The sequence below is a fragment of the Streptococcus sp. ALY_208 genome (genome assembly GCF_058314295.1).
Genome location: NZ_JBZFUI010000001.1, coordinates 57,672 through 115,342, shown reverse-complemented (window position 1 = coordinate 115,342; position 57,671 = coordinate 57,672). Strand labels below are relative to the sequence as shown.

61 protein-coding genes (2 of these 61 cut by a window edge) are annotated in these 57,671 nt (G+C 40.3%); 11 read left to right on the top strand and 50 right to left on the bottom strand.

The genetic code is table 11. The annotated features are described in order from the left end of the window. The 3 genes in view from AC4HAI_RS00625 to AC4HAI_RS00615 are tightly spaced (at most 15 nt apart) and all read left to right on the top strand, a layout consistent with a single transcriptional unit that may run on beyond the window. A protein-coding gene (locus AC4HAI_RS00625) for a transporter substrate-binding domain-containing protein (RefSeq protein WP_491078156.1) crosses the window boundary here: on the top strand, positions 1–216 show its 3' end. It extends 606 nt beyond the left edge of the window; the window shows 216 of its 822 coding nt (coding positions 607–822); its start codon lies beyond the left edge, outside the window; the stop codon is at positions 214–216. Positions 217–228: 12 nt separating this feature from the next. Beyond that, complete coding sequence (locus AC4HAI_RS00620) at positions 229–936, top strand: amino acid ABC transporter permease (protein ID WP_491078155.1); 708 nt, start codon at positions 229–231, stop codon at positions 934–936. A 15-nt stretch (positions 937–951) separates the two neighbouring features. Continuing rightward, positions 952–1,602 (top strand): amino acid ABC transporter permease, encoded by a 651-nt coding sequence (locus AC4HAI_RS00615; protein WP_491078154.1) that lies wholly within the window; start codon positions 952–954, stop codon positions 1,600–1,602. A gap of 77 nt (positions 1,603–1,679) precedes the next feature. Here the strand turns inward: AC4HAI_RS00615 and AC4HAI_RS00610 are convergent, their stop codons facing one another. Then, complete coding sequence (locus AC4HAI_RS00610) at positions 1,680–2,585, bottom strand: HAD family hydrolase (RefSeq protein WP_491110031.1); 906 nt, start codon at positions 2,583–2,585, stop codon at positions 1,680–1,682. 71 nt (positions 2,586–2,656) lie between these two features. Then, the gene (locus AC4HAI_RS00605; protein ID WP_491110030.1) at positions 2,657–3,385 is read right to left on the bottom strand and encodes a DUF4767 domain-containing protein; all 729 of its coding nucleotides are present in this window, start codon (positions 3,383–3,385) and stop codon (positions 2,657–2,659) included. A 176-nt stretch (positions 3,386–3,561) separates the two neighbouring features. Here AC4HAI_RS00605 and lysS point away from each other — a divergent pair, with 176 nt between their 5' ends. Further along, on the top strand, positions 3,562–5,052 hold the full coding sequence (gene lysS / locus AC4HAI_RS00600; protein ID WP_491110029.1) for a lysine--tRNA ligase: 1,491 nt from the start codon (positions 3,562–3,564) through the stop codon (positions 5,050–5,052). Between the two features lie 425 nt (positions 5,053–5,477). Here lysS and galE read toward each other — a convergent pair whose 3' ends face one another. The 10 genes from galE to rplK form a co-directional block, all read right to left on the bottom strand. Further along, positions 5,478–6,482: a UDP-glucose 4-epimerase GalE gene (gene galE, locus AC4HAI_RS00595; RefSeq protein ID WP_491110028.1), complete on the bottom strand. Its 1,005-nt coding sequence runs from the start codon at positions 6,480–6,482 to the stop codon at positions 5,478–5,480. 45 nt (positions 6,483–6,527) lie between these two features. Beyond that, the gene (gene galT / locus AC4HAI_RS00590) at positions 6,528–8,003 is read right to left on the bottom strand and encodes a UDP-glucose--hexose-1-phosphate uridylyltransferase (protein ID WP_491110026.1); all 1,476 of its coding nucleotides are present in this window, start codon (positions 8,001–8,003) and stop codon (positions 6,528–6,530) included. A gap of 4 nt (positions 8,004–8,007) precedes the next feature. After that, a complete protein-coding gene (locus AC4HAI_RS00585) occupies positions 8,008–9,180 on the bottom strand; it encodes a galactokinase (RefSeq protein WP_491110270.1) in 1,173 nt (390 codons plus the stop codon). Between the two features lie 111 nt (positions 9,181–9,291). Further along, positions 9,292–10,281 carry a LacI family DNA-binding transcriptional regulator gene (locus AC4HAI_RS00580; RefSeq protein ID WP_491110024.1) on the bottom strand — a complete coding sequence of 330 codons (990 nt, stop codon included), beginning with the start codon at positions 10,279–10,281 and terminating at the stop codon, positions 9,292–9,294. An 88-nt stretch (positions 10,282–10,369) separates the two neighbouring features. Then, the gene (locus tag AC4HAI_RS00575) at positions 10,370–11,401 is read right to left on the bottom strand and encodes an aldose epimerase family protein (protein WP_491110023.1); all 1,032 of its coding nucleotides are present in this window, start codon (positions 11,399–11,401) and stop codon (positions 10,370–10,372) included. A 173-nt stretch (positions 11,402–11,574) separates the two neighbouring features. Next, positions 11,575–14,586: a beta-galactosidase, LacZ type gene (gene lacZ, locus AC4HAI_RS00570; RefSeq protein WP_491110021.1), complete on the bottom strand. Its 3,012-nt coding sequence runs from the start codon at positions 14,584–14,586 to the stop codon at positions 11,575–11,577. Continuing rightward, positions 14,583–16,487 carry a glycoside-pentoside-hexuronide (GPH):cation symporter gene (locus tag AC4HAI_RS00565; RefSeq protein WP_491110020.1) on the bottom strand — a complete coding sequence of 635 codons (1,905 nt, stop codon included), beginning with the start codon at positions 16,485–16,487 and terminating at the stop codon, positions 14,583–14,585. Before AC4HAI_RS00565 ends, lacZ begins: the two co-directional genes overlap by 4 nt. A gap of 151 nt (positions 16,488–16,638) precedes the next feature. After that, a complete protein-coding gene (pnuC, locus tag AC4HAI_RS00560; RefSeq protein ID WP_491078150.1) occupies positions 16,639–17,346 on the bottom strand; it encodes a nicotinamide riboside transporter PnuC in 708 nt (235 codons plus the stop codon). A gap of 189 nt (positions 17,347–17,535) precedes the next feature. Beyond that, complete coding sequence (gene rplA, locus AC4HAI_RS00555; RefSeq protein ID WP_491110019.1) at positions 17,536–18,225, bottom strand: 50S ribosomal protein L1; 690 nt, start codon at positions 18,223–18,225, stop codon at positions 17,536–17,538. A 92-nt stretch (positions 18,226–18,317) separates the two neighbouring features. Beyond that, positions 18,318–18,743 (bottom strand): 50S ribosomal protein L11, encoded by a 426-nt coding sequence (gene rplK / locus AC4HAI_RS00550; protein ID WP_491078148.1) that lies wholly within the window; start codon positions 18,741–18,743, stop codon positions 18,318–18,320. A 172-nt stretch (positions 18,744–18,915) separates the two neighbouring features. Between rplK and AC4HAI_RS00545 the strand changes: the two genes are divergently transcribed. After that, entirely contained in the window at positions 18,916–19,269 is a 354-nt protein-coding gene (locus AC4HAI_RS00545) for a DUF3397 domain-containing protein (RefSeq protein WP_491078147.1), read from the top strand. Positions 19,270–19,367: 98 nt separating this feature from the next. Here AC4HAI_RS00545 and AC4HAI_RS00540 read toward each other — a convergent pair whose 3' ends face one another. Then, positions 19,368–20,627, bottom strand: a complete 1,260-nt coding sequence (locus AC4HAI_RS00540; RefSeq protein WP_491110018.1) for an NRAMP family divalent metal transporter — start codon at positions 20,625–20,627, stop codon at positions 19,368–19,370. Positions 20,628–20,848: 221 nt separating this feature from the next. Between AC4HAI_RS00540 and AC4HAI_RS00535 the strand changes: the two genes are divergently transcribed. Beyond that, positions 20,849–21,682 (top strand): exodeoxyribonuclease III, encoded by an 834-nt coding sequence (locus AC4HAI_RS00535; RefSeq protein ID WP_491110017.1) that lies wholly within the window; start codon positions 20,849–20,851, stop codon positions 21,680–21,682. 53 nt (positions 21,683–21,735) lie between these two features. Here the strand turns inward: AC4HAI_RS00535 and AC4HAI_RS00530 are convergent, their stop codons facing one another. The 15 genes from AC4HAI_RS00530 to AC4HAI_RS00460 all read right to left on the bottom strand — a co-directional run bounded on the left by AC4HAI_RS00530 (position 21,736) and on the right by AC4HAI_RS00460 (position 31,288). Further along, positions 21,736–21,954 carry a bacteriocin gene (locus tag AC4HAI_RS00530; protein ID WP_491078144.1) on the bottom strand — a complete coding sequence of 73 codons (219 nt, stop codon included), beginning with the start codon at positions 21,952–21,954 and terminating at the stop codon, positions 21,736–21,738. Between the two features lie 771 nt (positions 21,955–22,725). Next, complete coding sequence (locus AC4HAI_RS00525; protein ID WP_491078143.1) at positions 22,726–23,103, bottom strand: hypothetical protein; 378 nt, start codon at positions 23,101–23,103, stop codon at positions 22,726–22,728. 141 nt (positions 23,104–23,244) lie between these two features. Continuing rightward, on the bottom strand, positions 23,245–23,415 hold the full coding sequence (locus AC4HAI_RS00520; protein ID WP_491078142.1) for a hypothetical protein: 171 nt from the start codon (positions 23,413–23,415) through the stop codon (positions 23,245–23,247). A gap of 23 nt (positions 23,416–23,438) precedes the next feature. After that, positions 23,439–23,618, bottom strand: coding sequence for a Blp family class II bacteriocin (locus AC4HAI_RS00515; protein ID WP_491078141.1), 180 nt, complete (start codon positions 23,616–23,618; stop codon positions 23,439–23,441). Between the two features lie 313 nt (positions 23,619–23,931). Further along, complete coding sequence (locus tag AC4HAI_RS00510; RefSeq protein ID WP_491110015.1) at positions 23,932–24,408, bottom strand: hypothetical protein; 477 nt, start codon at positions 24,406–24,408, stop codon at positions 23,932–23,934. 227 nt (positions 24,409–24,635) lie between these two features. Continuing rightward, a complete protein-coding gene (locus tag AC4HAI_RS00505) occupies positions 24,636–25,970 on the bottom strand; it encodes a YqiA/YcfP family alpha/beta fold hydrolase (RefSeq protein WP_491110013.1) in 1,335 nt (444 codons plus the stop codon). 34 nt (positions 25,971–26,004) lie between these two features. Further along, positions 26,005–27,009 carry a DUF6568 family protein gene (locus AC4HAI_RS00500; protein WP_491110012.1) on the bottom strand — a complete coding sequence of 335 codons (1,005 nt, stop codon included), beginning with the start codon at positions 27,007–27,009 and terminating at the stop codon, positions 26,005–26,007. 392 nt (positions 27,010–27,401) lie between these two features. Further along, the gene (locus AC4HAI_RS00495) at positions 27,402–27,707 is read right to left on the bottom strand and encodes a bacteriocin immunity family protein (protein WP_491110011.1); all 306 of its coding nucleotides are present in this window, start codon (positions 27,705–27,707) and stop codon (positions 27,402–27,404) included. Between the two features lie 130 nt (positions 27,708–27,837). Next, complete coding sequence (locus AC4HAI_RS00490) at positions 27,838–28,245, bottom strand: hypothetical protein (protein WP_491110010.1); 408 nt, start codon at positions 28,243–28,245, stop codon at positions 27,838–27,840. 139 nt (positions 28,246–28,384) lie between these two features. After that, positions 28,385–28,630 (bottom strand): hypothetical protein, encoded by a 246-nt coding sequence (locus AC4HAI_RS00485; protein WP_491110008.1) that lies wholly within the window; start codon positions 28,628–28,630, stop codon positions 28,385–28,387. A 702-nt stretch (positions 28,631–29,332) separates the two neighbouring features. Continuing rightward, the gene (locus tag AC4HAI_RS00480; RefSeq protein WP_491110007.1) at positions 29,333–29,764 is read right to left on the bottom strand and encodes a hypothetical protein; all 432 of its coding nucleotides are present in this window, start codon (positions 29,762–29,764) and stop codon (positions 29,333–29,335) included. A 32-nt stretch (positions 29,765–29,796) separates the two neighbouring features. Further along, positions 29,797–29,964, bottom strand: coding sequence for a hypothetical protein (locus AC4HAI_RS00475; RefSeq protein WP_491110005.1), 168 nt, complete (start codon positions 29,962–29,964; stop codon positions 29,797–29,799). A 691-nt stretch (positions 29,965–30,655) separates the two neighbouring features. Beyond that, complete coding sequence (locus tag AC4HAI_RS00470; protein WP_491110004.1) at positions 30,656–30,847, bottom strand: Blp family class II bacteriocin; 192 nt, start codon at positions 30,845–30,847, stop codon at positions 30,656–30,658. A 48-nt stretch (positions 30,848–30,895) separates the two neighbouring features. Next, complete coding sequence (locus AC4HAI_RS00465; protein ID WP_491110003.1) at positions 30,896–31,063, bottom strand: hypothetical protein; 168 nt, start codon at positions 31,061–31,063, stop codon at positions 30,896–30,898. A gap of 42 nt (positions 31,064–31,105) precedes the next feature. Then, on the bottom strand, positions 31,106–31,288 hold the full coding sequence (locus AC4HAI_RS00460) for a Blp family class II bacteriocin (protein ID WP_491110002.1): 183 nt from the start codon (positions 31,286–31,288) through the stop codon (positions 31,106–31,108). A gap of 241 nt (positions 31,289–31,529) precedes the next feature. Between AC4HAI_RS00460 and AC4HAI_RS00455 the strand changes: the two genes are divergently transcribed. The 3 genes from AC4HAI_RS00455 to AC4HAI_RS00445 are packed head-to-tail and all read left to right on the top strand — an operon-like array spanning position 31,530 to position 34,418. Further along, positions 31,530–33,674 (top strand): peptide cleavage/export ABC transporter, encoded by a 2,145-nt coding sequence (locus AC4HAI_RS00455; RefSeq protein WP_491110000.1) that lies wholly within the window; start codon positions 31,530–31,532, stop codon positions 33,672–33,674. Positions 33,675–33,686: 12 nt separating this feature from the next. After that, positions 33,687–34,205 carry a hypothetical protein gene (locus AC4HAI_RS00450; RefSeq protein ID WP_491109998.1) on the top strand — a complete coding sequence of 173 codons (519 nt, stop codon included), beginning with the start codon at positions 33,687–33,689 and terminating at the stop codon, positions 34,203–34,205. Between the two features lie 39 nt (positions 34,206–34,244). Next, positions 34,245–34,418, top strand: coding sequence for a hypothetical protein (locus AC4HAI_RS00445; protein WP_491109997.1), 174 nt, complete (start codon positions 34,245–34,247; stop codon positions 34,416–34,418). Positions 34,419–34,445: 27 nt separating this feature from the next. On the opposite strand, the gene AC4HAI_RS00440 is transcribed toward AC4HAI_RS00445, so the two are convergent. The 4 genes from AC4HAI_RS00440 to AC4HAI_RS00425 form a co-directional block, all read right to left on the bottom strand. Further along, positions 34,446–35,375, bottom strand: a complete 930-nt coding sequence (locus AC4HAI_RS00440) for a sensor histidine kinase (RefSeq protein ID WP_491109996.1) — start codon at positions 35,373–35,375, stop codon at positions 34,446–34,448. Positions 35,376–35,835: 460 nt separating this feature from the next. Further along, positions 35,836–36,582, bottom strand: a complete 747-nt coding sequence (locus AC4HAI_RS00435) for a response regulator transcription factor (RefSeq protein WP_491109995.1) — start codon at positions 36,580–36,582, stop codon at positions 35,836–35,838. A gap of 218 nt (positions 36,583–36,800) precedes the next feature. Further along, positions 36,801–37,736: an ATP-grasp domain-containing protein gene (locus AC4HAI_RS00430; RefSeq protein WP_491110268.1), complete on the bottom strand. Its 936-nt coding sequence runs from the start codon at positions 37,734–37,736 to the stop codon at positions 36,801–36,803. Continuing rightward, on the bottom strand, positions 37,726–38,988 hold the full coding sequence (locus AC4HAI_RS00425) for a dicarboxylate/amino acid:cation symporter (protein ID WP_491109994.1): 1,263 nt from the start codon (positions 38,986–38,988) through the stop codon (positions 37,726–37,728). The genes AC4HAI_RS00430 and AC4HAI_RS00425 overlap by 11 nt, the downstream gene beginning before the upstream one ends. A gap of 220 nt (positions 38,989–39,208) precedes the next feature. Between AC4HAI_RS00425 and AC4HAI_RS00420 the strand changes: the two genes are divergently transcribed. Then, complete coding sequence (locus AC4HAI_RS00420; protein WP_491109993.1) at positions 39,209–39,577, top strand: YccF domain-containing protein; 369 nt, start codon at positions 39,209–39,211, stop codon at positions 39,575–39,577. Between the two features lie 134 nt (positions 39,578–39,711). On the opposite strand, the gene AC4HAI_RS00415 is transcribed toward AC4HAI_RS00420, so the two are convergent. From AC4HAI_RS00415 to AC4HAI_RS00330, 18 genes are all read right to left on the bottom strand, one after another. Beyond that, positions 39,712–39,891 (bottom strand): hypothetical protein, encoded by a 180-nt coding sequence (locus AC4HAI_RS00415; protein WP_491109991.1) that lies wholly within the window; start codon positions 39,889–39,891, stop codon positions 39,712–39,714. Between the two features lie 133 nt (positions 39,892–40,024). Beyond that, the gene (locus AC4HAI_RS00410) at positions 40,025–40,774 is read right to left on the bottom strand and encodes a DUF2705 family protein (protein WP_491078124.1); all 750 of its coding nucleotides are present in this window, start codon (positions 40,772–40,774) and stop codon (positions 40,025–40,027) included. Next, on the bottom strand, positions 40,758–41,660 hold the full coding sequence (locus AC4HAI_RS00405) for an ABC transporter ATP-binding protein (protein ID WP_491078123.1): 903 nt from the start codon (positions 41,658–41,660) through the stop codon (positions 40,758–40,760). The genes AC4HAI_RS00410 and AC4HAI_RS00405 overlap by 17 nt, the downstream gene beginning before the upstream one ends. A gap of 447 nt (positions 41,661–42,107) precedes the next feature. Then, the gene (locus tag AC4HAI_RS00400) at positions 42,108–42,974 is read right to left on the bottom strand and encodes an Rgg/GadR/MutR family transcriptional regulator (RefSeq protein WP_491078122.1); all 867 of its coding nucleotides are present in this window, start codon (positions 42,972–42,974) and stop codon (positions 42,108–42,110) included. Positions 42,975–43,242: 268 nt separating this feature from the next. Next, positions 43,243–43,596, bottom strand: coding sequence for an arsenate reductase family protein (locus AC4HAI_RS00395; protein WP_491078121.1), 354 nt, complete (start codon positions 43,594–43,596; stop codon positions 43,243–43,245). A 16-nt stretch (positions 43,597–43,612) separates the two neighbouring features. Further along, positions 43,613–44,101 carry a methylated-DNA--[protein]-cysteine S-methyltransferase gene (locus AC4HAI_RS00390; RefSeq protein WP_491109989.1) on the bottom strand — a complete coding sequence of 163 codons (489 nt, stop codon included), beginning with the start codon at positions 44,099–44,101 and terminating at the stop codon, positions 43,613–43,615. After that, entirely contained in the window at positions 44,098–44,322 is a 225-nt protein-coding gene (locus AC4HAI_RS00385; RefSeq protein WP_491109987.1) for a DUF6440 family protein, read from the bottom strand. The genes AC4HAI_RS00390 and AC4HAI_RS00385 overlap by 4 nt, the downstream gene beginning before the upstream one ends. Positions 44,323–44,395: 73 nt before the next feature. Beyond that, positions 44,396–45,577 carry a 3-phosphoglycerate dehydrogenase family protein gene (locus AC4HAI_RS00380; protein ID WP_491109985.1) on the bottom strand — a complete coding sequence of 394 codons (1,182 nt, stop codon included), beginning with the start codon at positions 45,575–45,577 and terminating at the stop codon, positions 44,396–44,398. A gap of 23 nt (positions 45,578–45,600) precedes the next feature. After that, the gene (locus tag AC4HAI_RS00375; protein WP_491109983.1) at positions 45,601–46,143 is read right to left on the bottom strand and encodes a GNAT family N-acetyltransferase; all 543 of its coding nucleotides are present in this window, start codon (positions 46,141–46,143) and stop codon (positions 45,601–45,603) included. 18 nt (positions 46,144–46,161) lie between these two features. After that, a complete protein-coding gene (gene serC, locus AC4HAI_RS00370; RefSeq protein WP_491109982.1) occupies positions 46,162–47,256 on the bottom strand; it encodes a 3-phosphoserine/phosphohydroxythreonine transaminase in 1,095 nt (364 codons plus the stop codon). A gap of 228 nt (positions 47,257–47,484) precedes the next feature. Next, positions 47,485–48,351: a 16S rRNA (cytidine(1402)-2'-O)-methyltransferase gene (rsmI, locus tag AC4HAI_RS00365; protein WP_491109980.1), complete on the bottom strand. Its 867-nt coding sequence runs from the start codon at positions 48,349–48,351 to the stop codon at positions 47,485–47,487. Between the two features lie 2 nt (positions 48,352–48,353). After that, positions 48,354–48,674, bottom strand: coding sequence for a DNA replication initiation control protein YabA (yabA, locus tag AC4HAI_RS00360; RefSeq protein WP_491078114.1), 321 nt, complete (start codon positions 48,672–48,674; stop codon positions 48,354–48,356). After that, on the bottom strand, positions 48,667–49,467 hold the full coding sequence (locus AC4HAI_RS00355; protein WP_491109979.1) for a PSP1 domain-containing protein: 801 nt from the start codon (positions 49,465–49,467) through the stop codon (positions 48,667–48,669). The genes yabA and AC4HAI_RS00355 overlap by 8 nt, the downstream gene beginning before the upstream one ends. Next, positions 49,464–50,327, bottom strand: a complete 864-nt coding sequence (locus tag AC4HAI_RS00350) for a DNA polymerase III subunit delta' (protein ID WP_491109978.1) — start codon at positions 50,325–50,327, stop codon at positions 49,464–49,466. Before AC4HAI_RS00350 ends, AC4HAI_RS00355 begins: the two co-directional genes overlap by 4 nt. Continuing rightward, positions 50,327–50,977, bottom strand: a complete 651-nt coding sequence (gene tmk, locus AC4HAI_RS00345; protein ID WP_491078111.1) for a dTMP kinase — start codon at positions 50,975–50,977, stop codon at positions 50,327–50,329. Before tmk ends, AC4HAI_RS00350 begins: the two co-directional genes overlap by 1 nt. Positions 50,978–51,136: 159 nt before the next feature. Beyond that, on the bottom strand, positions 51,137–51,793 hold the full coding sequence (locus AC4HAI_RS00340) for a CBS domain-containing protein (protein ID WP_491109977.1): 657 nt from the start codon (positions 51,791–51,793) through the stop codon (positions 51,137–51,139). Positions 51,794–51,955: 162 nt separating this feature from the next. Beyond that, the gene (locus AC4HAI_RS00335; protein WP_491078109.1) at positions 51,956–52,672 is read right to left on the bottom strand and encodes a YebC/PmpR family DNA-binding transcriptional regulator; all 717 of its coding nucleotides are present in this window, start codon (positions 52,670–52,672) and stop codon (positions 51,956–51,958) included. A gap of 294 nt (positions 52,673–52,966) precedes the next feature. Beyond that, complete coding sequence (locus tag AC4HAI_RS00330) at positions 52,967–55,063, bottom strand: ATP-dependent Clp protease ATP-binding subunit (protein WP_491109976.1); 2,097 nt, start codon at positions 55,061–55,063, stop codon at positions 52,967–52,969. A 450-nt stretch (positions 55,064–55,513) separates the two neighbouring features. On the opposite strand from AC4HAI_RS00330, the gene AC4HAI_RS00325 reads away from it, so the two are divergent. Beyond that, positions 55,514–57,671 carry the 5' portion of a KxYKxGKxW signal peptide domain-containing protein gene (locus tag AC4HAI_RS00325; RefSeq protein WP_491109975.1) on the top strand. Its footprint extends 731 nt past the window's final position, so only the first 2,158 of its 2,889 coding nucleotides appear in the window; the start codon lies at positions 55,514–55,516; the stop codon falls past the right edge of the window.

Below are 57,671 nucleotides of genomic sequence, written 5' to 3'. Positions count from 1 at the left end.
GTCGATAAATCTATCCTATCCGGTTATGTCAGCAAGCAAAACCAAATCCTAGACCAAGGCTTTGACACTATGGAATACGGGATTGCTTCTAAAAAAACAAACACAGAAGTAACCGACTATGTCAATGGCTTACTGAACCAATGGCGTCAAGACGGAAGCCTGGAGAAAATCTACCAACGCTACGATCTTGAACCGTCTCAGCCTGCAGAAAACTAGAAAGGAGATCCTATGACCTATTTATTAGCTGCTGGTGACAGCCCCTATGATCTATCTCGCTGGGCTGCTTACTTTGACAACTTTGGTGAATTTGCCAAAGGATTCTTCTATACCCTAGGCATGGCTATTGGGGCACTCATTCTAGCTTTACTGCTCGGCCTAATTTTTGGAGCCATGTCCTCCTCTCGCAATAAATTTGCCAAGGCCCTAGCACGTGTCTATGTAGAAATTTTTCAAAATACACCACTTCTAGTGCATTTTGTCTTTGTTTTTTATGGGATTTCGATCCTGACAAACGGTGCCATCAAAGTACCTGCCTTTTTAACCTCAGTCCTTTGTGTTGGCATTTATACAGGGGCCTACATGGCTGAGGTTATCCGCTCAGGTATTGAATCCATCCCGCGTGGACAAACGGAAGCAGCCTTATCGCAAGGCTTTACCTATCGTGAAACGATGACTCTGATCATCTTACCTCAAGCGATTCGAATCATCATTCCACCAATGATCAACCAGGTCGTCAACCTAATCAAGAACACTTCTACGGTTGCTATCATTTCGGGGGCTGATATCATGTTTACAGCCAAAGCCTGGGCTTACGAAACAACTAATTATATTCCAGCATTTGTTGGCGCTGCCCTTCTCTACTTTGTGCTATGTTTTCCAATTGCTAAGTGGGGACGCCGCCAAGAAGAAGCTAACAAAAAAGCCTACAGTTTATAGAGAGGAGCGGATTAAATGTCAGATTTATTAGCACCTTATAATCTCAAATTCCTAGCAGAAGGACTGTGGACAACCTTGTATCTTGCCTTTATCATCATTATCCTATCAACGATTTTAGGGATGATCCTAGCAGTCATGCGTAACAGCAGCAATAAAATCCTCAGTATTATTGCTAGTATCTACATTGAGTTTGTCCGTAATGTGCCCAACTTACTTTGGATTTTCATCGTCTTCCTAGTATTCCAACTCAAGGCAACGCCGGCTGGTATTACTGCCTTTACTATTTTCACCTCAGCTGCCTTAGCTGAAATTATCCGTGGAGGATTAAACGCCATTGATAAGGGACAGACAGAAGCTGGACTCTCACAAGGGTTTACTCACTTTCAAATTCTCTACATCATCATTCTACCTCAAGCCATTCGCAAGATGTTGCCGTCAATTATTTCGCAGTTTGTAACCGTCGTTAAAGACACTAGCTTTCTTTATTCTGTTATTGCCCTGCAAGATCTTTTTGGTAAAAGTCAAATCCTTATGGGAAAGTACTTTGAAACCAGCCAAATCTTCACCTTATACCTTCTCATTACACTAGCCTACTTCCTTGTCAACTACGGGATTTCAAGCTACTCTCGCTACTTATCACGTAAATGGGAGCAAGCTTCTGAATAAGGTAGATCCGAAGCTACATAGCGCCTTAGAAGATATAAAAAAACTTACAGATGTCATGATCTGTAAGTTTTTTCTATTCATCGTGTTGCATATTTCATACGCAGAATACGCTCTTGCTGTGCAGTAAGCCGTAATAAGATAACAACTTTATCAATACTCATATTAGACTCCAACAAGCGCTCTGCAGCCATCATCAAACCGTTTTCCAATCCCATCTTAAGGATAGGATTTTCTTTATCGTTAGCATCAAAGAGAAACTTACTATTAGGAAGGTCAAAGAGAACCTTGACAGCCCCGTAGAGCTGCTCAAAATTATCAATAGCTAGATCATAGACGGGTTTAACACCAGACTTAAGACTGCGCCCACGGTGGTTAAACCACATTGCCTGCCAACCACTGCGCTTAGCCCCAATAATATCGTTATCATAAGAATCGCCAACGTAAAGGGTCGTTTCTGGATTCATCCCAAATTGTTCAGCTGCTAGATTAAAAATTTCCTTCTCAGGTTTTTGAAAACCTGTCGTCTGGCTGACGATCACATTTTTAGGCTCAATATAATCATAAAGCCCTAATTTATGAATTTTTTTCAGCTGATGCTCTGTAGGACCATTAGTAATGACTCCCATAGGAACACCTTTTTCTTTGAGAAAATCAAGAGTCATACGCATCTCATCAAGCATAGTAATATGATCCAGCTCATGCTCATAGACATCTTGGAAAGCTTGACCGGCTGCCTCATCTATCTCTGGGTACCCAAATTCTACTAGCGTTTCCTTACAGCGCCAAAATCGGAAATACTCAGTCGTCCATTCGCCAGCCATGACACGGGGAAAGCCAACATCCGAATAATGACGAAAACGGATATAAGCCTGATTAATAGCTGTCATATCAAAGTCTGGAAAACACTTCTCCATAGCTAGGCGATAGGGAGCCTGCTGGTCATAAATAGTATCGTCTACATCAAAAACAATCGAAGTAATCATGATATCCTCACAAATTTATCTCTCAAAATTAAGCAGCAGAACTAAGAGGCAACCTTACCAATTAGACGCTGCTAACCAGTAACAATCTCTTTGAAGCCATCTTTGAGTTCCTGATTTTCAGTTTCTTTAACCCAGTATGTATCTCCATTGGTATCCTGTGAATAAAGAACCTTGGACTGACCAGCACTATTGATAACAAAGATGTAACGATGAACTTTATTACCAGTTGAATACCAGTACTCATAACCATCAACAACCGCCCAGTCGCTTTCTAAACTACGACCATCCAACCAGCGAATCGTCAGCATACGCGTCAATTGCTTATAATCAGGCTGCCCCATTTCCTCTCCCCAGCTGTCCATAAAGCTAGACAGCTGAGAAGCCTTATCAGAATTCCAGTAGCGACTGCTTGTTGCACTACTGGATAAAGAGGATCGACTAGCTGATGAAGACTGAGAAGGCCTTTCGCTCTTAGAAACCTGAGAACTTGACTCACCACTGCTAGTGGTTCGATTGGAGGAAGTGACTAGAGAATGTGCTGCTGTTTGCTTTTGCTCTCTTAACTCAAAGACCAAAACCGTTACAATAACTAGAAGTCCAAAGATAATCAAACTAGCGACAAGTTTCTCCTTGCTTCCAAATCTTTTCCCTGAGCCTTTGAGCTTCTGGGCCTCTAAACCAGTCGAAGTTCCTCGGACCCTGTCCATCCCTTGGGCTAGCTCATCCATCGATGGCATACGACCATGGATAGCCTGAAAAGCTCTGGCCCATTCGATTTCTTCTTGAGATAATTGTCTCATGATTCCGTGCCCTTCTGAATATTTCCTTACTATTATACCATAGAGATAGCAACCTTTCTAAGAGAATTGCGAGAAGACTCTCTAAGCCTCTACAGACTTTAAAATAATCATCAAGTCGCTACTAATACCTACTATTTTATGATAAAATAATGTGAAGAATTTTCTGGAGGAAAACAATGTCACAGCAACACCATGAAGAATTAAATGACCAGCAGATCGTCCGCCGTGAAAAAATGGCGGCCCTCATTGAGCAAGGGATTGATCCATTTGGTAAACGCTTTGAAGCTTCTACCAACTCCGGCGAGCTCAAAGGCAAATACGCTGATAAGACCAAAGAGGAACTGCATGACTTAGATGAGACAGCTACTATTGCTGGCCGTCTCATGACCAAGCGTGGCAAGGGAAAAGTTGGCTTTGCCCACATTCAAGACCGACAAGGACAAATCCAAATCTACGTCCGTAAGGATACAGTCGGCGAAGAAAACTATGACATCTTCAAAAAAGCCGATCTTGGCGATTTCCTCGGTGTTGAAGGTGAAGTCATGCGTACGGATATGGGTGAGCTATCCATCAAAGCCACTCACATCACTCACTTGTCTAAAGCCCTTCGCCCACTGCCTGAAAAATTCCACGGTTTGACCGATGTTGAGACTAAATACCGCAAACGTTATCTAGATCTCATCACCAACCGTGACAGCTTTGATCGCTTTGTTACCCGCTCAAAAATTATCTCAGAAATCCGTCGCTATCTTGATGACCAAGGTTTCCTCGAAGTAGAAACTCCTGTCCTTCACAATGAAGCTGGAGGAGCAGCAGCCAAGCCATTTATTACCCACCACAATGCTCAAAATATGGATATGGTGCTTCGTATTGCAACCGAACTCCACCTCAAACGCCTGATTGTTGGTGGTATGGAGCGTGTTTATGAAATCGGCCGTATCTTCCGCAACGAGGGGATGGATGCTACCCACAACCCTGAATTTACCTCCATTGAGGTCTATCAGGCCTATGCAGATTTCAATGATATCATGGATTTGACAGAAGGCATTATCCAGCACGCTGCCAAAGCTGTTAAAGGAGATTTACCAGTTATCTATCAGGATACTGAAATTAAGATCAATGAGCCTTTCAAGCGTGTGCATATGGTTGATGCTATCCAGGAAGTAACAGGTATCAATTTCTGGCAAGAAATGACATTCGACCAAGCCCTTGCAATCGCTAAAGAAAAAAATGTACCAGTTGAAAAACACTATACTGAAGTTGGACATATTATCAACGCCTTCTTTGAAGAATTCGTCGAAGAAACCTTGATTCAACCGACCTTTGTCTATGGACACCCTGTGGCCGTATCGCCACTCGCTAAGAAGAATGCTGAAGATCCACGCTTTACCGACCGCTTTGAACTCTTCATCATGACCAAAGAATACGGTAATGCCTTTACTGAATTGAACGATCCAATCGATCAATTAGAGCGCTTCAAAGCTCAAGCAGCAGCCAAAGAGTTGGGTGATGATGAAGCCACAGGTATTGACTATGACTATATTGAAGCCCTCGAATATGGCATGCCACCAACCGGCGGACTTGGTATCGGAATCGACCGCCTAGTCATGCTCTTGACAGATACTACTACTATACGTGATGTATTGCTGTTCCCAACCATGAAATAATAAAACCTTCCTTACCACTAAGGAGATAGCTATATAAAACAAGAGAGCAGACTGTTTAAGGGGGTGCCTGAAAATAAGAATGCGCCCCAAGATAAGGACTGCCAATCAACAGTGGTTCATTGGTACTAAAGCACCTAAGGAATTGTGCAGAGGTAAGACTAAAGTTGGCATAGCCAACAAGTCTTACTCCCAACCACTGCGCCTAGCAAATAAAATTGACCATATAAATAAGGCCGAGACAAATTGTCTCGGCCTTGTTTTATGACTTAGAAAATTAATACTCAATCTTAAACACTCGTTTCAATTCAACAACCAGTGATGCCAAGTCATTTCTGACTAGTACCTGTTTAAGAACAACTTATTCAAAGAATCTAAGAATACTTATCTAAAGTTCTAATTTCCTACCCATTAAATAAATTGGACATTCATCCTCTTCTATCATCATAACCTTTTGGATGATTAGAATGCCAAGCCCAAGCTGTTTCAATAATTTTTTCAATATGATCAAATTGAGGATTCCATCCCAAAACATCACGAGCCTTCTGCGATTGGGCAATAAGAGTATCCGGATCACCAGCTCTCCTAGCAGCGAATTCTGCTGGAATATCTTTACCAGTCACCTTACGAGCTGCTTTCAAAATTTGTAAATTCGAAAAACCTGTGGACGATCCTAAGTTAAATGCATCTGATTGACCACCCTTACGTAAATAATCTGCTGCTAAAATATGAGCATCTGCCAAATCATAGGGATGAACATAGTCTCGCACATTACTTCCATCCAGCGTATCATAATCATTACCAAAAATCATTATCTTTTCACGGGTACCTTGAGCAACCTGTAAGATAATAGGCAGCAAATGTGTTTCTGGATCATGATCCTCACCAATAGATCCATCTGGTTTTGCACCAGCCACATTGAAGTAACGAAGGGCTACAAAACGAATACCATAAGCTTGATCAGCCCATTTCATAACCTTTTCCATCATCAATTTACTCTCACCATAAGGGTTAATCGGGTTTTGAGGAGCAGTTTCTAAGATAGGAATCTCCTCTGGAATGCCATAAGTCGCTGCCGTTGATGAAAATACTATATATTTAATACCATATTCTATCATGACGTCTAAAAGTTTGATCATACCGACCGTATTATTATCAAAATATTTAAGCGGCTTTTCCATTGATTCTGCGACTAATGAAAAGGCAGCAAAATGAACCACTGTATCCACATCAGGATTCTCCTTAAAGACCTTTCGCATAAAGGCTTGATCAGCTATATCTCCTTCATAAAAAATAGCATCTGGATGAACCGCCTTGCGATGCCCAGTAACAAGATTATCAACAACGACAACTCCTTTACCGCCCTGTGATAACAAACGATCAACCATATGTGACCCTATATAACCAGCTCCACCAACTACTAGTACACTCATTTTCATCTCCTCTGTATAATTCTATGAAATATTTAGCTGCCACTCCTAGTCCTGTAATCCTAGACTAGCTATAAAACGATTAAAGGCAGCACGACCTTCTGGTGTATATTTGTAAACACCAGCATCTTCTAAAACACGTGTAAAGACTAAGCCAACTTCATCTCGAACAATCTGTGTAACTGTTTCTGCTGTTACATCTAAATGAGAAGCCTTCAACTTTTGAGCCCAATCTAGGTGATAATCGGCAATTTGATTGTCCTGACCAAGTAAGAAATTTTCAACTTCTTCTAGCTCTTGTTTTAATCGAGGCGGTAAAATAGCCAATCCCATGACCTCAATTAAACCAATATTTTCCTTTTTGATATGTTGGACATCCTTATGTGGATGATAAACACCATCAGGATACTTATCACTAGTATGATTATCACGAAGAACAATATCTAACTCATACCTACCATTGCGCTTTCGAGCAATAGGAGTAACCGTATGATGAGAAGTTTCACCAGTATAAGCTATAATATCAGCGGAAATGTCTGAGTAATCCTTCCAAGCTAAGTGAATTTTCTCTGCTAATGCGACCAAAGATTCTCTGGATGCAGAATTCAAGCGAATAACAGACATGGGCCATTTCACAATCCCAGTATCAACATCTTCAAATCCTTTCACAATAAATGATTGAACCACTTCTGCCTTTTCCATAGGAAAAGTATGTCGACCGGCTTGATAGTGATTATGACTTAAAATAGAGCCACCGACAATAGGAAGATCTGAGTTTGAACCAACAAAATAGCCTGGAAAAGTATCTACAATAGTTAGCAACTGCTCGAACGTTTTTCGACAAATAACCATAGGGATATGCTGCATATTGAGCACAATACTATGTTCGTTAAAATAAGCATAAGGAGAATATTGGAATCCCCAATCTTCACCACAAAGTTGCAACCGAATAATTCTATGGTTAGCCCTAGCTGGGTAATTAATACGTCCCTGATACCCCTCATTTTCTATACACAGTTGACATTTAGGATACTTAGAAGACTTAGCAAGCTTAGCAGCCGCAATTTCTTTCGGATCTTTTTCTGGCTTTGACAGATTAATCGTGATCTCTATATCTCCATATTGAGACGACGTTTTAAATGCAATATTTTTAGAAATAGCTTGCATTTTAATATAATCATTTCGCTGACTTAAGGCATAGAAATTAGCAATAGCTTTCTCAGGGCTACTTTGATAAGTTTTCCAAAATTCCCGATTAACAACACTGGGGATCGGGGTAATAAAATTCATCAACTCTGCCCCCAAGGCATCCCTTTCCCCATCCGAAGGACCAATCTTACCATTAGACACTCCAATATCAACTAACTTATCTTTCAAGTCTATCATGGGCAGATTGGGCACTTTTTCACCAACACCTTCTTCACCAATCAGGACCATCACACGATTTTTAAGATAAGTTGCATCTTCTTCAGTATAGCAGCCGACTGCTATGATATCTTTTACAAATTGATCTAATATACCCATTCTATCACTTCCTTGTAAGCACACGGCTACCACTAGCAATCTCAGCAAGGTAAAACTCTGGAGCATAACCGACAATTTTTTGATAGGTATTGCCGACATTATCTTGAAAACTCTTTACCTTATCTTTATGAACAATAGCAATACTACAACCTCCAAAGCCTGCTCCTGTCATACGAGCACCGAGGACACCTTCTTGCTGCCAAGCAGTATGGACTAGGGTATCTAACTCAAGACCCGTCACCTCATAATCATGCTCGAGTGAGACATGTGATGCATTCATCAGGCGACCGAAACGTTTCAAATCACCTGATATCAGAGCATCTTTTGCCTTCAAAGTGCGTTGATTTTCAAACACTGCATGACGAGCACGCTTTAAGCGATTACCATCCCTAATAGCATAGGCATATTCATCAAAGCTTGCTTCATCCAACTCTCCTAAAGTTTGGACGGCAATCAGTTGATTCAATTCTTCAACAGCTGTTTCACACTCAGAGCGCCGTTCATTGTACTTAGAATCAGCTAACTCTCGACGTTTATTCGTATTCATAATGACAATAACATAATCTCCAAGATCAAGTGGCACTAATTCATAGTCTAACGTATTTGTATCCAAATAAATAGCCGTATTTTCAGCACCCATGCCTATGGCAAATTGATCCATAATCCCTGAGTTTACTCCAATAAAGTCATTTTCGGTCTTTTGACCAATTTTAACTAAATCAAGCCTGCTTAGCTCTAAATCAAACAATTCTTCAGCAATAATTCCAATTAATAATTCTAATGAGGAAGAAGAGGATAAACCAGAGGCATTTGGAATATTGCCGTAAATATAAATATCCATACCAGAATCAATGATATGGCCTGCTTCTTTCAAGAATTTTAAAACACCTTTAGGATAATTCGTCCAGCCATCTTCCTTGCGAAAGACCAAATCATCAAGATCAAGATCAACAATACCGACATCTTCAAAGTTAGCAGAATAAAGACGGATAAGCCGATCCTTACGCTTACAAGCTGCACCATAAGTCCCCAAAGAAATAGATGCCGGGAAGACATGACCACCATTATAGTCGGTATGTTCACCAATCAAATTAATCCGTCCCGGTGAAAAGAAGGTAGCATCAGCTTCTTGATTAAAAATTGTTTTAAAATTTTTTTCTAATAGTTGTATATCCATCATAAAACTCTCCTTTGATAGCGTTTTCATATTTATTATATATTTTTAAGTAAAAAAATCAAGTATTTTTAGTAAAACTAAAAACCTCATACATTTGTATGAGGTAAATTATCATTTAGATCTTTTTGATGATTCTCGCTCAATCAAAGCCGTAGGTAAGGTGAGCATCATAGGAACTTGACCAGGATTATTAGTGATATTAGACAATAAATCAACTGCCTTTTTTCCCATTTCTTGCATAGGGACATCAATACTAGTTAAGCTAGGCGTAGAATATTTAGCAACAGCTGTATTATTAATGGAAATAACACTCATATCCTCTGGAACTTTGATCCCAAATTCCTGTAAGGCTTTTAAGGCACCAAGAGCCATCGGATCGCTAACAATCAATAATGCTTCAGGCAACTCACCTGAACCTTCTATAATTTCTTTCATCCTTTCATAAGAAGATTCACTCGTATAATCACAGGTATAAATATAATCTGAATTTAATAGATTCTTTTGTGACAAATAATAATTAAAGTAGTCCAATCGAAAATCAATCTCTGGAGAATTGTCTTCACCTGCAAGAATACCAATACTTTTATGGCCTGCATCTATAAAATAATCAAGGGCTTGCTTAAGTCCCATTTGAAAATCAGCAGTAACACAAGAATAACCTTCAGGCAAAGTGTTCTTATCAATGAAAACAGTCGGCTTATTGAAATTTTTAATCTTTTTGAGCTGTTTATCGCTGTATTGATTGTGTCCGATAACAATGATACCACTTGAATGCTTAGCTTCAGACCAATCATCTTCCCCATACAAAACCTGTGTCTTTATTTGCCTCTGGACTGTCTTCTCTTCTATCCCTAAACGAATAGTATAGTAATAAAGATCATTAAGCTCTTCAAAGGCATTATCCCATTTAATAATGGTAAATAGCTTAGGGTCTTTAAGACGCTTCTTTTGATACTTTGTATAGTTTAATTTTTCCGCAATAGCAAAAATCTTTCTTTGGGTATTCTGATTGACAGACATCGTCTTATCCCCATTCAAGACTCTAGAAACTGTCGCCGCAGAGACGCCAACTTCTTTGGCAATGTCTTTTATCGTAGCCATAATATGCCTCCAGTACTAGTCCTATGCCATTATTATACCATAGAAGAATTGCTAATTCTTGAATCTTTGAATGCCTTCACCGCTCCAACTATCTTCTCCGATAATGCAGCTCTATATGATAAGTCTTCTTTTGATGCTCATCAACTGTAAGATCTCCCAAAAAACTATGATGAATAGCATCCGGTGGATACTGAGCTTCTAAGGCTACTGCTTCAAAAGGAACAGCTGATTTTCCATTATCCCTTGACAGATAAGTCCCTTCTGGAACACCGCCTAGGGTATAAACGACAAGGGCATTTCTATCTGAGAAAAGTTCTATAGACTCTCCAGTTTCAAGATTGCTGAGTTCCACTTGACTTTTATTAAGTCCAGGAGTCACAATAAAACAGTCATCAAATCCACCATTTTTAATGATTCTATCACCTAAGTTCGCTCCTTCTCGAAAATCATAAATTGTCCCTTCTACATTGAGCAGTCTGCCTGTAGGAATCAAATCTGGCCTGGTTTCAAGGTAGGTTGAACTTTTAATCTTCAACTGCTGGCCATTTAGATCTTGGTCATCTGACAGATTGAAATAAGCATGACAGGTTGGATTAAATACCGTTTGTCGATTAGCATGGCTAGCAGAATAAGTAATCTTAACAGAATCATCATCAGTTAAACTAAATCGAGCTTCCACATCATAATCACCGGGAAAATGATCCACAGCTTCCTTAGCTCTATAAGTAAATATGATACTATCGTGCCCATTTAAGCTATCAATACGATAATTCCAAATTTGCTTGTGAAATCCCTGATCACCACCATGAAGCGTATGGGGACCATCATTTTGAGGCAGTTGATAATTTTTATCAACTAATGGCAGATGCCCATCTCTAATTCTTCCAGCAACTCGGCCAACACTCTGACCAGCGCACAAACTACTAGACAAGTAGTTTATCGGATCATCGAACCCTAGAATAATATTTTTATAATGGTTTTCCCCATTAGGAACTAAGAATTCCTGTAGAGTCGCTCCCAAATTTAATAGTGAAATAGAAATATTATTTTTATTAGTTAGTTTCATCCTATCAATAGAGCGATCTCCGATTCTACCCACAGTTTCAATACTCACTGTCATCCCTGATACTCCTTATATAGACAAGAGAGTGAGACAAAGATCAAAAAATCTCTATAAAACGCATTTTTGATCTTGCTATCCCACTGCATTAATCTGATAAATACGAAATAAGGCTAAAGAGTCTGGATTTTTGTCCCAGACTCTTATTGTAATTCCTATGAAATGCTAAACTACTACTTTGGTTCAATGACCACTGTCAATGTTTGGCTAGTTATTGACGGCAGTAAAAACTCACTATGTACAGGAGCTCCCCAGGAGTCATCTCCACCAACTCCCATTTGTGCTGACAACAATTTCAACCACGTTGAACGTTTTAAGGGTAACTCGTGTTGATGGTAGGCAGCATCAATTTCTGCCGTACGATTTGGTAGGGCCGAAAATTCAAATGCTTTGTCCACCGCCTTTACAACTAATCCACGACCATTTTGTCCTGTCAATATCAATTCTCGAACACCGTAGTGATTTCCTGCTTCTTGAGGCATGAGATAAGGCGTCAATTCCTTATCAACCCGACTTTCATAACGACCAAGATAAGCTCCATCTAACTTATCACAGTAGCTTTCATAAGCGCCGTAGCCATAATAACTAATATCACTAAACTCTGGTTTCACAGCCAATTCTAATCCAAATTCTGGCAGTACTGGTAAATCTTTTTGACCAGGATAAGTCGCCTTAATACTAATGCGTCCATCAGCATCAACACTATAGGCAACAGTTACAAAGGTCTCCACTGGTAATAATAATTGATAAGTATAAATTACCGTAACATCTCTATCTGTTTCTAATACCTCTGTATTAACAGCTTTGCTATGCTGACCAGCTGATTGCCAGATGCCTATATCAAATGGATATCCTGCACCACGATCATTATCTGTTAAAGCACGCCAGAAGGTTATCTTTGGACCGTGATTAATATATTCAACACCATTATAAACTAAAGATACTAATGTACTTTGGGCTTTTGAAAGCAAGATAGAAAAATTATCGCCTTGAATACCGATATTAAAGTCTCCCTCAATAATCCTAGGTCTTACAGGTGATACTTGAACTGTAGGCATAGCTTCTACTGCAAGGAATTGCCCACGAACATATTCATAGCCTCTATCCGCCCAAAGAGTATCTTTACCCTGATGGAAACCAACTTCATATATTGTTTCACAAGCATCTTGAGCTGGTGGAAAGGCTACTTCATAAAACTCACGACTACCTGCTTTGACCTTAGCTGTAAATTCATGAGACCAGACAACATGACCATTCTCCAAGACACGGGCTGTAAAGAACCCATCAGAAGTATCTTCAAACAGACGATCATTACTAATTGTCACTCCTGTTTCTGTGACAGCCAATTTAATATCTGAATAAAGATGCTTGACTGGTTGAATTTTAGGACTGACTGTGCGGTCTGCAAAAACAAGACCATTTCCGCAAAACTCATAGTCTGAAGGACGATCATCCCAATCACCACCATAACTTAAGAATTCCCTGCCATAATCATCTTTCTTATAGATAGCTTGATCTATAAAATCCCAGATAAAGCCACCCTGATAGTGGGGATATTTCTCCAATGCTGTATAAAGTTGTAAGCCGCCAGCAGAATTACCCATCGTATGCATGTATTCACATGAAATATAGGGCTTTTGAGGGTCATTGGTTAGATATTCTTCTATTTCAGCTGGCTTAGCATACATTCGGCTCTCAATATCCGTAATAGCATCAAACTCCCGACACCAAGTCACCCCCTCATAATGAACAGGACGTGTTGGATCTACCTGGCGGAAATAATCTGCCATCTTGGCAATGTCATCGCCTGCATATGACTCATTACCACAAGACCAAATCAAAATGGAGGCATGATTTTTATCCCGTTCGAACATATTTTTAGCACGATCTAAACAAGCCTCTAACCATTTAGGATCACTAGCTGGAATATTCCAAGAGGGTTCTGATAGTCCAAGCTTTTGCCATGTTCCATGCGTTTCTAAATTGGCTTCATCAATAACATAGATACCATATTCGTCACAAAGCTCATACCAGCGTGTCTGATTAGGATAATGAGAGGTGCGAACAGCATTGATATTATGCCTTTTCATAAATTGGATATCCCAAATCATATCATCTTCAGTAATGCATCGACCAGTTCTCGCATTAAATTCGTGACGATTGACACCTTTGAAGACCAGACGCTTACCGTTCAAAGTCATAATCCCATCTTCAATTTGGAACCTACGAAAGCCAACTTTAAGTGGTACTATTTCTACTACTTTTCCATCCCTTTGAAGCGTAAAAGTAACATCATAGAGCAAGGGATTTTCAGCACTCCAGGGAAAGACATCTAAATTATCAAGATAATTGCTATAGTTGTTGCCAGAGATTTTTTCCAACTCACCACCTATTAGGGTCTCTCCCTGTTTAACATCAACGACCAATTCAGCCCCTTTAAGTTCACCTTTATATTTAAGATCATAAGATAAGCAACCCCGCTTAGTATTAACATCAAAATCCGCTTTTACAAAGATATCTTGAATGTGAACATCTGGAATAGCATAGAGATAAACATCACGAAAAATACCTGTGAGACGCCAAAAATCCTGATCTTCCAGCCAACTGGCTGTTGAAAATTTATAGACAGCTACAGCTAATTTATTATCACCTTCTACTAAGTAATCCGTCACTTCAAATTCACTAGGTGTAAAGGAATCTTCACTATAACCTACAAAGTGTCCGTTAATCCAAACAAAGATAGCTGTTGCCACACCTTGGAAAGAGATGAAGGTCGGTCTTCCCTTTAATGCTTCATCCACTCGAAAGTGTTTGATATAAGAAGCAACAGCATTACCCTCTTGAGGAATTTCTGGTGGCCTTAGATGGGCCTTTCCATCCCAAGGATACTGTGTATTGACATACTGTGGACTGCCAAATCCTTGCAATTCCAAATGTCCTGGAACTGTCACGAAATCTAAGTCTTTTTCATCAAAGTCCATTTGATAAAAGTCAAGCAAAGCTTGGTTAGCACTCTTAGCATAGTGCAGACGCCACGTTCCGTTCAAAGATTGACGAAGGCGCATAGTGCCTCTGTTTTTTTCTGTTTCATCTAAAAAATACGAATGATCAGAATGAGCCGCAACCGTATTAACTGAAAAAACTTGAGGATCACTTAGCCAATTATAATCAAGTGTTTTAATCATTCTACCTCTCCTTTTTGAAACGTCATCACTCCAGCCATAGCCTCTACATAATCGCCAGAATCGCCCAGCGTATTAAAGTCTGAAAAAGCGCTAGAGTTTGTCACAGTAACAAAGACAGTATCATCTAATTGATTAGCTTTAATCATAGAATCTTCAAACTCCAATAATTTATCACCCGCTTTAACACGATCCCCTTCTTCCACATAAGAGATAAATCCTTCTCCCTTAAGAGATACGGTACCAAGACCAATATGAATCAACACAATGATCCCTGCCTCATTTTCAATACCGACTGCATGACGAGTAGGAAATACCTGCCTAATAGTTCCATCAAATGGTGCAAATATTTCGCCATCATTTGGAATAATAGCAAAACCTTGGCCAAGAAAACCAGCTGAATAATTCTCATCACCAACTTCTGCCAAAGACTGAAAACGACCAGAAACTGGTGTAGCCAGAACGAAAGTATCTAAATCATCATGGACATTATTTTCCGAGGTATGGACGCTAAATCGATTCTCTAATTCACGGACGATTTCTGCGTGACGCTCTTCCGTCAAAGAAACCCTACGCGTAATAACAAAGCTACCCATCAACATAGCTACTGCTGGAAAACCAAACATGCACAGCTTAAATAGGGATTGTTGCCCATCAGTAATAGAAGCTGCTGATGCTCCTGTTGTCATACCAGCCGCAATGGCAATCGCAGATACTAACCAATTAGACATCGCACCACCCAATTTATCAATCAAAGGACGAACAGACAATGTCAAAGACTCATCACGATGCCCTGATTTCCACTGACCATACTCAACAGAATCGGAAATAATCATCAAGATGACAAGGAAAATAAGAGGTTGTGGAATAAAGAAGAGCTGAGCAGCAAGCAAGACAAGAGGGAGACTGGCACCAGCTATACTAAAAACACCGATACCACTCAACATAACTGCAATACAGCCAAGAAAGAGACGTTTGCGGTTAAACTTACCAGCCAAGCTTGGAAATAGTGATACGGATATCAATCCCACAATCGTATTGAGACCATAAAGAATAGAGTATTTACCCGAATCACCTAAAATAAAGGTAAAGTAGTAAAGCTGCAAAGCATTAAGTGTATTAATCCCTAGACCATAAAACCAATAGCCAAGTGACAACCACATTAACTGATCATTTTTAGCCAAAACTTTAAAAACTTGTCGAAGTGTCGTTTTTTCCTTTGATTGACGAAGTTTGGACTCAACTTCTTTAGTCCCAATACCGACGGCCAACGATGTTAAAACACCAATCAAAGCAACAATAAAGGCGAACCAAAACCATCCCGACTTATCACCTGAGCCACCAGTATTAGTCATAGAGAAGAAAAGAACAATCGGCATAATAACGACACCAACAATATTAGCACCAATAGTTGACCCGATACGAGCAAAGGTAGCCATCTTCTCACGTTCACGAGAATCCAAAGAAAGTGCTGGAATCATAGACCAAAAGCCAATGTCTTTGATGGAGTAAAAAATATCCATCAAGAGATAAATAATCCCAAATAAAATGAGATAAAGCACGGGATTAGTGCGATTTAACCCACCTAGATCAGTAAATAAGAGCAACAAAGCAATAGAGCTTATAATCCCACCACCAACTACCCAGGGCTTGAATTTACCATAACGACTCTGGGTATTATCAATCATATTACCAATAAGCGGATCAATGAGCACTTCAAGAATACGCAAACTAGCAATAATATTGGTAATAAGCAACACATAGTGACTATCTCCTTTATCAAATAAATGAGTGGTCACAAACATAATAAAATAGGTAGATAAGGTAGCGTAAAATACGTCATTACCAAATGCACCTGCAGTATAAGATAAGCGTGAGGTCATTTGACCTTTTTCTCTACTCATAAGGGCTTCCTCCTTTTTGTTTACGCTTACATTTTACTTTTTAAGTTATTTTTTGTCAATATTTTTAGTAAAAATTAAACAATATTTTTACTAAAGAGTTTGGGAGCTATAAAAAAAGCAAGTCCATCTGGACTTGCCCACTAAAAGCTTTCTACCTATCTTCCCCGAGACCATTTTTCCAAATCATAATACCAACAAACCCCTGCATCAGCATAGCTAGATAGCTAAAAGCAACAATATCATTACCCACCGATAAGAAAAGGATAAAACTAAGAATATCGACTAAAAGCCAGAGATAATACCCATCAAGATGGCCTTTAACCTGACGCTGCTGAGCTGTAAAAGAAAGACCGTTCGTTAGCGCATCTAGGATAATCCTCTGTCCACCAATAAGCCAAGAAAGAACCCCAAGCCCAATCGTCCAGAAAAAAATCGCTACGATAATATCTCTCCAACCAAATGCCTTATCCACAACTAGCTCACCATCATCTGCCCGGCGCTTATTCCATGAAAAATGACCAATAAACTCTGTCACTAAATAGTAAAAACTGGTAATCATGTCACCATAGATGCCTTGCATACCAGCTACCAGAGCACCAGAAACATTTTGAACACCATTTAATTTAAAGGTATGCTGCCACTGTATCGCCAGCGTCCAAGTTCCTAAAAATCCAAAAATAGACATAATGATAGATAGGACATTTAAAACTGTATAATCACCGGCTAAGATGGTCGGTAAAACACTATTCATTGTAAAACCAAGCGAAGCTAAAAAAGCAAGGACTGCAAACACTTTCTGACCCTTACTAAAACGTCCCCAAGCCAGATTGAAGGACTGCTTAAACGATAATGTCGACATCTATCTCTCCAGTTCTAATAGTTTTAGATATTTCTAAAACAACAAAATACACTAAATATAGCGCAACAGAAAACTATTCTAACACTATATTTAGTGGGGTTCAAGCAATACTTCCTAAGAGCAAAACTATATAAGTTTTATATTAGATTGACAAAAAAACTCAGGTAGAAACCTGAGTTTTTCATTTCACTATAGTGAGTTAGCATCAACCTTGATACCAACACCTTGAGTAGTGGTGATAGACAAGTTAGTGATGTAAGCCCCTTTAACAGTTGCTGGTTTTGCTTTAGCGACAACATCGTTAAACGCTTTGAAGTTTTCAACCAACTTATCAGTATCAAATGATACCTTACCGATGATAGCTTGTACGTTACCTGCCTTGTCAGCACGGTAAGTAATCTTACCACCCTTAGACTCTTCAACAGCTTTAGCAACGTCCATAGTTACGGTACCAGTTTTAGGGTTTGGCATGAGGTTACGTGGTCCAAGGACACGTCCGAGACGACCAACTACTGCCATCATATCAGGTGTCGCAACAACAACATCGAAGTCCAACCAACCATCGTTGATTTTTTGAACAAGTTCTTCTTCACCAACGAAGTCTGCACCAGCTGCTTTAGCTTCTTCAGCTTTAGCACCACGCGCAAATACAAGAACGCGAGAAGTTTTACCAGTTCCGTTTGGCAAGACCATTGCACCACGGATCTGTTGGTCAGCCTTCTTAACATCAATATTAAGGTTGTAAGCAACTTCCACTGTTGCGTCAAATTTTGCAAAGTTTGTTTCCTTTGCGAGTGCTACAGCTTCTTCTACACTGTAAGCTTTAGTAGTGTCTACCTTTTCAAGGGCAGCACGCATTTGTTTGCTTTTTTTAGCCATGTTATCTTTTTCTCCTTGTGTTATGTGGTCCTATCGATTTTCATCTTCCACACCGTAAGCACTATGCTTAAACTCGGTGAAGGTGGATTCTATTAGTCAGTAATAGTGAATCCCATTGAACGTGCAGTTCCTTCGATCATGCGCATAGCAGATTCGATGTTGGCAGCGTTCAAGTCAGGCATTTTTGTTTCAGCAATTTCTTGCACTTGTGCACGAGTGACTGAAGCAACTTTTGTTCGGTTTGGTTCACCTGAACCTTTTTCGACACCTGCAGCCTTTTTCAAAAGAACAGCAGCTGGTGGAGTTTTAGTGATGAAATCAAATGATTTGTCTTCATACACAGAGATAACAACTGGGATCAACATACCAGCTTGGTCAGCTGTACGAGCGTTAAACTCTTTAGTGAATCCCATGATATTGATTCCGGCTTGACCAAGTGCAGGACCAACCGGTGGAGCTGGTGTAGCTTTACCAGCAGGAATTTGAAGTTTTACGACATTTTCGACTTTTTTAGCCATTTTGTAATTTCCTCCTTTGTGGTTTTGGCGGTAAGGATAAGATTTTTACCTCCCACAAGTATGCAAAGCGCATACCTTATTTATTATACAGCAATGCCTCACAAAATCAAGGTTTTTTCACTTTTTGATAGAAAAAGTTTACTTTAAAACCGTTTAGCGATAAAATAAACTCATGATCTATCTTTTCGCTATAATTTATTTCTTTTTAATTCCTTTTCTGGCTCAGTTTTTAGTGCGCTATTTTGATCTCACACGCTTTACGATCAAATTTCCCGATATTAGTTTACCTTTTTTAACACTAGCCATTCTCTGGATGTCTAATCGCTATTTCACACACAGCTTCTTACCTCAGTATCTTCTGATGATGTGTCTACTCGCTATTGCGACCTGCCTATTCATGCTTCGAAAAGTAGGCAACATTAAAATTTTTTCCTATCGACGTTTTCTTAAGCTCTACTGGCGGATGGGCTATTTACTTACAGCTATTTTTTATATCGTTACCGTTGTCCTAATCGCACTAAAATAAGAACAAACCTGTCCCCCTTTATTTACAAAGAAGGACAGTTTTTTTTATATTTATACTAATAAATTTATTTCCTTTTGGTCGCTTAACAGCCTTATATTTTAAATACCTGCGGCACCTGATAACCAAGCGTAGATAAAGAAGATGGCAAAGCCAAAGAGGAAAATCAAACCAGCAATTGATAGCCAATCTAGCCAGGCTGGTAGTTTTTTACCTTTAGATTTGATCAGGCTATAGTTAAGGTAGGCAAAGAATGGGGTTGTAATAAATGACCCAATCATAGCGAAACTAAGCATGCGTGCCACTTCACCTGAAAAGCCGTAAACGATAACCAAACCAGCTACTGCTGTCACCGTCATCCAAGTAATCAAGGAAGATTTTGAGGATTCTTTCTTACCCATGAGCAGGCTAAGCGCAGCATTGTTGGCACGAGAGTAGCCATCGATAACTGTGATTACAGTACCAAAAATACACAAGAAAGCGATGAAGCTAATAAATGGCACAGCCCAATCACCAAATGTTGCTGCATACATGTGAACGAATTGAGCAATGTAATCAGCTGACTTACCAGCAACAATTTCTGTACTACCATACTGAATCAGTGCTCCCAATGCAAGGAAAAAGAAGGCAAGAATCGCTGTCCCGATATAACCAACGTTAAAGTCAAAGAGGGCATCTTCTTCATTAACGTCTACTACTTTCCGTTTTTCAACAGCCCAGAGGGAATTTAGGGTTGAGATCTCGATTGGGGCAGGCATCCATCCCATGAGTGAAATCATGAAGGGGAGAGACTTGATATCCCATGGTGATGTTGGAACAAATCCAGGCGCTAACTCACGGTGCTTGAAAAGCGCAATGACAACCGCACCAATCGTCGCAATCGTAAGCAGTGAAATGATCCATTTGGACAGACCATCAAGAAAACGATAGCCTCCAAGGAGCAACATCCCCCAAATAATGACAATAATGATAGAAGTCAAACTTTGGATGGAAATTCCCCACGATGCAGGGAGCACATTTTTGACAATGGCTGCACACAAGATACCAACCCCCGCTGTATTAACCACAGCTGAGAAAATGTTGAGAATAAAGTAAATCCAAAGATAAGCTTTCCCTTTTTCGGCATAGCCTTCAACCAAGTTCTTACCGGTCTCAGCCGTATATTGAGAACCAAAACGGAAAAAAGGGTATTTAAAAAGATTGACCAAGAGGACCAAAATAGCTAAAGACCATCCAAATCGGGCGCCGGCTTGTGTAGAGGAGACGATATGTGAGCCACCAACAGCTGCAGAGGCCGTGATGATCCCAGGTCCCAGAGCCTTTATCTTAGTTTGCCAGGTAGATTGTGATTGTTCTGCCATAAAAATACCTCTATTCATAGAATTTTCTGACTTTTCTGTCAAATTTACACCTATTATAATGACATCCCCTGCAGCTGTCAACTGTTTTTTCTGAAATTTCACAATTTTTTCAATTTCTATGAACAGACAGTATCACTGCTAGTTTGCTTTTAAATAGTCGCTTGCCTCTAGGCATTTTGCTATAATGAAAGGGCACAAAATTATCAATAAAGGAAAACGATATGAAACTGATTTCATGGAATATAGATTCTCTCAACGCCGCTCTGACTAGCGATTCTAGTCGGGCACAGCTCTCACGTCAAGTGATCGATACCCTGGTAGCCCAAGATGCAGATATCATTGGCATTCAAGAGACCAAACTTTCTGCCAAAGGACCTACCAAAAAACACTTACAAATCCTAGCAGATTACTTCCCAGACTACCATCACGTCTGGCGTTCTTCCGTCGAACCAGCTCGCAAAGGGTATGCCGGAACCCTCTTTCTCTACAAAAAGAGCCTACCAGAACCTGCAATTACCTACCCAGAAATCGGGGCACCCTCTACCATGGACAGTGAGGGGCGCATCATTACACTGGAGTTCGAAAACTTTTTTGTCACTACCGTCTATACGCCAAATGCCGGTGATGGCCTCAAACGCTTAGAGGAGCGTCAGCTCTGGGATATCAAGTATGCTGAATATTTAGCGAAACTCGATGCCCAAAAACCTGTCCTAGCCAGCGGGGATTACAATGTCGCCCATAAGGAAATTGACCTTGCTAATCCCAGCAGCAATCGTCGCTCACCCGGTTTCACCGATGAAGAACGCGAGGGCTTCACGAACCTGCTTGCTAAAGGCTTTACCGATACCTTCCGCCATGTGCACGGAGATATCCCAGATCGCTACACCTGGTGGGCACAGCGCAGCAAGACCAGCAAAATCAATAACACTGGCTGGCGCATCGACTACTGGCTAACCAGCAACCGTATCGCTGATAAGATCATCACCTCCGACATGATCGACTCCGGAGACCGCCAAGACCACGGACCTATTGTACTGGAGATAGAGATATCATAACTCCAGTTAAAATCACCTGCACAAACGTACAGGTGATTTATTTTTTAACCTTATCAACGTGGTAGTCCACAAGAATTAACAGGTCGAGTAGAAATTCCAGATGTATCATAGTAACCTTCTCCAGGTATATAAATAATATGCTGTTGCCTTCTACGCATTCCCCCCGCTATCAGAGGATAACAGCCTATGTCACCGCTAAAATAACCACCTTCAACAGCAGCAAGCTCTTGGTTATCCATAAGTTCAAATTTATCAATAGTCATTGTAGTCATAATAATCTCCTTTTCGATTTAAAGTTTTTTGTCTGCTTGGCCAAGCGACACCCATAGTATACCTAAATTTTTGGAACGTACACGCCTATTCCCTGAATGGTTCTATTTTTGCCCTGAACGGTCAATTTTAGCAACAGTTTTCTCAAATCCAATGCTCATCACATGAATTGAATGGTGCAACCTGAAAAATAAATCAGTAGCTGTTAAACAGCTACTGATTTACAAAGGTTAATGATTCGATGAAGGATATTGGAAATACCTCTATTCACTGATATTTCTTATATTCTACAAGATAAAGGAAAGAACTAAACAAGTCAAATAGAACCTTTGGACTGGTTCGTTTAATGAATAATAACAGTAAAAGTAGCCTATCTCTTTAATTTACTGTAGAAATCTATTTTTTAATATCTTTTGAGCAATATGCAGACCAATACTAGTCCAAATACTGGACTAGTAGCAACTGGTTTCCAGCCACCTTTTATATTTGCTTGGTCTAGGGTCAATGCCTTAACATTTTTATTATCCATATGCTATTTATCCCCTTCGATGGTATTCATCACATTACCCATTTAGTTCATTTAACTAATAATTTGATTAACTAAACATAATTTAAGTCTTAGATTCTATATACTCAATTTATCTTGAATGGTCGTCTTTGTAAATTTTCAAAACACAACTATTCAGTTAAATAAAAACTATAATCTTAACATTGCTATATATTCAAACCAATAAAATTAAGCAGTAGAATTAATGACTACTGCCTAAAAATAATTATTTCACTTTTTTATATTCTTCTACAAGAAGAACACACCCCAATAAAATTAACCATTGGGCATAGCATACAAGAACAGGAAGACTTCCATAATTTAGAACACCATTCACAAATATAATTATGGAAAGCACAAGAGAACCAAGGCCAAAAGATATAGATGTGATATTTTGGTTCTTATTCAATTTGAAATAAAACTGAATAAGAAGATAAATTGTCAGAAGAAGCACAGAAAGAATGAAACTCGTTAAGAGTAACTCTGACCACCTCCTACTTGCTAAACTTAGCATAAATTTTGGGAGTAAAGCTAAACTATTAAGTAAAATAATTACTAAAGCTATAATATCAGCAGCTATAAGCATCTTTTTCCCGGCATACATTACTGATTTTCCTTTCCTTTATAGAGACTTGTTTTATTGCACTAGAATATTTTAAAAATAGAGAACAATACTCCAGACAACCAATACTTACTATACTCAATGATCAAGATCAATGTTTAAACAAAACATTTGGTGTAAACTTTATTTACCATAATTTCTTTCCATTTCTCGAGTCTTATTATTATAACCCAGGCAATAGAAATATCCTCCAGCTAGTCCACCAATAAGCCAGGCAGCTCTCGGACATTTTCCACCACTATACTCTGATAGTTCGTCAATACTTAAAAAATCAAATTTATCAAGACTAGTCATGTGTATACCTCCATACTACCATATTAACGATGCTTACGATTATAAGCTGCTTCAGCTTGTACCTGACCAAGCCAATATGCTCCTTGAGCAGCAGCTATAGCCAAACCAGCTGCACCAATAACAACACCTACTACACCGCCTTCAATAGAAGCCAGTGCTTGATCGTCCATCACTTCAAATTTATTAATTGTCTTTGTAGTCATAATAATCTCCTTTTCGATTTAAAGTTTTTTGTCTGCTTGGCCAAGCGATATCTTTAGTATACCTAAAGTTTTAGGGCAAGCACGCTTATAGCCTAAATAGTTCTATTTTCATCCTAAACGGTTAAAATAAGTTGTTGTTTTGACCATTCAGGGTGAAAAAGCGACCGTTCAGGCATCGCTTGATATAACCAATATACGATAAGCCCATAAAAGAGAAAGGCAATAAATTTGAATTAAAAATAATATCACTAAAAAATCAACTGGCAATCACCAGTTGATTTTTTATCTCGAATAATTTATCTCTCTGAAAAACTTACTCTTGTACTGTTTTTCTTTCTCGATTGAATGTCATCATTTGCTTAGCAGCCAAACCATAAAGAACTAGATAAACGATCGGTAAAATAAAGCTCCATACATTAATCGTAATCGTAAGTGAAAAGATCAGCTGGATGACAACTAAAGCAATCCCCAGATAAGCTCCCAAAGGGGTGACACCTCTTTCATCGTTTAGGCTTTTAAAATTACGACTGGCAATAACAACAATCGCAATACCAATGATCACTGCGATAATTGCAACAGCTATCGCTAATGGGCTATAGCTTTTTTCCAGTATATCGAGCTGTGCTTTACTTAAACCTTGATCTTTAAATTGACCACTGTCAAGCATAGATTTTCCCCATATAATTACAAAAACACTTATAGTATTTCTTACAATATGTAAGATTCCCAGAATCAAGACAAGCACATTAAAACGTCTAACAGTATTTTCCATTTTTTCAATTGGTGACATAATTCCTCCTTAAATAACGAGACCAAATCATTAATATCATCGGTCCACTTATAGATATGGCTATAATCAATCCACCCAGTAACAAAGACCGGATCAATTATGAACTCTATCATAACATAATTTAATCTTAAATAAAATAACCGTTTCATGAAAGTAGTGACCGCACAGAGAAAACAATTCAATAGCTTTATCAATAAATCGCTTTCTCACCACTATCTGTAAACTAATCAAAGACTCACGAACTCTTTAACACTAGCCACTTGCCTCTCATCATTGGCAATCCCTTGTAAATCATGGTTGCCAGAGTTGCTGATGATATACTCTTCACCAAGATTAACAGCACCTAAGAGACGAGACATATTATTGAGCCAGTCCTTCTGCGTTGTAATTCTGATGACATGACCAGTAAATTGCTTCATATCATTTTTGATATCAGCTATCGTTTGCCTAGCTTCTTCCTTATTAGAAGGCAGGTCAAAATCTTTACGTAAAGAATCATAAACCTTGTTACCAAGATAAGCAACAGCAGGAATATAAAGTGGGGCAGCATTATAAACAACGGTCTCAGAATGATTTTTCTTCAAAGCGACTCGCTGGGCAAGATTCCCCCCTAACGAATGACCTGTAATAACAACATGAGCCGCACCATACTGACCAACGATCTTATCATAAAAGTCATAAGCAGGTTGATAATGCTGACCTCGAGCTAATCCAATCCCCATGATATCAGCACCAAGCGTATCCTGCAGATCATTGCTCTCCCTATTTGTCCCTGTATAGGCAATGATGACCTTATCACTAGCCTGATCCTTAAAAGCTGTTCCACTTGTTCCTGTTTTATCATCATAAAAATCACTGAGATAAGTCAGATTAGAAGGAATGACCTTTCCAGAGTTTTGAACCTCTGTCAGAACAGTCGCATCTGTAGCTCCCTTTAAACGCGCTTTTTCAAATTCAGAAGTCAGGGCTGCCGCATCTAGTGACGAAATACCAGATGATCTGCCATCCACAATCTTTCCAATGGTAGCTCTCTCGTCATCCGAAACAAAATCTTGACCCTTGAGAGCCTTCTCTTCTGCTATTTCTGATGTCTTAGGATGAGCCGTAGTCGTCAGCGGTTCTTGTCCAGAATCAACGGAAACAATCGTTCCTGAGGAAGCAGGTCTACTTGCACTGGGAGCGACAGTTGATACATGCTCCTTATAAGAATCAGCTTGGACGTCAGTTTGACTCTCATCAGTCACAGATGGTGAGACTGAGACCGCTTCTAGATCCGTGGAGTGACTGTCATTTTGAGCAGTGACATCATGAGAGACCTCTGGAGATGACGTTGCAACCTCTGTTGGCACAGTATTTTCATCTGATCCAACCGCTCCTTCATCCAAGGGTTCTTGTACCTGCTGTTCACTAATCACAACGGTTTGATCCGTGGCAGGAGCTGATGTGTCGGCACTGACAGCTGATCCCCCTGCTATCAGCAGTGAAACACTGGCTAAGGCAACAACTGCGACACTTACCCACCTCTTTTTAACTTTACGTCGCTTATAACGTGTGATCTGCATTATAATTTTCCTTTCCCCATTACAAGGTAGCTTTTTAGGCTTTCAACATATCTAAAAGACTCGTGATCCAAGATTTTGCTGTAGTTAAGACTTCTTTAAATAGTCTAATGTGGTCATATTGGTTTGGAGAAGTGACCCCCTTATTGCTCGTTTCTAGTTGAGTTTTTTCATTAGGTTCTTCCACAGCAGAACTTTGTGCCGGCTGAGATACGTGATCATTATTTGCTGGGACAGAAGTATTTTGTGCTTCATTTGACTGAGCTTCATTTGACTGAGCTTCGTTAGTCTCATTGGTTTTTACAAAGACTTTATCATACAATTCTTGGGCAGTACCACCACTACCTACTTGGCCTGACACGATCTTACCCTTCTCTAGATGAAGAACTGTTGGCGTAGCATAGGCACCAATTTTACCTCTCAAAAATTCCTTAGAAGCTGGTGTGAAATCAGGATTGTCAGTATTAAGATAGTATACTTGTTTACCCGTCAGTTCATTAAACTCTTTAAGAACGGGAGAGAAATCACGGCAGTAATGACAAGTTGGACGACCGATATACAGAGTATAGCTACCTTCTTCATCATCAAACATCTGATAAACATCTGCCATAGTAGCCTTATTAAAATCAGCAACATTTTCTTCATAGGCCTCTACAGATAAAGACTCAGGTTGCTCTGCTTCAGTTGATTGAGCTGGTGTAGACTCAGGTGCAACTTCTTGATGAGCTTCCGGAGTTTCTGGGGAAGGTTGTTCTTGAACCACTGGCTCAGTTGTTTGATCTGCTGTTCCTACCTGCTCAGAACTAGTAGCTGTATCTGAAGTCGACTCAGAGCTTGGAGCTGAAACGCTATCAGAAGGAACCGTAGAATCAGGTGATTGACTAGCTGTACCTACTGATGATGCCGCATTTTCATTTTCTACTACTGCAACATCACTAGCAGCTGATGATGAACCTGCTACTGCCTCATCTGCAGACACAGCGCCTCCTGCAAAAAGTAAAACACCCGCTGAAAATAGTAAAACTGACTTATAAAATTTCATAATCTTCTCCTTTTGAATGAAAACATTACCCTGCTCTTTATTTCAGAACAGCTAATATCATTTATACTTTATTTATATTGCTATCACCATGTGAAATCTCTCATGGTATTAGCGACAAAACTATAGTAATGTGCTTGGCCAAGCAACACCATTAGTATACCTAAATTTTTGGTGCGTGCACGCTTATTCCCTGAATGGTTCTATTTTTGCCCTGAATGGTCAAAATCGACTCAAAATTTCTTTGATAATGACCGCTCAGGCAATAATGAAATCTCAGATAAGCTAAGTATTCTCAGCTAAAAATTAAACAATCACTATCCTAGATTCCACCCTAGCAACTAAAAAAGAGGAGGATACATCCTCCCTGACCTTTCATGATAAATTAAGTCCATTTAAAAATAGTTCCCAAACATCGACAACCCCACACCAAGTCCCTTTTCCTGAAAAGAAGGATCATTGAGCTTACGATAAACCAGCTTAAGGAAGTCAGTCAATTCAGACCGAATAGCTAAAGGGCGCAGAGCAACTTCCAGATCCCTGACAACTCTAGGAAGATACTCCCCTTTTTCTAGACTGAGCTTCGCCTCTTCCAAAGCTTTTCGCTCTACAGAAGACATGTCGTTTTTCAGAGCTCTTGTAATCAAGGCTAATAACTCTACTTCTTGTGCACTTTTTTTCTTATTTTTTCCTAGAAACACCAAAACTACCTCCAAAACTCATCAGAATTCATAGAGAAGACCACATTATAGCTATCTAATTTCACCTGACTAGACAATCACTCTCTATAAAAGGATTCTCTCGCCAAAGTAAACAATAGGATGTTAGCAATTATCTCTTAAACTTTTCAATCAGCCAGTCTAACCATGAGACAAAAGCCATTAAAAGCATTAAGACAAGATAGGTATTCATTAAAGGCTCTTGCTCTATCTTATACAATAAAAAATTTATAATAGCCAATCCTATAAAACCAAATAGATAAATGCGGGCTGATAGACGACTGTTGTCCAAACGACCGGGCTTCATTTCAAAAGTTTTTGTCAAAATAAATTCCATCAATAGACAAATAAAAAACACGAATTCAAAAGCAAAAAGATGATCAATAATATCTGTCCCTTTTTGTAAACTTACATATATTTTTATCCCCATAAGCACAAGAAATAAAATAGGTAAAACAGCTGTAATCTTACTTTTATTGAAATCGAAACGAGGTCTTGAACGCTTTTTATCTTCCATCACTTTTATATCTCCCTATTTAAACCAACTATACACTAAATTAGAAACATTCAATACATCTCAATTTATTAGACTGCTAATATCACTGTTTAAATTATAATTCTCTTGCAAGACTATCTAACAATATAACTGCAATCTGAAATCATTTTAATTTATAGCCTAGAAGAATCGATAGATCTAGTAAAAATATAACAACTAAAAAAATTAAATTCATATCGATAAGAGGAATTTTTTCTACGATACTTATAATAGTATTGATAGCGAATACTATAAGCAAGGCGATACCCAGAAAAATCGTAACTCTCTTGATTAAAGTATATTCCGCTGAGCTAGTTTTAGGAGAGGTTATATTAAACAATTTATTAAAACGATCTCTTGTCTTTTTCATCAACCAATCCTCCATTCTTTTCAATCAGTCTCTAACTACTTATGCTTCAAGTTCATCTGATTGATATTCTTAGTATACCTCAAATATTATCCCGTGCACGGCTATGTCCTGAATGGTTCCGATTTTGCCCTGAATGGTCAATTTTAGCAACAGTTTTCTCAAATCCAATGCCCATCACGTGAATTGAATGGTGCAACCTGAAAAATAAATCAGTAGCTGTTAAACAGCCACTGCCTGACAAAGGTTAATGATTCGATAAAGGTTGTTAGGATATCTCTGTTAGCTGAAATTCCTTATATTTTTACAAGATAAAGTAGAGATCCAAACAAGTTAGAGAGAATCTCTTAGACTTGTTCGTTTGGTGAGTAATAACAGTATATGAAAAGAGTAAATACCAGCAATAACAAAAGATATTCTCCATCCAAAACTATAAAGATAGGATTATCACGAAGGAAAAATCAGTCTAGCTACAAAATCAGCGATATACATGATGCGCACCAAGGCTACCAGCATTTTAAACTTTTCTGAGCTTAACTTTCCTACCCTCTTTAGCAATAACAAAATAATTATTAATGTTATTAGGTATAAGATAAAACCATTTGGAGATAGTGTAATCTATGTAAACAGTAACTCAACAGCACTTACACCATAAATTAACAACAAGACTAGATTTTGTACTTCACCTTCAGGATACAGTTCAACCTAGCGTTTTTTATGTAAACGGATAAAGCTTATCAAGTTCCAAATAATCGTAATAATTAAAAGGACAAGAAGGATAACTAAAGCTACTCGTTGAGAATTATCATCAGTCACAATAGCCACATAAGAGCCCAAAATAAAAATTAAAAACAAAGCAATAAGTACAACAATAAAAGTTTCGTACAATGGAAAGCTCTGTTCCACTACAGGACGCTTTTTAAGTTCCATATGGACAAAATAAGCAACTATAAAAGAAAACGCAGATAAAACACCTAGCGGCAACCAAAGCCATATGGCTTCATCGGAATCTATAGCATAAATGGATAGATTAACAGCCAACAAACCCATAAAGGAAGCCCCCAATCTGATCCATCGTAAAGCTGCTGAACTTAATTGTTTTATAACCATCATAATAAAAGAATTATCAAAAATCACATTAGAGCTTTCTAGCATATACAGGGTAACTGCTAGGCAATAACAATACGTTCAAATGCACCATCTTTTAAAACCAAGCGACCGGGAAATCTAGGATCGTAACCATAATCACCTGGCCAAACAGGAAAGAACCCACCTTCAATAGAAGCCAGTGCTTGATCGTCCATCATTTCAAATTTATCAATTGTCTTTGTAGTCATAATAATCTCCTCTTTCGATTTAAAGTTTTTGTCTGCTTGGCCAAGCGACACCCTTAGTATACCTAAATTTTTGGAACGTGCACGCCTATTCCCTGAATGGTTCTGATTTTGCCCTGAATGGTCAAAATTTTTCTCAAATAACTGATCATGATATAAAATTAGGTCTGATTCAGACTAAAAAATAGGGCAGCAGCTGTTGAACAGCCACTGCCTGACAAAGGTTAATGATTCGATAAAGGTTGTTAGGATATCTCTGTTAGCTGAAATTCCTTATATTTTTACAAGATAAAGTAGAGATCCAAACAAGTTAGAGAGAATCTCTTAGACTTGTTTGTTTGATGAGTAATAACAGTATATGAAAATGGCGAAATTCCAGTGATAACAAAGATGTTTCCCAATCAAAAACTATAATGATAGACTTGTCACGAAGGAAAAATCAGTCTCACCACAAAATCAGCAATATACATGATGAGCACCAAGGCTACCAGCATTTTAAACTTTTCTGTGCTTAACTTTTCTGCCTTCCTTAGCAATAACAAAATGATCACAAAAATCATTGCTGTCATTGCATATAAAATGAAACCCTTTAGCGATGGCATAATGCTATTACAAAATATTATGATATTACCCAAATAAAATAAGGTGTAACTATGGTGCCTTCACTTTATTTTATACAAATAATTAATCAATATCAACATGTGGCAGCATAAAGTACCGCTCCTCCGACAGCTCCTCCAATACCACCTACTGCTCCACCACCTGATCCCAAGATAGCTCCAAAACTTGCAGCACGACCAGCACCAGCCCAGCTACATTTGCCACCTTCTACAACAGCGAGGTCGTCATTATCAATAATTTCAAATTGTTCAAATACTTTAAGCATAATAACTCCAATCTTTAAAATTAATTTACATAATTCATTATAACTGATTTATTTATTGCTTTGCGATTTTTTATCCTTAGAGTAGATACCAAACAGTAGTAATCCAGTTCCTACCACACCTAAGACTTTCCGCCACAATTCTGGTGAATCAAACAGCAGATGAACACCTAAAAGTGTAACGAAAAGAGCGAAAAATAATTTTAGCTTAACTGTCATACATATAAAGCCTTTTATACAATAGCAGTTGTCATGTTAGTACTAACAAAATGTTGCAGCACCAGTAAGACCACCACCCAAGGCTCCCCAAGGACCAGCAATTGCAGCTCCAGTAATTGTTCCTCCTGCTGTTCCAACTGTACAACGTATCCAGCCGCCACCTTCAACAGCAGCAAGCTCTTGGTTATCCATAAGTTCAAATTTTTCGATTGTCATTGTATTCATAATAATCTCCTCTTTCGATTTAAAGTTTTTTTGTCTGCTTGGCCAAGCGACATCTTCAGTATACCTAATTTTTTTGACTGTGCACGCATATGTCCTAAATAGCTTTAATTTCACCCTGAATAGTCAAAATAAATTGCAACTTTGACCGTTCAGGGTGAAAAATCGACCATTCAGGCAATAACCCTCCATTCTTAAAAATTTCTGGCATAATAGAGGCACGTCTAAAAAGAAAGGAAGACCTATGTTTTATAAGTACGTTCCTCAGGTCGATGAGCGAGATTGTGGGGTTGCTGCTTTGGCATCCCTTGCCAAGCATTACGGATCCCACTATTCCCTAGCCCATCTACGAGAGCTAGCCAAAACAGATAGAGAAGGGACGACAGCACTAGGAATCGTCGAAGCTGCCAAAGCTATTGGCTTTGAAACACGCGCCATCCGAGCAGATATGGAGCTCTTTGATCTGGACGATGTCCCTTATCCCTTCATCGCCCATGTCGTCAAAGAAGGCAACCTTCTCCATTATTATGTCGTCTATAAGGAAACTAAAAATCATATCATTATCGGTGATCCTGATCCTAGTGTCAAGATCACCAAAATGTCCAAAAAAGACTTTGAAAAGGAATGGGATGGGGTCGCTATTTTCCTATCACCTCAGCCTGCTTACAAGCCTCACAAGGATAAGAAAAACGGGCTCTTTAGCCTACTGCCCCTGATCCTCAATCAAAAAGGCTTGATCGCCCAGATCGTCATCGCCAGCTTATTAGTGACCTTGATCGATATTTTAGGATCCTACTATCTCCAAGGCATTCTGGATACCTATATCCCTAATCAGATGATCTCAACGCTGACCATCGTATCCCTAGGCTTGGTCGTCACCTATATCATCCAGCAGATCATGTCTTTCTCACGTGATTACCTCCTGCAGGTTTTGAGTCAGCGCCTCAGCATTGATGTCATTCTATCCTACATTCGGCATATCTTTAACTTGCCCATGTCCTTCTTTGCCACGAGACGTACCGGAGAGATCACTTCACGCTTCTCAGATGCCAACTCTATCATCGATGCCTTGGCATCAACCATTCTCTCCGTCTTTCTCGACCTGACTGTCCTTATCGTCATTGGTGCAGTCTTGCTCTTGCAAAATGCTAATCTCTTTTTAATGACCCTAGTCTCCATTCCTATCTATACCATCATCATTTTGGCCTTTATGAAACCATTTGAAAAGATGAATAATGATGTCATGGAAGCTAACAGTAAGGTCAGCTCAGCCATCATCGAAGATATCAATGGGATTGAGACCATCAAGTCTCTCACCAGTGAAGAAAATCGCTACCGCCATATCGACAGTGAGTTTGTGGACTACCTGGATAAATCTTTCAAACGTGGCAAGTACGAAGTCTTACAAACCTCTCTCAAAAAGGGAGCACAACTCATTCTCAATGTCGCTATCTTAGGATTTGGAGCCAGCTTAGTCATGTCCAATAAAATCACTATTGGTCAGCTCATCGCTTACAATACCCTGCTCTCTTATTTCACTGATCCCTTAGAAAATATCATCAACCTCCAAACCAAGCTACAGTCCGCTAGAGTAGCCAACAACCGCCTCAACGAAGTCTACTTGGTCTCCTCAGAATTTGAAGGAGAGGCTCTACAAACCGATACTGGATCCTTAGACGGTGATATTGCTCTCTCAGGAGTTTCTTATAAGTACGGCTTTGGACGGCCAACCTTGTCAGATATCGATCTCACCATCAAGCAAGGCTCCAAAATTAGCCTGGTCGGTATCAGTGGCTCTGGTAAGACAACCTTAGCCAAGCTGATTGTCAACTTTTTCCAACCGAGTCAAGGGGAGATCACAATCAACGGCCTCAACAGCCAACACATCGACAAAAAGCTCCTGCGCCAACACATCAACTATCTCCCCCAACAAGCCTATATCTTCAGCGGAACGATCATGGAGAATTTAACCTTGGGAGCTGATCCCAATATCAGTCAAGAAGACATCCTAAAAGCCTGTGAAATGGCAGAGATCAGACAAGATATTGAGCAAATGTCACTAGGCTATCAGACCGAACTCTCTGATGGTGCAGGTCTCTCTGGCGGACAGAAACAACGGCTAGCCTTAGCACGTGCCCTACTTACCAAGTCTAAGGTTCTCGTCTTAGACGAAGCAACCAGTGGGCTCGATGTCTTGACAGAAAAGCGAGTCATCGATAACCTCATGGCTATGACCGATAAGACCATTATCTTCGTAGCCCATCGACTGAGCATTTCAGAGCGTACCGATAAGATCGTCGTCCTTGATCAGGGGAAAATCATCGAAACCGGATCGCACCGTGAACTTATCGACGCAAAAGGCTTCTACTATCAACTGCATCATAACTAAAAGGAGGGCAACATGGATCCCAAACTATTTCACAGCACAGAATTTTACAAGCGGCGCTACCAAAATTTTGCAACCTTGAGCATCGTCCCGATCCTGCTACTAGTCGTGTTCCTGATAACCTTCTCAGCTTTTGCGACCAAGGAAATTGCCATCTCTTCGGTTGGTGAGCTAACACCGGCAGAACCTATGACCAGCCAGAAGCTCCCCGATATCAAAAAAGCTAGGACAGTTGCCCTAACCTACTATGTCGACTCCTCCAACTACAGCAGGGTCAAAAAGGGGCAAACAGTGATCTTTACCCTATCCTCTTCATCCGGTGAGCGAACCATCTTAAAAGGTAAGGTCAAGACCATCGATCCAAGGCCAAGCAAGCAAAAAGAGACCAACCTTTATCAAGTCACCGCTCATATCCCGATCAAAAAGTCACAAGCCAAACAACTGGCTTACGGTCTGCAAGGTAGTGTCAGTAACATAACTGAAAAGAAAACGTATTTTAACTATTACAAAGATACAATACTGCATCAACAATGATCTGTCATACTACACCTAAGAGAAACAAAGGAGATTATTATGAAAAAGAAACAAACCTTTAACGTCCTTACTGCCTATCCGGAACTGCATACAAGCGACCTAGCCCATGTAAACGGTGGGAAGAAAAGTAGTGGCGGTATTATTGGACAGATCTTCGGAATATTACTTCGCCCGCAAAAAGAATCTATAAATTATTATCAAGAAAAAGAATAGATCATCTAAAAAGGTCTGTGAACATGTTCACAGACCTTTTTCATTTGCTATTATTAGATTCTCATGATTTATTTCTAATAACTGGGCAAAATAAGCTGACCTTTGTTGAGTTCTTAAATTGATAGATGGATCCTTATCGATCAGCTCCTTGACATTTGCCAACCCCAGTCCACGCCCTTCTCCCTTACTGGATTCTCCAAAATTATATAAACTTTTTAGTTGAGCGATTTGCGCCCTATCCGCTACAGAATTGCTAACTATAAGGACAGTCTTAGCCCCATCCTCAAAGTAGGAAACCTGTACAAAGGCCCTCTCCGAGCCTTGGGCTGCCTCGATCGCATTGTCCAGTAAAATACCTAAGATACGCAGAAAATCAGCTAGGGGCATCTGAGGTGCACCGATAGGATTGATGACCTCTGTCCTAAACTCAATCCCTTGACTGGTCGCTTGGTTGAGCTTGGTCAAGATGAGACTCTTAATGGTATCATTATCAATCAAAGAAAGATTGCCCATATCAAATCTAGCAGCTTGAAGATCCCCAGCTGATTCTGCTAAAACAGACTGATAGACCTCTTTGACACCGTCTAGATCGTCCTGATCCAGGCTGTACCTCAAACTGGCTAAAAGATTAGTATAATCATGGCGAAAGGTCCTAATCTCCCTGTACAAGGACTCGATATGATGGTTATATTCCCTTAATTCTTCTTGCTGTCTCTGCTCCTGTTGACGAAGTTCTTTTTCCAAATTCTTATTAATCTGTTGAGTCAGGTAGGTTACAAAAAATATAAAGAAAAATAAAATAATCAGCGAACTGTACTGACGAAGTTCGACACTAGCTTGTACACTCAAGTCATCGTATCGTTGCAGCACATAGCTTAACCACTGAATACTGTAATAGGCAAACAATAGGAGGGAGGCTGCCCTAAAGAGAGATAATAATCCACTATTTTCCTGCAACTTCTGAAACTGACTAAAATCTACCCTTAAAAATCTGACAAATAGTTCATTAATCAAGATAGCTATTAAACATTGGAAAAGAACAATGAGTAAGGAGGGGAGACCATCCTGATTTGATATTTGAGATAAGCTAGGATAAAACTGATTGAAGATATTCAGGATGAAAAAGCGGCCTGAAATGTCCAAAATTATTCTAGCATAGAGTACTATAAAGCTCTTCAGCCAAAATCCTTGATAATCTTTCTGACTCTTAGAAAATAGATGATATAAGAGATACAGGTCCACAAAATAATATAAAAAATACAGATGACTAAAAACACCATATAAAGCTAAACTAAGGCAAAAAAAGATAACTAAGGCTCGGCGTGGATAGCTAACCTTAGTATTCCTCTTTAGGATAAATAAGCTGGTCGCCAGTATCAACATTCTGGACAGGTAGATCGCTACAATGACTTCCATATCACCCCTCCTCTACTGCTCCATCTCCAGCTAGCAGATTAGCAACTGTCTTGAGATTGCGTCGACTGACACTGCAGCTCTCCCCATTAGGAAAATAGACAAGACCCTTTTTCTTATCCAGACGAGTAATATTTCTGGGATTGATGGCATAGGAGCGATGGCACTGAACCAGCTCAGTCTTATCGGCAATCTCAGCAATCTTGCCATAAAACTCCATGTAGTCATGCTTGGCATGAAGGGTGACCTTATGAGACCCTGTCGACGTTTCAACAAAATAGATCTCTCGGTAGGGCAGCTGAACCCGACTCATCTTGTTTTCAAATGTAAAAATATCCTCACTTTTAAGGCTGAGATTAGCCTTGGCATAATCCAAAGTATCAAAAATCTTTTGCCTATAGATACTGTCATTTAGGTTTTTATCAATAAAATCCAAGGCTGAGACCTGATACTGAAAGGTTAAGGGCATAAACTCTGAATGAGTCGTTACAAAGACAATAACCGCCTGAGAATCAACCTTTCGGATGGCTTTAGCGACCTCCAACCCCTTTTTCGTCTCTTCCTTGATCTCAATATCCAGAAAAAAGACTTGATGGCTTCCCTTGCCAGCTATCGCTGCTAATAGCTGATCTGACTTCCCATGAACCTCCAGCTTATAAGGCGTATCGGTCTCATGACTATAACCTTTGATAGCTTCTTCGAGTCGGGCTTGCTGCTGAAAATCATCTTCCAATACATATATATCAAGCATAATTTTTTCCTCTATAAGTACCATACTTAGGATTTTCTATTACTAATCCCCATACTATCATACTAACAAATGAAAATATCAGTTTCATAAAAGCTAAGCAACAGTTTGATAACATCTCAACCGACTAAAGAACCTCATAAGACTGGACTCACAAAAAGGCTGAGACAAAAGTCTCAGCCTCTTCGCAATAACAACGCTAAAAGCAAGATTACAACAGCCTAATCAGCTTCCTGCTCTAAGAGTTCTTTGAGATAGGTGGCTAAATGCTCATGAGCAAAAATTTGTGCTTTTTCCTCAGCAGTCGGATTATAGTTGGTATTGGTATTAACGTCATAGACATAAATCTCCCCTGCGTCGGATTGGACCCACTCGATAGCAGCCACATCAATACCAGCTAGGTTTAGGAAGGCTTCATAAGCCTCTCTTTGCGCTTGAGGGAGCGGCTCAGTAATTTCAAATTTCTCAGACGTTTCTAACTGCTCAGGACCCTGATCGATTTGGCACTCATCGGCAGGGCAGAGCTGAAAGCCATCTGATGAATCGATTGAAACGGTATATAAGAAAGAACGGTTGATAAACTCTGAACGCCGGATACGGCCATCTGCTGGTTTGATGTATTCTTGCAAGAGCGTAATCCCATCTACGGAAGGCTCAAAAGCAGGACCATCGACATAGGCCTTAAGCTCAGCTTCATTGTTAAATAGTTGCACACCCAGACCCTTACCAGCTCGATTATGCTTAGTAATCAAAGGATAGTGATTTAAGGCTCTAGCCCCCTCGATAATCTTATCCTTGCCCAAGACGGCTACTGTCTTAGGAGAGGCAATCCCTGCCTCCTTGAGTTTGAGATACTGCTTGACCTTACTCACTTCAAGATTAATCGCTCCCAGACCATTAACAACAGTACGCCCATGAGATTCCAACCAGGTCAAAACCTGCTCAGTGTACTCTGGTGCATACCGATGCCCACGTGTATGAGACGAAGCTGACATGCGATTGTAAAAAACACCTTCTGGTGGCGCACTCTGCAGGTCTAAAATCCCTGCCGAGAGATCCCATAGTTCATAAGGGACGTCTTTTTCTTCCAGCCATTTCACCAAATGATTAGTCCATTCTAGATTTTCATGAATCACATAAACTTTTTTAACCATAATTTGTTACTCCTTTTGATACACTTTCTTGGTCCAAGTAAGAATGATCTTGACCATGACCCCACTTTTCAATAACACTGACAGCTAAAGATTGTCCCAAAACATTCAGAGCAGTCCGACCGGCATTGACAAAAACATCAACAGCAAAGATGAGGGCGACACCTTCAAGCGGCAATCCCAGCTGAGGAGCTGCAGCCAATAAAACGACGATAGCACCTGAGGGAATAGTGGCAGCCGTCTTACCAATCAGGGTCAAGAGCAAGACCGTAAAGAGAAGACCTGAAAAAGATAAGGAAACATCATAAGCATTAGCGATGAAGATCGTAGCCATAGCAAAATAGACAGCTGCACCTTCCAGATTAAAGGAATAGCCCAGAGGAACAACAAAGTCCGTCACCGCCTTATCATGTCCATTTTCTTTGAGATTTTTTAAGAGCGATGGCAATACAACACTTGAACTCCCCGATACAAAAGCCAAAGTGATCAGCTCTCGAATCTGCTTGATAGACTTAAGATAGGGCACATGAAAGATGAGGGCAATCACAGGAAAAATAATCAAAATCAAGGCGGCATAAGCCACATAAGTGCCTAAGACAAACTGTCCCAAGCCAATAAGCTTATCAAGCCCCGTCGTAGCTGTATCCTTAGCGATAAAGCCAAAAATACCTATAGGGGAGAGCTTGACGATCACGCCCACAACCTGATAAATGGCCTCTACCCAAGTATTCAGCGGTTTGGTAAAGGTAGCGCTCTTATCAGGACCTAACTTCCCTATCCCATAGCCTAGGAAAATAGCAAATACAATGATAGGCAACAAGTTGCCCTTAGCCATGGCCTCTATGATATTAGAAGGAATAAAGCCAAGAAAGAACTCATCCCACTTGATAGTCGTCGCCAAACCCTTGATACTAGCCCCTGACTGACCAATATCTGCTGCTTTCCCAAAACCAAGATAATAACTGCTGACCACAAAAATAAAGGTAATAGCTGTGGTCACTAAGAAAAAGTAAACAATAGACTGGGTCAGCAGCTTCCCAAAAGACTGTTGGCTAATAATATTAGCCACAGCAAGAACAATCAAGGGAAAAACCAGGGGAATAATAATCATATTGATGAGGTTGAGAAATCCTTGCCCCAACAAATTATAAAAACCAACCCAGTCAGGCAAGACACTGCCGGCAATTCCCCCTAGAATCAAGGCTAAAAGTAATTGAACACTTAAATTTAAGCGAAGTAATGGGCGAAAAATAGTCATCTGATCCCTCCTTACTGATTGAAAGATAGCCTCATTCTATCACAGCCCTAAAACTCCTACTAATCTATATTTTTTATCCTAGGGTATCAATAAAATTAATACCCCTTTTAAACATCTGCTAGCATTCAAGGATAAATTTTGACCGTCTGGGACATTTTCCCCATCAATTACATTTTTTTGGCATAATAGGGTTAAAATAATGAACAACGGAGGAATTAGCATGCAAACACTTGGAAATATCATCTGGTTTATCTGCTCAGGTTTTTGGGCATGGTTGGGATGGAGCTTAGCCGGCATTATACTATGTATCACCATAATCGGGATTCCACTAGGGTTGCAGTGCTTCAAGATCGGCAGCTTCGGCCTCTTTCCCTTCGGCAAACAAATCCAAGTCGGAACCGATGTCGGAAGTCTTCTCCTCAATATCCTATGGATTCTTCTCTTTGGTTGGGAATTAGCTCTGATGCACCTAGGCTCAGCACTGCTTCTTTGTCTCACGATTATTGGCATCCCTTTTGCCCTGCAATCCATCAAAATGGCCTTTATCAGCCTCTTCCCTTTTGGTGCAAAAATTTATCAAGTCTATTAGACTGACAGCGTAGCAATCAAAATACAGAATTTCCCTTGATTTGAAAAAATACAAAAGAGAAGACGAAGTTCGTCTCCTCAAAGTAACTCTAACGATAGGCATAGTAATAACATACCAAGGGTAGGCAAATCTTATTACTTCAATTCATCAGGATCTACAAATAAAGTAACTTCTCCAGTCTTGTGATCAACTCTAGCTTGAACCTCAATCCCTTTTTTTATAACCTTACTAGAGGGGGTGACATCAAGCCTTAGTCGAATGACTTCATCCGTTTTTCCCGATCCACTAGTTAGAGTTCTGAATATTTCTTCCATAATTAAATAACCACCTAATTTGATAGTAATAAGACTACACCAACAAAACGACCATGAGAGCCGATATATCAGCATTCACTAATGAGTATTTCTCAAAAGTAACTTCAAAAACTTCCACGTAACTATCCTTTACCTAGAACTCTTCTCTATCAAAGAGAGTCACTGTCAGTAAAATATAAAGCAAAGAATAAGCAAAAATGGCAACTATGAGCTGAACCGTAGATAAATGCGTTACAGCACTCATCGAGTGATCAATCAGCTGGCCTTTCAGATTCAAGAGATTAAAGGGATTCCATTTTAAAAAAGAAATTTTACCAATCAGACTTGCTAGGAACCCCCCAATCAAACTAACCAACAAATAATACAAAATACAGATTGAAGCTGGCATAGCCGGACTCTTAAATATCACTGACAATAAGATCGCTAGCAATATAATCATCATGTTTTCGATTAGTGAGCCCAAAATCCACAGAATAGTAGCCTCTCTAATTGAAGCTGTGAAGTAATGCGTAAATAATACGTTAGATACTATATAATTAATAATCCCCAGCATGACATAGGAAGCAACTATTACAATAAGGAGAGCAATAATCTTGGAATAGATCAAGTAGGCTCTTTTTTTATAGCGATAAACTCTATTCTTTAAAACACCACTTTGGAACTCCATACAGACACTTGTAATGCTGATAAGTACCAGCGCAATCGGCAACCATTGTAATATCGAAAAATAGTTCTGAATCATAAATCTAGGATCAAAATATCCTGTAGATAATTTCGTCAGGACCACCATCATCACATAAAACAGGGCTAACATAGGGAACAGAACCCTTGTTATTTTTTGTCGCCATATTTTTATTAAATCATCTTTAATGAGTTGTATCATGATTATAAATTATCTCCATTACTCTCTCTTCTGCAGTCACTTTATCTATTGTCAAATTGACTATTTCCACATCTATGCTCTTTAACTTATTAATCAATTGTGCCAATTCCTTCGAATCTTGAAAACTATAAAAAATAGTTTTTTCTTTCTCGCTGATTTTTTGGATAAATTGATGGTTCATCACCCTTAACTCTTCTGTCATTTCCTGATAGATAATAGACACATTGAGGTTAGACTTAATATCAGACATTGAGAAACTATTCAGTGTCTGTCCCTGCGAAATGACAACGATCCGATGGCAGACCTTTTCTAACTCGCTAATGATATGGCTAGAAATTAGAAAAGATACGCCCTTATTAGAGTACTCTTTAATGATTTTCCGGAACTGTATCACCGAATAAGGATCTAAGCCATTTGTCGGTTCATCTAAAATAACCAGCTTTTCACTTCCCAAAATCGCAAGAATAATGCCCAGCTTTTGCTTCATTCCTAAAGAATACTCACTGACCCTCTTGGTCATGGCTTCTTGCATCCCCAAGACAGATAATAAGTGGGCTAATTCATTTTGATCATACCCAGAATTTAATAGTTGAATATTCTCTAAGCCAGATAAAAATGGATAAAAGCTTGGATTCTCAATCAAAGAGCCAACTCCCTCCATGGGAAAATAATTTTTTCCATGATAAGAAACACCATCAAACCTGACATCTCCACCACTAATGTGACTCAGACCTAGGATACATTTCATCGTTGTCGTTTTACCGGCCCCATTAGGTCCTACGAATCCAACGATCTCTCCTGACTGCACCTTTAGATCTACTGATTTTATAATAGCCTTACCTTTAATTTTTTTGCTCAGCTGATCAATTCTCAAAATCTCCGTCAAAATGTCACCTCGCTACCTTATTTGCTTTAATATACCTATATCTTCTTTGCTACTGTCAACTTCATCTATTTACAATATCCCATTAAATTACATACATATAAACAATATCATTTTAAAAGATATTGTTCAAAAATTCGCAAATCTGATTTTTTTTTTCTTTTTTTCACATTTGCGAATTTTCTATTTCACTTACATTTGATAGTAAAATGAACATGGAAGGAGGTTGATATCTACTATGCTCAAACGATTAGCATCACTTACTTTATGTCTACCGATCGCACTATTGCCATTATTACTATAAAAATAAATAATAAAGATACTCTACTTTTTGTTCATAATCTAATAATAGTCATTAAGTACTAACTTTCAAACATACTCCCATATACTTGATACAAAAAATCGCCCTGGATTTTATCCAGAGCGATTTTATTTATTCCTGACTTTATACTATTCTTTTTCTAACAGAAGCTGTTCCAAATTCATTCTTAAAAACATGACAAGTGTAGGATTGTCCAGCTGCTCAATCAGACTAATATAGTCTTCAATATCAGACAAGCTAACACCCTCTCCAGTCAAATAATCCATCACTTTCTTTAAAAAATTTAATAAAATTCTTGCAAACATATCTTGATAGGTCAGCATCTTCTCAAGAATTTCAACAAAATAGGAAGCATGATAAAGTTTACGATGCTCAATCAAGATCAGAATAAGATTAATCAAAACCAGTTCAGAGCGTTTCTTGTGTTCAGGAAGCTCCCGATACAATTTATCTCTCTCCACGAAAGCCTTACCTAGAAAGACCAAATCATCATCAGATAAAATAAATAAAGTGTTGCCAAAAAGATAGAGCTCATACTCTGTCCATTCCTCAATCGCATACAAATAGGAGGTTAGCAGTTCTTTTTCTTCATTTGTAATTTCAAAGTCAGAATCCAAACTATGAATAATGGCTTTAATTATTAATTGATTAAGATTATTATAAACATCGTAAGATTCTGTAGGCTGATAATCATTTAAAATCTGCTTAAGTCCCTCAGTATCCTTTTGAGCCTGAAGCTCTACCATTCTTTTACCAATTTTGAAAAAATCACTCTCTTGATATTGCGTTAAAGCATAACTAAACTCTGAAAAAGTCATATGGATCCCCTGAATAGCCAAAATAAGCTTATCAGCTGCCAGCATGGTCTGACCATTTTCAAACTTGGACAACTGAGAAACCGATAGATTATCACGAGCAATATCCTTCAGCTTAAGGCCTCTAGCCATCCGTAGTTCTTTATAAAGCTCACCTAGTTCCAGTGATTTCCCTAACATCACAAATCTCCTTAACTAACATTTTAATGTCGTTATCGGCTGACATATCTCCGCCCTATTGTAAAAGCATCATTAACATCACGTTACCAAATTCATTATACTAGATTTTTGGCTTTCAGATTACCTATGTCCTGAACGGTCCTTATTTCACCCTGAACGGTCATTTTTTAATAAAAAAACTGCCCCCCAAATTCGACCTGCTCTCGAGCGTCAGACAAAAATCTAACTCTTGGGAAGGCAGGACAAAACTGGAAGCAGTTTAAGTAGACTAAAGTCCCAACTCAGAATAAGGGCTGCGATAGCCGACTTGCAAGACCTGATGATCCTTGACCAGCAAGGGTCTCTTAATCAGCATGCCATCGCTGGCTAATAATTCTAAGGCTTGATCTACAGTTAGCTGGTCAAACGTATCCTTGAGTCCTAGCTGACGATAGCTGTTGCCGCTGGTGTTAAAGAGCTGCTTGAGCTTAATATCGGAGTGGTCCAAGAGCTCACGCAGAATCTCTACCTGAGGTGGATTTTGCTTGATATCGATAGCCTCATAGTCAACTCCCAACTCATCTAGTTCTTTTTTCGCCCGCTGACAAGTCGTGCATTTAGGGTACTGATAAAATGTATACATATCTAAGTCTTCCTCTCTAATCTATTGCGCTCCCATATCCTTCATGAGCCAAGAGCCAGGACTTTCGCTCTAAGCCTGCGGCATAACCCCTCAATTCTCCCTGACTTCCCAAGACTCGGTGACAGGGAATAAAAATAAGCAAGGGATTGTGCCCAACCGCCTGACCGACGGCCTGAGCTGATCCACAAGACAGGTTTTCAGCCAGCTGACCATAGCTGATCGTCTGCCCCTTAGGAATCTGTAACAGGGCTTGCCAGACTGATCGCTGAAAAGTCGTCCCCTTAGGACTCAGCGCTAGATCCTCAGGCAGAGCTTGATTGGAAAAATAAGCCCCCAGCCAAGCCCTAGCCTTATCCAAAACAGGATGGCAGTCCTCACCATCAGCCATCAGAACCTCTGGAGCCAGAGAATTCTGATCTTCAAACCAAGCCTCAAGCAAAGCCTCATCATCAGCCGCCAGATAAATAAGACCTAAAGGTGAAGGATAAACAGCCCTAGCTATCATAGCTCACCACTGCGCCACTTTTCATTGATCTTTGGACTACCGTCTGCATTGAGCAAGGGTACCAAATGACCACCTGTAAGAAGATACTCAATCCCTGTCTCACGATCAATCAATAAGGTTTGCCCCAAAAATGCTCCAGCAGAACCTTCTGGAGTAAAATTAATAGCAACAAACCGATGATGCAGCTCTTGTCTATACGATTTTTGAAACGTCTTATCCATCATTTACCTCCTAAATAAATTTTCTCCTAACAGTATAACAAAGAGAGTGAATTTTGTCGTTCACTCCCCTATTTTATTTGTCTAAGGCGATTAAGCGCACGCGCACAATGTTCTCACTAGCTTCAAACTGAGTGACTAAGGCATCGATCTTTTGACGATCGGTTTCATCGAGGTCAAGAATGGTATAGGCATAGTCCCCTTTCGACCGATTGAGAATGTTATCAATATTGATAGACAAGTCAGATACAGCTGTCGATATCTTAGCGACAATGTTAGGAACATTCTTATTGATTAAAGTAATCCGGTAGGGAGCATCTTGTACCTGATGCATATTAGGAAAGTTGACAGAGTTGGTGATCTCACCTGTCTCCATAAACTGGCGGATCTCCTGACTAGCCATAATGGCACAGTTTAGCTCTGCCTCCTCAGTAGATCCCCCTACGTGAGGAAAGACTGTGATCTTGTCCTTATTTAGCAAGTCCTCACTACCAAAGTCTGTAATGTAGCGCTTCACCACACCTGCTTCTATCGCCTCAAAGAGATCCTGATGGTTGACCAATTCCCCACGAGCAAAGTTAATAATAGTCGTCCCTTTTTTCATCAGGGCAAAACTAGCAGCATTAAAGGTTTCACGTGTGCTATCTGTCAGCGGGACATGAATCGTAATGTAGTCCGCATTGGCAAAGATTGCCTTGATATCCTCAACACGCCGAACATGGTGAGAAATATTCCAAGCGGTATCAATAGAGACATAAGGATCATAACCCAAGACCTTCATCCCTAGACGATGAGCATCGTTGGCAATACGCCCACCAATAGCACCCAAACCGATGACACCGAGCGTTTTCCCACGGATTTCACTGCCAGCAAACTGCTTTTTGCCCGCCTCTATCTGCTTGGCGACATCATCACCAGATAAAGTATTGACCCAGGCATTGGCTGAAAGATAATCCCTGGCTGACATCAAAATAGACGCTTCCACTGCTTCTTTGACAGCATTAGCATTGGCACCCGGTGTATTAAAGACAACAATCCCTGCCGCTGTCGCTTCTTCGATGGGAATATTATTAGTCCCTGCTCCGGCTCGAGCAATAGCCTTGAGCTGGCTTGGAAACTCTTGACCATGCAGATCCTGACTGCGAATAATGTAGGCATCTGGATTTTCAGACAAATCACCATCGATCTGAAACTGATTGCCCAATTCTTTTAGACCGTCTGGATTAATATTATTATAGGTTTTAACACTATAGATCATAGCAGTCCTCCCTTTTTGATAGATTAAAATGCACTGGACTCATCGACCTCTTGATAGAGACTCTGTTCAGCCCGTCTCTTAATTTTCTGATAGGCTAGGCGTTCTCCTTCGTAAACGACCTTGCCGCAGTACTGGTAACCAAGTTTTTCAAGAATATGACGCATGGCCAAATTTTTCTCGTGCGTATCACAGCGAAAATCAGGGCCATCATGTCCCTCGATCAAACCCTGCAAAAAGGTCTGAGCAAGCCCCTTTCCTCTAGCCTTGGAGGCTATTGCCACTCGATGAAAGGTGACATAGCGGTAATGATTATGCAGCCACTTGCCATCATAGATACCATCATAAGCTGGCTCATGGCCATCAATAACAGCCGCATAACCAAGTAGCTCATCATCTTCATAAGCTACCCAGCCATACCCCTGCAGGATATCCTCAAAAATCGTTTCTCGATCGGGATACTGACCCTGCCATTGATCACTCCCTGATTCTGCCAGAAAAGCTCTAGCTTCTTCAATAATCGTCATAATACGATCAATCTCATTTGGAAATGCTTGACGAATCTCCATGACGCACAGCCTCCTATCTCATGAATGTGCTTGTTCAAACGCTACCATAAAATCAATGAGATCGAGAACACCTTGGCGTGGAAAAGCATTGTAGAGACTAGCTCTCATACCACCGACACTGCGATGCCCCTTGATGTTTTTAAAGCCCAAAGCCTCTGCTTGAGCTACAAACTCAGCATCCAAGTCCTTACTTGGCGTGACAAAGGGGATATTGGTCACCGAACGCTCAGCCTTATGTTTAACAGGACTGCGATAAAAGTCAGACCGATCAATAGCATCGTAGAGAAGGGCTGACTTCTCACGGTTGATCTCAGCCATCTTGTCCACACCGCCGATCGTGTTTTTGACCCACTCAAATACCAACTTTGAAATATAAATATTGTAAGCAGGTGGTGTATTGTAGAGAGATTGGGCATCTGCCTGAATCCGATAATCCAGCATAGCAGATAATTGAGGTTGGTCATTGAGAAAATCCTCTCTGACGATAACCACGGTCACCCCTGCTGGGCCAATATTTTTTTGTGCACCAGCATAGATCAAGGCAAAATCTTCAACATTATAGCGAGCTGCTAAAATATTAGAAGACATATCAGCTACAATAGGCACACCATTGGTATCCGGTAACTCATAGATAGAGGTCCCCTCGATCGTATTGTTGGTCGTAAGGTGGACATAAGCCGCATCTTTATCGATACTGGCTGGATCAAAGTCAGGAATATGATCATAGACCGTCTCTTCTGAAGAAGCTAAGAGAATAGGCTCAAAAGGAATAGTCTTGGATAATTTCACAGCCTCATTGTAGGCTTTCTTACCCCAAGAACCACCAACTAAATAATAAGCCTTCTTACCCTGAGCAAGATTGAGCGGTACCATGGTGAATTGGAGGGAAGCCCCACCCTGCAAGAACAGCACCTTGTAATGATCAGGAATAGCCATCAAATCTCGCAAGAGGCTTTCAGCATCTTTAATAATCTTGTCGAATTCTGGAGAGCGGTGGGACATTTCTAGCACGGACATTCCGGAACCTTGATAATCAATCAGCTCATCACGTGCTTGTTCCAAAACTGGTTTAGGTAGAGTAGCAGGTCCTGCTGAGAAATTGTAAACAGTCATAACGACACCTCCAAAATTTAATGAGACCATTATAGCAATAATTATCTGAATTTTACATATTTTCCAATAGAAAACCTTTTACTTTTGCAAGATTCACGAACATTGCAGCAGAATCAATAAAAAATGATCTGACAACCTTAACTAGAAGAGCTTTCCTAAACTCAAAAAAGAGAGTACGCCATCAACAAACCGTAATGAAGTCTCACTCTCACTCCTTTTCTTTAGCCATCAATCAATCTCATGGTAACGATTATAGACATCTTGGCGATTCATACCATACTGCTTAGCAACGGCCTTAATGGCTTGATTGGGCTTATCGCCCGTAGCTATTCGCTTAGCCACCTCAGCCTCAATGTCGATGGACTCATCGGGGCCAGATAAAGGCACTTCCCCTGCACCATCGACAATTAAGAGGCATTCCCCCTTAAGGGGATATTCTGAAATGTGTTTTAACACTTCCGAAATCAAGCCACGCTGATATTCCTCATAAAGCTTGGTCAGCTCACGAACTAAGACTACTTGACGATCCCCATAAACAGACAGCATATTAGTCAGCGTATCAGCCACACGATAGGGTGATTCATAAAAAATTTGTGTCTCTGGATAGGGCTTTTTCTCCTCAAAGAAACTGATCTGTTGCCCTTTTTTTCGGGGTAAGAACCCATAAAAAACATGGGGTTGGGGAGATAAGCCACTAGCAATCAAGGCAGTGATACCAGCAGATGCCCCAGGCAGAGGGACCACTGGCACCTCGGCTTGGATAGCAGCCCTAACCAAATCATGACCAGGGTCAGAAATACTGGGCATCCCTGCATCAGAGACCTGAGCTAAAGATTTTCCCTCACGCAGCAGATCGATAAGTCCTGGAATCTTATCATGGGCATTATGCTCATGGAAAGAAATCTGTCTAGTCTCAATCTCAAAATGTTTCAACAAGATCCCTGTATTTCTGGTATCTTCTGCGCAGATAAAGTCCACCTCTTTCAAGGTTTTGATCGCACGAAAAGTCATGTCTTCCAGGTTACCAATGGGAGTCGGTACCAAAAAAAGGGTCCCAGTTGACTGGTACTCTTTAAAACTTCTTTGCAGCTTCATGCCTACCCCCTGTTCAGCAATTCCATACAAAACAAGCAGTCTTCATTGATATCACGTCGCTTACCATAATCGATATTGCAAACATGAAAACCATCATCATAGATTGCCTCTAGATTTTGTCGACCGGCACTAGCCGTTTTGACGGGTTGCGATTGATCAACATCCGACAAACGCTCACGCAGTTTTGCATTTTCCAATCTCAGCTGAGAATTCTCCTCCATAATCTCTTCAAGCTTCTTCTTCATGAGTTCCACTTGAGCAAAATTTTCCATCAGGTTGTTGGAGACTTCATCAAAAGCATCAAATAATTCTTTTCTATCCATACTGGCTTATTTCCTCCAAACTGTAGGTCAAGATACCAGCCTGCTCTTCAAAGCGAATATTGACCGTCTCTTTAAAGACATCCATACTAGCAACAGTTCCCCAACCTTCTTGGGTTTTAACCTTGCTACCGTAATCTGGAAATTTCTGCTTAGCCTCCCGATAAAAATCATCCTCATAGCTCAGACAGCACAAGAGACGGCCGCATAACCCCGTGTTTTTCCCTGAACTTAGCGAAAGATTTTGATTTTTCACCATTTTAATAGAGACTGGCGGAAAATCTCCCAGAAAGGTCGAGCAGCACAAGGGACGGCCGCAAGGTCCAAGCCCACCATAGACCTTGGCTTCTTCACGTGGGCTGATCTGTCGCAATTCAATACGTGCTCTAAAATACCCAGCCAACTCCCTCAGGAGCTGACGAAAGTCCACACGCTTTTCAGCCGTATAGGTAATAAACACATGGCTGCGATCCAAGGAAAAAATAATCTGAACCAACTTCATCTGAAGATTGTGCTTGGCAATCAAATCCTTAACCTTGGACCGGCTTTCCTTAGCCAGAGCCATATTTTCCTCAGACCTCTTCAAATCTGCATCATCAGCTAGGCGCACCACTTTATCCATCTGGGCTGGCAGAGTATTTGCCGGTCGCTTATGATTTTCCTGCACAACAGTTGCCAGACGCTCACCCTTGCTTAAGCGAACAACTATACGATCGTTTTTATGAACCTTCTGACTTGGTAAAACATAGCTCAATGACTCACCGTCATCATATCTAATTCCAATTACTTCTATCATGATAGCACCATAAATTCTAAACTGCTTTGAAAGCTAACATAGCTCAACCACATCTGCCTAGCTTGGTATAAGCGAGTGACAGCATCTGGTTGCTGATTTCGTCCAAAAAGAATTAAGAGAAGCCTGAAAATCAGATCTTGCTCCACCTTATCATCAGTTAGACTAGCAAGCTGACCAGCCTGTAAAAAAGCTTGATCAGGCTGGGATTTAAAGGTCGTCACATATTTTTGCGCTAGACGATAGATCTCATCAAACTTCGTCGAATTGGCCAGCTCCACAGCCTCATGCTCATCATCTGCCAAATCTGCGATCAACTCTGCCTTATCTTTGAGCGCCCCCTTCAATTCCAAGCGCTCTCTCAAGTAGGCTGTATTTTTTGTAAAATAAAATCGCTGACAGCGACTGCGAATAGTCGGCAGCACCTTACTCTCATCAGCACTGACCAATATCATATAAGAAGCAGACTGGGGCTCCTCAATAAATTTCAAAAGACTATTAGCAGCATTGACATGCATCTTATCGGCATCCTTGATAATAAAAAATTGCTTTTGCCCCTCAAATCCAGAGCGTGTAAAATCACGCAAGAGCTCACGAATCGTATCGGTCTTGATCAGATTGCCCTGGGCTTCGATAATTTTAACATCAGAAAAATCTCTATCCCTAATCAAGCGACACTCACGACACTCACCGCAAGGAAGAGCATCTTGAAGATTTTCACAAAACTGACTCTGAGCAAGAAAGAGAGCCATATCAAAACTCCCAAAATTCCCTGAAAAAAGATAAGCATGACTCAGCCTATCCTGACGTAAAATTTGGTGAAATTCATCAAAAATTTTAGGCTGAAGATCCCTTAGTGTCATCAATCTGCCAACTCCTTATTTATCCGACTGATGGCTTGCGCAACCACTTGGCTCAAAGGCTGACTAGCGTCAATTACCTCAATGCGCCCTGCTTCTTCCTCAGCCAGATCTAGGTAACCCTGACGCACGCGCTGGTGCATATCCAGCTTCTCAAGGTCCAAGCGATTAACCTCACGCTCATCTGCCACCTGAATACGCTCTAATCCAACTTCAGATGGAACATCAAATAACAAGGTCAAATCAGGATGCACATCCTCAATCGCATAAGCATTCAACCACTTGATCGCTTGGATGTCCAAACCACGACCATAACCTTGATAGGCTAGCGAACTATCGATAAAACGATCCATCAATACAACTTTCCCCATCTCCAAAGCCGGTATGACCTTTTCTACCAAGTGCTGACGTCTAGCCGCAATATAAAGCAAAAGCTCCGTCTTATCATCCATCTCAGTGTGAGCAACATCCAAGATAATCTCACGGATCTTCTCAGCAATAGCTACACCGCCAGGCTCTCTCGTCGTCACAACCTGATAACCCTGCGCCTCTATCTTAGGAACAAGTTCCATTAAAACACTTGTCTTACCGGCCCCATCGGGACCTTCTAGGGTAATCAGCTTCCCTTTTCTTACTGGTTTTTTATTTTCCATACTGTTATCTATTCTACCAAAAAAAAGCCTATTTTTCTTGGCCCAATATCATTTTCCCAGCTGCTTTTACCTTCCTCGGGGTAACATCTAAGAATAAGCAGTCTCCTAATTTATTATAAAAGCACTAGAAAAATTAATTCATTTTCTAGTGCTCTTTCTTTATAAAACTTTAGCTTCTGTCAGTTGAATATCATCCACAATCAGACCAGCTGCTTCCAGCTTAGCCTTAAGACTCGCAGGATCTACCTGACCGTCAATTTGAATTTCATTGATCACTTGGCCATTTTTAGCATTGGCAATAACCGTCCGCCTAATATTAAGCCCTTCCTTAGCAATAGTACCCACGATCCGTTCAAGAACACCCACACTATCATCAGCTAAAATACGTACACGCACACCTGCCTCGCCATAGCCAGACACCTCAAGGAAGGTACGATAGACATCACGATCCGTAATAATACCAGACACCACTCCGTTCTCTTCTACAGGAAGAACACCAACTTTATGCGTCATCATAATGTAGATAGCATCTTCGATACTAGAAAAAGGAGATACCGTCACAACATCTTTAATCATAATATCTTTGATCTTAGTCTTGTTGAGAAGATAGTTCATCTCATAAATCGATAAACTCGTAGCTTTCGAAGGTGTTGCTTCTGCCATTGTCCCTTCGGTTACCAAACCGACCAACTTATCATTTTCGATAACAGGCAAACGACGTAGCCCCTGCTCACGCATGACATCTGCAGCTGCAGCAACAGTCGTTTCCGGAGAGACATAAACTACTTTTCTAGTCATAAAATCTTTAACCGCCATAGTACCAATTCCTCACTCAATTTAACTCTCTTGTATTATATCATATTTGACAACGGTTTCATCTGCCTAATGAAAAGAGAAAAGGGATGCAATCACTCACCTGTGAGAAAATCACAGCTTTGATTTCCCTTGCTCTCTTATTTTAGGTCCAGGATAGACGAATTAAAGATCAGCAACATTGTGATAAACCTTTTGCACGTCATCATCATCTTCCAGCGCATCGATCAAGCCTTCAAAAGCTTCCAAATCTTCACCTGACAATTCAACCTCTGATTGCGGAATCATTTCCAACTCAGTGACTTGAAATTCCTCAACCCCATTTGCTCGAAGCGCCTCCATCCCCTTATGAAGATCAGTTGGAGCGGTATAAACTGTAATACTGCCCTCTTCTGCTTCGACATCATCTACATCAACATCAGCCTCCAGCAACTGCTCAAAGACCGCATCAGCATCATCACCAGCAAAGACAATAACTCCCTTACGATCAAACATATAGGACACCGAACCTGATGCTCCCATGTTACCGCCATTTTTACCAAAAGCCGTCCGAACATTGGCTGCTGTACGATTAACATTGCTAGTCAAGGTATCCACAATAATCATAGATCCATTTGGCCCGAAGCCTTCATAACGCCCTTCTACAAACGTTTCATCCGTATTTCCCTTAGCTTTATCAATCGCTTTATCGATGACATGCTTTGGTACTTGCGCTTGCTTAGCCCGCTCCAAAACAAACTTCAAAGCTGAGTTTGACTCTGGATCTGGTTCACCTTGCTTGGCAGCCGCATAAATTTCAACACCGAACTTGGCATAAACTTTAGAGTTTGCACCATCTTTAGCAGTTTTTTTCGCAACAATATTGGCCCATTTACGTCCCATGATTTCTCCTTTAATTCGCTATTGGTATATTTTACTCACTTGCCCAAGGGCAAAATCACCATTATTGTACCACAAAATTGATCCAGTCTCTAGTCATTAAAAACCCTAATCCAACAGCTTTAGCGCTAATAATAAATCACCCAAAAGGTTTGAGAGAGTCTTAGAGGTTGGAAATACAGTGAAGCAAAGTACAAAAGATTGGATAACCTCCAAAAGTTCTCCAGACCAGCATTCCTAGCAAATAAATAAGGCTGAGAACCTATGTCTCAACCTTATTGACCATATAGGAGAAAATTACACAGCTTGAATTACCAGTTCGTCATCAACCACATCGGCCTTAAGCGCTTTAGCATCAAGGTGGTCAAGATAGAAATCTGTCACCTTATCACGAATCTCACCTTCGATCACCCGGCGTAAAGGACGAGCTCCCATAGCTTCATCGTAACCTTCTTCAATCAGGTAAGTTTTGGCCGCTTCGCTTACGTCCAATGTAATATTCTTTTTCGCCAGAGTACGGTTGACTTCATCCAGCATGAGATCAACGATCTCTTTCAAATCATCTTTTGATAGGTGAGAGAACTCAATGACACCATTGAAGCGATTGAGAAATTCTGGACGGAAGAAGGGCGCTAATTTATCACGCAGACTGACTTCTTTACCTTCTTCTTCTGGAACAGCACCAAAGCTATAACCAGCATTGGAGGTCGCAATAATAACAGTATTCTTGAAGTTGACAGTGTTACCTTGACCATCAGTCAGGCGGCCATCATCCAAAACTTGTAGAAGCAGAGTAATAACCTGCGGATCAGCCTTTTCAATTTCATCTAAGAGGATAATGGAATAAGGATTGCGACGGACCCGCTCAGTCAAGGTATTGGAATTATCATCATAGCCCACATAACCAGCCGTTGTCCCTATCAACTTAGAAACGGCTGTACGATCGCTATACTCTGACATATCCAGACGGATAACGGCATCCTTGGTTCCAAACATATCCAGAGCCAGTTGCTTGGCCAACTCCGTCTTACCAACGCCTGTAGGTCCGACAAATAAGAAGCTGCCGATTGGTCGGTTCCCTTCATCAAAGCCTGCACGGTTTCGGCGAATAGCACGGGCCACTGCCTGCACAGCTTCATCCTGACCGATGACCTTACCCTTAAGACGACTGCCCATTTCTTTCAAGCGCTCAATATCAGAAGCACCCATTTGTGAAACAGGAATACCGGTCATACGTTCAACAGCTTGAGCGACATCATTAATACTTGCCACTACTTTTTGACGCTCAGTATGATTGTCCACCTGCTTTTGTAGGTCATCAATCTTAACTTTTTCAGCCAAGGCAGCTTCATAGTCTTCCTTATCTGCTGCTGCTTGTTGACGTTCCTTAGCCTGAGCTATTTCTTCTTCCAGAGTCTTAAGGTCCGTCACGGGATGTTTGGCAGCCAAATGAGCAGCAGTCACATCGACCAGGTCAATAGCCTTATCAGGAAGAGAACGCTGCGGCATGTACTGGATAGAATAATCTACTGCTGCTTTCAAGACACTGTCTGGCAACTCTACATTGTGATGTTCCTCATAGAGCGGCTTGATGCCTTTAAGGATTTCCAGCGTATCGTCAGCTGAGGGTGCATTGACCTTGACTTCATTAAAACGACGAGCAAGGGCAGCATTCTTTAGAATGGTGTTTCGATATTCATCCTGTGTACTGGCACCAATAAGAGTCAGCTCTCCACGTGAAAGCGCAGGTTTGATAATATCGGCCAAGCCTTTAGAACCTTGCCCATCACCTGTACTACCTGCACCAAGAATTTGATGAATTTCATCAAAGAACAAGATGATATTACCTGCTTCTTTGACCTCATTCATAAGATTTTGGATATTTTCTTCAAAAGCACCACGATACTGTGTACCAGCCTCTAAGCCAGAAATATCGATGGAGATGATTTCCTTATTTTTGATCGCTGCTGGAACATCACCAGCCACAATGGCTTGGGCTAAGCCTTCAACAACTGCCGTCTTACCAACACCAGCATCTCCTACTAAGACAGGATTATTCTTAGTCCTGCGTGCAAGAATTTCAGCGGTATCTTGGATTTCTTGGTTGCGTCCTATAACAGGATCCAACTGACCATCACGCGCTTCCTGAGTTAAATTACGCCCTAGCTTTGCCAAAATACCATCCTTTTTCACATGACCTGAAGGCCTTTCCGAAGAGACTTCTTCCTGATTTGGTAAATGACCGTTCTGACGATAATAAGCAAACTCCTCAGGGCTCACTTCACGGCCATTAATACGGTAACGTCTAGTTTCACTATTAAAACCGCCCATGCTTCCCATTAATTGATTGAAAATATCATCCATACTATTAAAGTTATTAAAATTGTTGTTCATCTGTCTTCCTCTTTTCTGCTAGGTTTGATTTGACCAAGTCTGACCAATTCAATAAAAATTTAGAGCCTACTCGGCCTTTGATTTTTGACCAATACTGACTAATTAAGTGAAAATAAAAACCTTCCTTCTCTCTCATCTCTGGCAATGGAGAATAATCACCAGATTTAACAGGGTTCCTTTATCCCTGTGACTATAGTATACACCTTTGGTCAGTAAAGGTCAATACTTTTATCTGACTTTTACTGACCTTTTTATCCCTTCTCTAAATAAAGAAGAAAGATACTGATCTTAACCGCTAGCAAGCTTAAAAATGTTATCCATACCTCTATCCTTTTATGTCTTAATAATGTCTAAAATTTACAATTCTTTATCATTTTAGAATTTTTAAAGAAATCGGTTTCAAAAAATGCTAGAATAACCTAAAAATTATTTTAAAGTGAGGATATTTTTATGGAAAATCAAAAACGCTTCAAACTGCATAAAGTCAAAAAACACTGGGTGACTATCGCGGTAACCGCAACAGCTGCTACAGCACTTTTTGCAGCTGGCAGTCAAGCCAGTGCTGACCAAGTGACACCAGCTCCTCGAGAACAGGCAGCTGCTCAGCAAAACACACCAGCCAATCAGGCTGGGGACCCAAAAGCAGAACAAGTACCTGTTGAGCAGGAAGAAACATCAGCTGCTCAACAAAAGCCAGCCCAAGGCACACCCGAGGTCGCCCCTGGCCAAGATGGATCAGGCGGTGATCAAGGTCAAACTGAAGAAGCTAAGCCTGCTGCTGAACAAAATGCCCAAGCTGTCGAGAATCAAGAGGGACAAGCTGCCAATCAAGCGGCTGATAAAAATAACCAAGCAGCCCAAGAGCCAAAAGCACCAGCTAACAAGCAGGCAGTTCAACCAGAAATACCGGCTCAGCCTGCTGATTTAACCATCCAAGCACCCAACAATAGCCAAGCGGCTAACTCATTTAACGAAGAAAACGGTCAGTGGTACTTCCTCGATGCCAACAAACAAAAGGTGACTGGCTGGCAGACCATCGATGGCAAAAAGTTTTACTTCAACCAAAATGGCATCCAAGTTAGGGGAAATATTGCTGAGAACAATGGCAAAATCTATTATCTTGATAAGGACAACGGACAAGTCATTACTAACAAAGTTGGGATTACCCCTGATTCTAAAGCCTATTACTTTGCTGAAGACGGCAGTCGACTAGAAGTCACTGGTTTACATGAAGCTAATGGAAAAACCTATTATTTCAACGATGATTTCAGCATTGCCGATAGCAAGGGCTTCTCTGGCTGGCAGACTGCCGATAACAAACAAGTTTATTTCAATAAGGGCTACCAAGTAAAAGATGGCTTTGCGGACATTGACGGGAAGACTTACTATTTTGATGAAAACGGTTATGTAAACCGCACAGGTGGACTCAGAAAAATTCAGAGTTCCCGTTACTACTTCGATAGCCAAGACGGTACACTCTTTAAGAAGCAATTTGTCCCTCACATTGATGAAGACTCAGGACAACTCGTTTACTACTATGCTGACGAAAACGGACGATTAGTTTATGGTTATCAGACGATTGACGGTCTGAATTACTACTTTAAACAAGACGGCCGTCAGCTCAAAGGAATCGGTTATGATAAGTATGGAAAAGCTATCGTCACAGATAAAGATACAGGTATTATCCTAGAAGGAGAAGCAGCCAAAACAGCTCAGTACCGTGACCAAGTCAGCAGAACCTTCACCAAAGGCCAGTCTGACATTATCTATTATGATGAAAATGGCAACACTGTCAGCAACCGTTTTGTCTATGATAGAGACTATCCAACTAACATCAAGCGAAGTGCCCATCAAACAGGCTGGCTCTATATTGGAGAAGACGGCAAAGCCGTCAAAGGCGATCAGCTTATCGACGGAGTGCTTTATCACTTTGATAAAAAGTACGGCGGACAATATAAAAATACCGTCTATCACCAGCAAGAACAAGGGTTAGACGGCAGTACTGCCGGCTACTACTATCTTGACAGCAATGGTCGTCCTCTAAAAAATACCTTTATTCAAGTGAATACCGAAGACTATCAGGGCTATTACTATGCTAACGAAGACGGACAGCTGGCTGAAGGCTGGAAAACCATTGATGGTAAAACCTACTACTTCGCTAAACCAGAAGACACAACATACTACTATGATCATCGGACTAGATTTGGACAGATTAAGGGACAAATGCTGATCATCGATGGCGCCAAATATTACTTTGATTCAAATACTGGTGAGCTGGTTAAAAATCAAACAGTAACCATTGATAAAAACAATAATCCTTCAGAGCCTCTGGGATATCCGAAGATAGAAACAGTAACTGTTGATGGAAAAGATTACACCCTAGGACAGGATGGTAAAGCCCAGGAAACCTATGGTTTTATTACTAAGGAAGATGGTAAAACTTACTATCAACTAGAGGATGGCAGCTATGTCAAGGGCTTGACCGTTATCGATCATAAAAATTATTATTTCGATAAAGAAACAGGGGAAATGGTTAAAAATAAAATGATTTTGGACGAAGACCACGCTCTCTACGGTTTCCAGGGTAGTCGCTACTACAGCACCTATT

Coding starts and splice junctions, on each gene's coding strand:
- AC4HAI_RS00620 (WP_491078155.1), top strand. CDS start 229: ATGACCTATTTATTAGCTGCTGGTGACAGCCCCTATGATCTATCTCGC.
- AC4HAI_RS00615 (WP_491078154.1), top strand. CDS start 952: ATGTCAGATTTATTAGCACCTTATAATCTCAAATTCCTAGCAGAAGGA.
- AC4HAI_RS00610 (WP_491110031.1), bottom strand. CDS start 2,585: ATGATTACTTCGATTGTTTTTGATGTAGACGATACTATTTATGACCAG.
- AC4HAI_RS00605 (WP_491110030.1), bottom strand. CDS start 3,385: ATGAGACAATTATCTCAAGAAGAAATCGAATGGGCCAGAGCTTTTCAG.
- lysS (WP_491110029.1), top strand. CDS start 3,562: ATGTCACAGCAACACCATGAAGAATTAAATGACCAGCAGATCGTCCGC.
- galE (WP_491110028.1), bottom strand. CDS start 6,482: ATGAGTGTACTAGTAGTTGGTGGAGCTGGTTATATAGGGTCACATATG.
- galT (WP_491110026.1), bottom strand. CDS start 8,003: ATGGGTATATTAGATCAATTTGTAAAAGATATCATAGCAGTCGGCTGC.
- AC4HAI_RS00585 (WP_491110270.1), bottom strand. CDS start 9,180: ATGGATATACAACTATTAGAAAAAAATTTTAAAACAATTTTTAATCAA.
- AC4HAI_RS00580 (WP_491110024.1), bottom strand. CDS start 10,281: ATGGCTACGATAAAAGACATTGCCAAAGAAGTTGGCGTCTCTGCGGCG.
- AC4HAI_RS00575 (WP_491110023.1), bottom strand. CDS start 11,401: ATGACAGTGAGTATTGAAACTGTGGGTAGAATCGGAGATCGCTCTATT.
- lacZ (WP_491110021.1), bottom strand. CDS start 14,586: ATGATTAAAACACTTGATTATAATTGGCTAAGTGATCCTCAAGTTTTT.
- AC4HAI_RS00565 (WP_491110020.1), bottom strand. CDS start 16,487: ATGAGTAGAGAAAAAGGTCAAATGACCTCACGCTTATCTTATACTGCA.
- pnuC (WP_491078150.1), bottom strand. CDS start 17,346: ATGTCGACATTATCGTTTAAGCAGTCCTTCAATCTGGCTTGGGGACGT.
- rplA (WP_491110019.1), bottom strand. CDS start 18,225: ATGGCTAAAAAAAGCAAACAAATGCGTGCTGCCCTTGAAAAGGTAGAC.
- rplK (WP_491078148.1), bottom strand. CDS start 18,743: ATGGCTAAAAAAGTCGAAAATGTCGTAAAACTTCAAATTCCTGCTGGT.
- AC4HAI_RS00545 (WP_491078147.1), top strand. CDS start 18,916: ATGATCTATCTTTTCGCTATAATTTATTTCTTTTTAATTCCTTTTCTG.
- AC4HAI_RS00540 (WP_491110018.1), bottom strand. CDS start 20,627: ATGGCAGAACAATCACAATCTACCTGGCAAACTAAGATAAAGGCTCTG.
- AC4HAI_RS00535 (WP_491110017.1), top strand. CDS start 20,849: ATGAAACTGATTTCATGGAATATAGATTCTCTCAACGCCGCTCTGACT.
- AC4HAI_RS00530 (WP_491078144.1), bottom strand. CDS start 21,954: ATGACTACAATGACTATTGATAAATTTGAACTTATGGATAACCAAGAG.
- AC4HAI_RS00525 (WP_491078143.1), bottom strand. CDS start 23,103: ATGTATGCCGGGAAAAAGATGCTTATAGCTGCTGATATTATAGCTTTA.
- AC4HAI_RS00520 (WP_491078142.1), bottom strand. CDS start 23,415: ATGACTAGTCTTGATAAATTTGATTTTTTAAGTATTGACGAACTATCA.
- AC4HAI_RS00515 (WP_491078141.1), bottom strand. CDS start 23,618: ATGACTACAAAGACAATTAATAAATTTGAAGTGATGGACGATCAAGCA.
- AC4HAI_RS00510 (WP_491110015.1), bottom strand. CDS start 24,408: ATGTCACCAATTGAAAAAATGGAAAATACTGTTAGACGTTTTAATGTG.
- AC4HAI_RS00505 (WP_491110013.1), bottom strand. CDS start 25,970: ATGCAGATCACACGTTATAAGCGACGTAAAGTTAAAAAGAGGTGGGTA.
- AC4HAI_RS00500 (WP_491110012.1), bottom strand. CDS start 27,009: ATGAAATTTTATAAGTCAGTTTTACTATTTTCAGCGGGTGTTTTACTT.
- AC4HAI_RS00485 (WP_491110008.1), bottom strand. CDS start 28,630: ATGAAAAAGACAAGAGATCGTTTTAATAAATTGTTTAATATAACCTCT.
- AC4HAI_RS00475 (WP_491110005.1), bottom strand. CDS start 29,964: ATGACTACAAAGACAATTGATAAATTTGAAATGATGGACGATCAAGCA.
- AC4HAI_RS00470 (WP_491110004.1), bottom strand. CDS start 30,847: ATGCTTAAAGTATTTGAACAATTTGAAATTATTGATAATGACGACCTC.
- AC4HAI_RS00465 (WP_491110003.1), bottom strand. CDS start 31,063: ATGACAGTTAAGCTAAAATTATTTTTCGCTCTTTTCGTTACACTTTTA.
- AC4HAI_RS00460 (WP_491110002.1), bottom strand. CDS start 31,288: ATGAATACAATGACAATCGAAAAATTTGAACTTATGGATAACCAAGAG.
- AC4HAI_RS00455 (WP_491110000.1), top strand. CDS start 31,530: ATGTTTTATAAGTACGTTCCTCAGGTCGATGAGCGAGATTGTGGGGTT.
- AC4HAI_RS00450 (WP_491109998.1), top strand. CDS start 33,687: ATGGATCCCAAACTATTTCACAGCACAGAATTTTACAAGCGGCGCTAC.
- AC4HAI_RS00445 (WP_491109997.1), top strand. CDS start 34,245: ATGAAAAAGAAACAAACCTTTAACGTCCTTACTGCCTATCCGGAACTG.
- AC4HAI_RS00435 (WP_491109995.1), bottom strand. CDS start 36,582: ATGCTTGATATATATGTATTGGAAGATGATTTTCAGCAGCAAGCCCGA.
- AC4HAI_RS00425 (WP_491109994.1), bottom strand. CDS start 38,988: ATGACTATTTTTCGCCCATTACTTCGCTTAAATTTAAGTGTTCAATTA.
- AC4HAI_RS00420 (WP_491109993.1), top strand. CDS start 39,209: ATGCAAACACTTGGAAATATCATCTGGTTTATCTGCTCAGGTTTTTGG.
- AC4HAI_RS00415 (WP_491109991.1), bottom strand. CDS start 39,891: ATGGAAGAAATATTCAGAACTCTAACTAGTGGATCGGGAAAAACGGAT.
- AC4HAI_RS00410 (WP_491078124.1), bottom strand. CDS start 40,774: ATGATACAACTCATTAAAGATGATTTAATAAAAATATGGCGACAAAAA.
- AC4HAI_RS00400 (WP_491078122.1), bottom strand. CDS start 42,974: ATGTTAGGGAAATCACTGGAACTAGGTGAGCTTTATAAAGAACTACGG.
- AC4HAI_RS00395 (WP_491078121.1), bottom strand. CDS start 43,596: ATGTATACATTTTATCAGTACCCTAAATGCACGACTTGTCAGCGGGCG.
- AC4HAI_RS00390 (WP_491109989.1), bottom strand. CDS start 44,101: ATGATAGCTAGGGCTGTTTATCCTTCACCTTTAGGTCTTATTTATCTG.
- AC4HAI_RS00385 (WP_491109987.1), bottom strand. CDS start 44,322: ATGGATAAGACGTTTCAAAAATCGTATAGACAAGAGCTGCATCATCGG.
- AC4HAI_RS00380 (WP_491109985.1), bottom strand. CDS start 45,577: ATGATCTATAGTGTTAAAACCTATAATAATATTAATCCAGACGGTCTA.
- AC4HAI_RS00375 (WP_491109983.1), bottom strand. CDS start 46,143: ATGGAGATTCGTCAAGCATTTCCAAATGAGATTGATCGTATTATGACG.
- serC (WP_491109982.1), bottom strand. CDS start 47,256: ATGACTGTTTACAATTTCTCAGCAGGACCTGCTACTCTACCTAAACCA.
- rsmI (WP_491109980.1), bottom strand. CDS start 48,351: ATGAAGCTGCAAAGAAGTTTTAAAGAGTACCAGTCAACTGGGACCCTT.
- yabA (WP_491078114.1), bottom strand. CDS start 48,674: ATGGATAGAAAAGAATTATTTGATGCTTTTGATGAAGTCTCCAACAAC.
- AC4HAI_RS00355 (WP_491109979.1), bottom strand. CDS start 49,467: ATGATAGAAGTAATTGGAATTAGATATGATGACGGTGAGTCATTGAGC.
- AC4HAI_RS00350 (WP_491109978.1), bottom strand. CDS start 50,327: ATGACACTAAGGGATCTTCAGCCTAAAATTTTTGATGAATTTCACCAA.
- tmk (WP_491078111.1), bottom strand. CDS start 50,977: ATGGAAAATAAAAAACCAGTAAGAAAAGGGAAGCTGATTACCCTAGAA.
- AC4HAI_RS00340 (WP_491109977.1), bottom strand. CDS start 51,793: ATGGCGGTTAAAGATTTTATGACTAGAAAAGTAGTTTATGTCTCTCCG.
- AC4HAI_RS00335 (WP_491078109.1), bottom strand. CDS start 52,672: ATGGGACGTAAATGGGCCAATATTGTTGCGAAAAAAACTGCTAAAGAT.
- AC4HAI_RS00330 (WP_491109976.1), bottom strand. CDS start 55,063: ATGAACAACAATTTTAATAACTTTAATAGTATGGATGATATTTTCAAT.